General features: G+C 36.2%; 34 protein-coding genes, 3 tRNA genes and 5 pseudogenes (1 of these 42 cut by a window edge). 25 read left to right on the top strand and 17 right to left on the bottom strand.

The window, feature by feature from the left end; translation table 11 throughout:
* On the bottom strand, window positions 1–622 hold a 622-nt coding region (locus ACFIJ9_RS06910; RefSeq protein WP_375636338.1), incomplete at its 3' end, for an ABC transporter substrate-binding protein.
* Between the two features lie 1,089 nt (window positions 623–1,711).
* On the opposite strand from ACFIJ9_RS06910, the gene ACFIJ9_RS06905 reads away from it, so the two are divergent.
* On the top strand, window positions 1,712–1,993 hold the full coding sequence (locus ACFIJ9_RS06905; protein ID WP_375636337.1) for a DUF6460 domain-containing protein: 282 nt from the start codon (window positions 1,712–1,714) through the stop codon (window positions 1,991–1,993).
* Window positions 1,994–2,015: 22 nt separating this feature from the next.
* On the opposite strand, the gene ACFIJ9_RS06900 is transcribed toward ACFIJ9_RS06905, so the two are convergent.
* The 3 genes from ACFIJ9_RS06900 to ACFIJ9_RS06890 all read right to left on the bottom strand — a co-directional run bounded on the left by ACFIJ9_RS06900 (window position 2,016) and on the right by ACFIJ9_RS06890 (window position 4,746).
* A complete protein-coding gene (locus tag ACFIJ9_RS06900; RefSeq protein WP_375636335.1) occupies window positions 2,016–2,825 on the bottom strand; it encodes a TIGR02186 family protein in 810 nt (269 codons plus the stop codon).
* Window positions 2,826–2,827: 2 nt separating this feature from the next.
* The gene (locus ACFIJ9_RS06895) at window positions 2,828–3,748 is read right to left on the bottom strand and encodes a sulfite exporter TauE/SafE family protein (protein WP_015856288.1); all 921 of its coding nucleotides are present in this window, start codon (window positions 3,746–3,748) and stop codon (window positions 2,828–2,830) included.
* A 179-nt stretch (window positions 3,749–3,927) separates the two neighbouring features.
* A complete protein-coding gene (locus tag ACFIJ9_RS06890) occupies window positions 3,928–4,746 on the bottom strand; it encodes a hypothetical protein (protein ID WP_375636332.1) in 819 nt (272 codons plus the stop codon).
* Between the two features lie 517 nt (window positions 4,747–5,263).
* Here ACFIJ9_RS06890 and ACFIJ9_RS06885 point away from each other — a divergent pair.
* From ACFIJ9_RS06885 to ACFIJ9_RS06855, 7 genes are all read left to right on the top strand, one after another.
* Complete coding sequence (locus ACFIJ9_RS06885; protein ID WP_375636331.1) at window positions 5,264–6,010, top strand: electron transfer flavoprotein subunit beta/FixA family protein; 747 nt, start codon at window positions 5,264–5,266, stop codon at window positions 6,008–6,010.
* Between the two features lie 51 nt (window positions 6,011–6,061).
* Window positions 6,062–6,982, top strand: a complete 921-nt coding sequence (locus tag ACFIJ9_RS06880) for an electron transfer flavoprotein subunit alpha/FixB family protein (protein WP_375636330.1) — start codon at window positions 6,062–6,064, stop codon at window positions 6,980–6,982.
* 3 nt (window positions 6,983–6,985) lie between these two features.
* Complete coding sequence (locus ACFIJ9_RS06875) at window positions 6,986–8,650, top strand: 4Fe-4S dicluster domain-containing protein (protein ID WP_375636328.1); 1,665 nt, start codon at window positions 6,986–6,988, stop codon at window positions 8,648–8,650.
* A 605-nt stretch (window positions 8,651–9,255) separates the two neighbouring features.
* Window positions 9,256–10,143: a 16S rRNA (cytidine(1402)-2'-O)-methyltransferase gene (gene rsmI, locus ACFIJ9_RS06870; protein ID WP_375636326.1), complete on the top strand. Its 888-nt coding sequence runs from the start codon at window positions 9,256–9,258 to the stop codon at window positions 10,141–10,143.
* Between the two features lie 4 nt (window positions 10,144–10,147).
* Entirely contained in the window at window positions 10,148–10,516 is a 369-nt protein-coding gene (locus ACFIJ9_RS06865) for a YraN family protein (RefSeq protein WP_375636343.1), read from the top strand.
* Between the two features lie 103 nt (window positions 10,517–10,619).
* Window positions 10,620–10,865: a hypothetical protein gene (locus ACFIJ9_RS06860; protein ID WP_015856281.1), complete on the top strand. Its 246-nt coding sequence runs from the start codon at window positions 10,620–10,622 to the stop codon at window positions 10,863–10,865.
* Between the two features lie 55 nt (window positions 10,866–10,920).
* Entirely contained in the window at window positions 10,921–11,712 is a 792-nt protein-coding gene (locus ACFIJ9_RS06855) for a pyrroline-5-carboxylate reductase (protein WP_375636324.1), read from the top strand.
* Between the two features lie 397 nt (window positions 11,713–12,109).
* Here the strand turns inward: ACFIJ9_RS06855 and ACFIJ9_RS06850 are convergent, their stop codons facing one another.
* On the bottom strand, window positions 12,110–13,171 hold the full coding sequence (locus ACFIJ9_RS06850; protein WP_375636322.1) for an Mrp/NBP35 family ATP-binding protein: 1,062 nt from the start codon (window positions 13,169–13,171) through the stop codon (window positions 12,110–12,112).
* A 603-nt stretch (window positions 13,172–13,774) separates the two neighbouring features.
* Here ACFIJ9_RS06850 and rpmH point away from each other — a divergent pair.
* The 8 genes from rpmH (at window position 13,775) to ACFIJ9_RS06810 (ending at window position 20,620) form a co-directional block, all read left to right on the top strand.
* Window positions 13,775–13,909 carry a 50S ribosomal protein L34 gene (gene rpmH, locus ACFIJ9_RS06845; protein ID WP_005864709.1) on the top strand — a complete coding sequence of 45 codons (135 nt, stop codon included), beginning with the start codon at window positions 13,775–13,777 and terminating at the stop codon, window positions 13,907–13,909.
* A gap of 117 nt (window positions 13,910–14,026) precedes the next feature.
* Complete coding sequence (gene rnpA / locus ACFIJ9_RS06840; RefSeq protein ID WP_015856278.1) at window positions 14,027–14,419, top strand: ribonuclease P protein component; 393 nt, start codon at window positions 14,027–14,029, stop codon at window positions 14,417–14,419.
* Complete coding sequence (gene yidC / locus ACFIJ9_RS06835) at window positions 14,409–16,247, top strand: membrane protein insertase YidC (protein WP_375636320.1); 1,839 nt, start codon at window positions 14,409–14,411, stop codon at window positions 16,245–16,247. The genes rnpA and yidC overlap by 11 nt, the downstream gene beginning before the upstream one ends.
* Window positions 16,244–16,888 carry a ribosome biogenesis GTP-binding protein YihA/YsxC gene (yihA, locus tag ACFIJ9_RS06830; RefSeq protein ID WP_375636319.1) on the top strand — a complete coding sequence of 215 codons (645 nt, stop codon included), beginning with the start codon at window positions 16,244–16,246 and terminating at the stop codon, window positions 16,886–16,888. The genes yidC and yihA overlap by 4 nt, the downstream gene beginning before the upstream one ends.
* Before the next feature lie 138 nt (window positions 16,889–17,026).
* Entirely contained in the window at window positions 17,027–17,719 is a 693-nt protein-coding gene (locus ACFIJ9_RS06825) for a glutathione S-transferase family protein (protein WP_208439566.1), read from the top strand.
* Window positions 17,720–18,961: 1,242 nt separating this feature from the next.
* Window positions 18,962–19,774, top strand: coding sequence for a 4-hydroxy-tetrahydrodipicolinate reductase (gene dapB, locus ACFIJ9_RS06820; RefSeq protein WP_375636318.1), 813 nt, complete (start codon window positions 18,962–18,964; stop codon window positions 19,772–19,774).
* A gap of 28 nt (window positions 19,775–19,802) precedes the next feature.
* Window positions 19,803–20,423 carry a 2,3-bisphosphoglycerate-dependent phosphoglycerate mutase gene (locus ACFIJ9_RS06815; RefSeq protein WP_375636317.1) on the top strand — a complete coding sequence of 207 codons (621 nt, stop codon included), beginning with the start codon at window positions 19,803–19,805 and terminating at the stop codon, window positions 20,421–20,423.
* A 112-nt stretch (window positions 20,424–20,535) separates the two neighbouring features.
* A tRNA-Leu gene (locus tag ACFIJ9_RS06810) sits at window positions 20,536–20,620 on the top strand.
* 99 nt (window positions 20,621–20,719) lie between these two features.
* On the opposite strand, the pseudogene ACFIJ9_RS06805 reads toward ACFIJ9_RS06810, so the two are convergent.
* A pseudogene (locus tag ACFIJ9_RS06805) lies at window positions 20,720–20,924 on the bottom strand (helix-turn-helix transcriptional regulator).
* Between the two features lie 68 nt (window positions 20,925–20,992).
* Window positions 20,993–21,306 (bottom strand): annotated as a pseudogene (locus ACFIJ9_RS06800) (YqaJ viral recombinase family protein); the annotation flags it as partial.
* Between ACFIJ9_RS06800 and ACFIJ9_RS06795 the strand changes: the two are divergent.
* Window positions 21,306–21,650 (top strand): annotated as a pseudogene (locus tag ACFIJ9_RS06795) (phage tail sheath subtilisin-like domain-containing protein); the annotation flags it as partial. The pseudogenes ACFIJ9_RS06800 and ACFIJ9_RS06795 overlap by 1 nt on opposite strands.
* 169 nt (window positions 21,651–21,819) lie before the next feature.
* Here ACFIJ9_RS06795 and ACFIJ9_RS06790 read toward each other — a convergent pair.
* Together ACFIJ9_RS06790 and ACFIJ9_RS06785 are read right to left on the bottom strand one after the other, a co-directional pair.
* Window positions 21,820–22,140 (bottom strand): addiction module antidote protein, encoded by a 321-nt coding sequence (locus tag ACFIJ9_RS06790; RefSeq protein WP_375636315.1) that lies wholly within the window; start codon window positions 22,138–22,140, stop codon window positions 21,820–21,822.
* A complete protein-coding gene (locus ACFIJ9_RS06785) occupies window positions 22,121–22,456 on the bottom strand; it encodes a type II toxin-antitoxin system RelE/ParE family toxin (protein ID WP_372440016.1) in 336 nt (111 codons plus the stop codon). The genes ACFIJ9_RS06790 and ACFIJ9_RS06785 overlap by 20 nt, the downstream gene beginning before the upstream one ends.
* A gap of 104 nt (window positions 22,457–22,560) precedes the next feature.
* Here ACFIJ9_RS06785 and ACFIJ9_RS06780 point away from each other — a divergent pair.
* Window positions 22,561–22,719, top strand: a pseudogene (locus ACFIJ9_RS06780) (glycoside hydrolase family protein); the annotation flags it as partial.
* A gap of 94 nt (window positions 22,720–22,813) precedes the next feature.
* Here ACFIJ9_RS06780 and ACFIJ9_RS06775 read toward each other — a convergent pair.
* The 4 genes and pseudogenes from ACFIJ9_RS06775 to ACFIJ9_RS06760 form a co-directional block, all read right to left on the bottom strand.
* Window positions 22,814–22,903: pseudogene (locus tag ACFIJ9_RS06775) on the bottom strand (DUF4102 domain-containing protein); the annotation flags it as partial.
* Between the two features lie 667 nt (window positions 22,904–23,570).
* Entirely contained in the window at window positions 23,571–24,578 is a 1,008-nt protein-coding gene (locus ACFIJ9_RS06770) for an outer membrane protein (RefSeq protein ID WP_375636313.1), read from the bottom strand.
* A gap of 563 nt (window positions 24,579–25,141) precedes the next feature.
* On the bottom strand, window positions 25,142–25,414 hold the full coding sequence (locus tag ACFIJ9_RS06765; RefSeq protein ID WP_375636312.1) for a hypothetical protein: 273 nt from the start codon (window positions 25,412–25,414) through the stop codon (window positions 25,142–25,144).
* Window positions 25,408–27,783, bottom strand: a complete 2,376-nt coding sequence (locus tag ACFIJ9_RS06760) for a mechanosensitive ion channel domain-containing protein (protein WP_375636310.1) — start codon at window positions 27,781–27,783, stop codon at window positions 25,408–25,410. Before ACFIJ9_RS06760 ends, ACFIJ9_RS06765 begins: the two co-directional genes overlap by 7 nt.
* Before the next feature lie 181 nt (window positions 27,784–27,964).
* Between ACFIJ9_RS06760 and ACFIJ9_RS06755 the strand changes: the two genes are divergently transcribed.
* The 4 genes from ACFIJ9_RS06755 (at window position 27,965) to ACFIJ9_RS06740 (ending at window position 33,768) form a co-directional block, all read left to right on the top strand.
* Window positions 27,965–28,342 carry a hypothetical protein gene (locus ACFIJ9_RS06755; protein ID WP_375629096.1) on the top strand — a complete coding sequence of 126 codons (378 nt, stop codon included), beginning with the start codon at window positions 27,965–27,967 and terminating at the stop codon, window positions 28,340–28,342.
* Window positions 28,343–28,434: 92 nt separating this feature from the next.
* Window positions 28,435–30,948 (top strand): protein translocase subunit SecD, encoded by a 2,514-nt coding sequence (gene secD, locus ACFIJ9_RS06750; RefSeq protein ID WP_375636308.1) that lies wholly within the window; start codon window positions 28,435–28,437, stop codon window positions 30,946–30,948.
* 99 nt (window positions 30,949–31,047) lie between these two features.
* Entirely contained in the window at window positions 31,048–32,799 is a 1,752-nt protein-coding gene (ybaL, locus tag ACFIJ9_RS06745) for a YbaL family putative K(+) efflux transporter (RefSeq protein WP_375636306.1), read from the top strand.
* A 15-nt stretch (window positions 32,800–32,814) separates the two neighbouring features.
* A complete protein-coding gene (locus ACFIJ9_RS06740) occupies window positions 32,815–33,768 on the top strand; it encodes a YbhN family protein (RefSeq protein ID WP_375636305.1) in 954 nt (317 codons plus the stop codon).
* Window positions 33,769–35,365: 1,597 nt separating this feature from the next.
* On the opposite strand, the gene ACFIJ9_RS06735 is transcribed toward ACFIJ9_RS06740, so the two are convergent.
* Window positions 35,366–35,441: transfer RNA gene (locus tag ACFIJ9_RS06735), tRNA-Lys, on the bottom strand.
* A gap of 437 nt (window positions 35,442–35,878) precedes the next feature.
* Here ACFIJ9_RS06735 and ACFIJ9_RS06730 point away from each other — a divergent pair.
* Window positions 35,879–37,447, top strand: coding sequence for a TerC family protein (locus ACFIJ9_RS06730; protein ID WP_034451627.1), 1,569 nt, complete (start codon window positions 35,879–35,881; stop codon window positions 37,445–37,447).
* A gap of 512 nt (window positions 37,448–37,959) precedes the next feature.
* On the opposite strand, the gene ACFIJ9_RS06725 is transcribed toward ACFIJ9_RS06730, so the two are convergent.
* From ACFIJ9_RS06725 to ACFIJ9_RS06715, 3 genes are all read right to left on the bottom strand, one after another.
* The gene (locus ACFIJ9_RS06725; RefSeq protein WP_375636303.1) at window positions 37,960–38,439 is read right to left on the bottom strand and encodes a DUF6990 domain-containing protein; all 480 of its coding nucleotides are present in this window, start codon (window positions 38,437–38,439) and stop codon (window positions 37,960–37,962) included.
* A 1,527-nt stretch (window positions 38,440–39,966) separates the two neighbouring features.
* Window positions 39,967–40,149, bottom strand: coding sequence for a YbfB/YjiJ family MFS transporter (locus ACFIJ9_RS06720; protein WP_375636341.1), 183 nt, complete (start codon window positions 40,147–40,149; stop codon window positions 39,967–39,969).
* 504 nt (window positions 40,150–40,653) lie between these two features.
* A tRNA-Arg gene (locus ACFIJ9_RS06715) sits at window positions 40,654–40,730 on the bottom strand.
* Window positions 40,731–40,992: 262 nt separating this feature from the next.
* On the opposite strand from ACFIJ9_RS06715, the gene ACFIJ9_RS06710 reads away from it, so the two are divergent.
* Both ACFIJ9_RS06710 and ACFIJ9_RS06705 read left to right on the top strand, forming a co-directional pair.
* On the top strand, window positions 40,993–41,766 hold the full coding sequence (locus ACFIJ9_RS06710; RefSeq protein WP_012755068.1) for an NAD kinase: 774 nt from the start codon (window positions 40,993–40,995) through the stop codon (window positions 41,764–41,766).
* 146 nt (window positions 41,767–41,912) lie between these two features.
* On the top strand, window positions 41,913–42,006 hold the beginning of the coding sequence (locus ACFIJ9_RS06705) for a DEAD/DEAH box helicase (RefSeq protein ID WP_375636301.1). Its footprint extends 1,310 nt past the window's final position; only the first 94 of its 1,404 coding nucleotides appear in the window; it begins with the start codon at window positions 41,913–41,915; its stop codon lies off the right edge, out of view.

The following is a 42,006-nucleotide window of genomic DNA, read 5'->3' as shown; positions in this document are numbered from 1 at the left end:
TTTTCAAATACTGATTTCCCAAATCACCATTTTTTTCGTGTTTCATGATCGTCTTACGATCAAGCAAAGCTGTTGCAGGACTTGCAACAATATTATTAAGAATGAGCTCTGCTGGATAAGGCTTATCAAATTTCATCACCACTGTTTTCTCATCAACAGCTTGCAACGCATCATCAACATTTTGTTCTGTAATTCCATATTCATTAAAAATTGCCGCATTACCCATCTTCAATTTGACAACCCGCCTCATACCCCAAACAAGATCATTGGCATTGGCTGGCTTGCCATTATTAAACTTCAAACCATCACGCAAATGAAAGGTAATCACCGTACTGTGATCATCACCTGAAACATCCCAATGAGTTGCTAAAGCGGGAACCATTTTAGCAGGATCATCTGTCGCAGTACTGACTAAGTTATCACAAACATTGCGAACAATTTCACTTCCATAAACATCCGTGAGCTGCGCAGGATCAAACGTACTGATTGCATCAAGATTCCAAGCCATCACAAGGGTATCAGCCGGTGTTTTTGCTGAAACCTGTTGTACAACTACTCCCAGTGCAATAAGAGCAGCAACAAGAGATCCGCTACTTTTCAATATTTTTCTTTTTAAGTTCATAGACTTTTCCTTTTAAAGTTTATTGTATAAATTCCCCACGCAACAAGAATGTGCAAAATAATAAAATTAGACAAACCATAGGCTCTGAGAGATAACGTTTTAGAACTTTCAAATAACATCACTTATCAACCACTCCTCCTGCCCATAGTCCCCCCCAATATGCACCGAAAAACAATCTAATATATGATGAATGACATAACCCATCACCAATTATTGATGATATTACAACGTCTACCATTGAAGGGTATAAGACAAAGATTTCTTCTCTCTTGTCGGACAAGTTTAGCTCTTCTTTACTCTAGCGTTTTTATGCCATCAAAGGACAATCCCCTGTTAGCTCAAAAACCTTAATAACAAAGAGCCTTCATAATAATTTGATATTTCAACAAAACAGAAAAATTTGCCCATCGCCCAACATCAACCACCTCTACCCCTTCTGCAAAAGGAATTTTGGATTTTTCCATAATTCCCCACTAAATAACAGCTTCTCATTATATCTTATTTCCAAATAAAAGGAGCACGGGCACCACAAACCTCTGACATTCCCTCACGCGTTCGTACATAACAAAACTTTTTTCAATACTGTATTTTAAATACCTTTGCTCCTTTAACAACACTCAATTCATTGCTTGATTTTTTCCAGAAAAAAATCTTTTCAATGACTAAGGTTGAAATACCTAAATATAATACCTATATAAGCATACCCTTATCAGAATAGATAGTCTTTTTTTAAGTAAACTGTCTTGAAATATTATTTCTATACACAACAACAATAAGTCGGTTACAAAATCTTCAACGAACAAAAACTCTCACCCTGACGCGGAATATCGAAACGTTATAAAATTTCTCTACAAATTCTCAGAAACAAAAGGATACCCCTTCATTTCATTAAATGAAGCGCCCTGAAAATATCGCGAAAATGCAATAAAATACGCGTATATTTCAAAAAACAGCACTGTTATTACACCAGTACTAAGGTAGTGAACTTAAAAAAGTAAGAAAAAATAAAAAATATTTTTCTTTTATGATAATAACATCGCTGTACTATGTTAATACAATAAAAAACACGATCTTCGAAAGTATATTAAAATGAACCGAAAGAAAAAATTGTTAAATTCTTCTCATGCGTTTCTTGGAGGAACATTAAACCGTGTTAGTCTAAAATTGCTTATCCTTTCATTCTTCATTGGCATCGTAATGAATTTTTTGGGATGGACACCTCGAAACCTCATACAAAGAATAGTAGATTTTTTTCAATCACTATGGGAAGCAGGATTTATAACGCTTACAAATTTCTTTCATATAACTATGACGGGAGCTATTATTGTTGTACCTATTTTTCTTATCTTACGAATTTTTCATAAAAAATAAAAGCCTTAACATTTTCCTTGTGCTAATCTTTTCGAAAAATCAAACGACATAAAAATCCTGTAGTAATAGCAATAATCACTGCAACAATACCATATAAAAAACGATACTTGTGCGCTGCATAAAAAATTGTATAAGCGATATGTGCTTTAACAATTTCAAGAGTCGTTGTTGCACTATCAATAAACTGTCCATCACGAAAAAGATAAGCACGAACTTTATAATGTCCAACAGGAATATTTGCTGGCAAACGAAAATGTGCTGTGAAAAGTGTGTCAGAACCAAAACGAACACCACCTACTTCCTCGTAATAAAGGCTTTTAGCTTTTTGCAATTTTATAAGTTCATCGCGAAAGCTTTGTATTTTTTTCTGATCTTGTTCATCCGTCTGTAATGGCAAATAGAGTAATCCTAACCCTAAGCGTTTATAATCTTCAATACTCGTAATATCGTCAATTTCACGTGTTGTGACCATAGAGTAAAAAAGAGGAACCTTTTTAAAAATAAGAGAATCTGTATTAACCCATACACCGGCATTGCGTTTTTTTTCTCGCATCACCATTGTCCGATCTTGTCCCTCCAAGCTTACAACAACATCATAACGGTTCTGTCGAGAATATAACGGATCAATATTTTCCAAAACACCAGCAATATAAAGATCACGACCAGCAAAATTTGCATCCACAGTAATCGTATTCGTTGTTACGATAATTTGGACAGTTTCGTGGTCAAGTTGATCAATGGATGTAGCTGGCGTCCCAACATGTGACCATGTAGAAAAAGAAATAAAATAAAAGAAACCTGCAATGATGTATAAAAAAAATAATCTACCCATTTTTATCTCATAAGAATATCCAGAGAGAAAAGATTATCAGGGCGTATAAATAATTGAAAAGCAAGACGCATACACACAATCAACACTAAACATGCAAGCGCCATACGCAGTTGTTCAGCCTTTAACTTCCGTCCAGCCCTTGTTCCATATTGCGCACCAATACTTCCTCCAAGCATTAACAAAAAAGCCAAGACAATATCAACGGACTGATTAGTCATACTTTGCAAAACTGTCGTGAAAGAAGACACAAATGTAATCTGAAAAAGTGAAGTCCCAATCACCACACTGGTTGGAACACGCAGAAGGTAAATCAATGCTGGTATCATAAAGAACCCCCCACCAATTCCCATAATAGAAGACAACAACCCCACAATGAGACCAATCCCTAAAACTGGAATAATGCTAACATATATCATAGATGTCCGAAAACGCATTTTTAAGGGTAAGCGATGAATCCAGTTATGTCGACCAGCAAGACGAATATTGGCTTTTCCTGCCTTACGCTTGCGCATCATATCATACCAACTTTCAACGATCATCAAGCTTCCTACACTTCCAAGAAGAATCACATAAAGAAGCGAAATCATTAAGTCTAATTGACCTAACTTTTTCAAAACAGAGAAAACCTGAATCCCGATTAAAGAACCACCCCCTCCTCCAATCGCCAAAAGAATACCAAGTTTAATATCGAGCGTACGTCTTCTAAAATGTGTAATTGCTCCTGTTACAGATGACGCAATCATCTGGTTAGCACCTGTTCCAACAGCAATAGCAGGAGGAATATTATAAAAAATCAATAATGGTGTGATGAGAAACCCACCACCGATTCCAAAAAGGCCTGAAAAAAAACCAGCAACGACTCCCATACCAATCAAGATCAGCATATTGAGTGACATTTCAGCAATTGGTAAATAAATACTCACTTACAGAACCTTCAAGATAATCTGAGGTTTTTTTAACAATTAGAGAATCCTTCTCCAATTATCCTCTTTTCCAATAATCTTTGTTGCGTGTTTAAAAGAATAATTCTAGTTGCTATAGCTTTCGTACAAACACGAATGCGCAATACATTTCACATCTATTAACATCAACATCATACAAATTAAAAAAAACGAGCTCCTTTTAAAAAGCTATAAAGACATAACGTTACCGCTACCACAAATACAACGGTTAAAAAACAAAGAACACTTTTTTTTACCAAATAAGATGAAAACGAGACATGTTCCCGAGACTGCGCCTTTAAAGAAGAAAAACCATTCTCACTGCAATGATTAGATACCTGAACACCCATCATACCCTTTTCTTCTATCACAGCACGCTTCACTACTCCCTTATCCTTTTTAAAAGAAGGTTTCAGAGCATCACTGGGCAAAGAACTTCTATTTTCTTGCTGCAACGTATTTTCAACATTTGTTTGGAGTGGAATTATACCGTTTTGTTTCGAAAAATTTTGCATCTTTTGAAAGAATAAACGTTCTTGATTTTCCTGACATTCCATATGAGCAAGTTTTTGTACAACAGAATCAGGTGATTTTGAACGAGATACCCGTCGTGTTACCGCTTCTTCTTCTAAGCTTTTTTTTTCACTCTGCAAACTTTTAACAATTGTTTTAATCTGCTCTAAAGACTCAAAAAGCTTTTTTTCTCTTTGACAACGTATATAATGCTCAGCCAAAATAGCTCGACTAATATCATCTAAGTAAGATTTAAAATGCTCTTCTACAGAACTCTGCTGCATCAAAGAACGGGGCGGATGCTTCATTTGCATTTGCGTATAAACGGTGCGTAATTTTTGAGCAATATCCGACATCGTTACTTCTACAGAAGTATCCATTCTTTCTTTCTGTTCAACAAAAGAAAAGAATTTACCATTCCTAACCTGATTGGTCGCCTGATCGATCGTATGACCCTTCGTATTCACAAACGCCTACCCCTCATTAATCTTTTTGAAAAGAATCGCAACAAATGATGAGATAGTGTGCTCTATTTTAGTAAATAGAGCTTTAAGAACTCCTAAAAACTTTTTTGTTAGAAATATTTTCCCCAATCTTTATCCAAAATATTTGTTTGAAAGACAGATCTTTAATTTTTCTGTCTTCAAGATTTGAAGAGCAAAATCATTCCCCCATTTTTATCTTTTTCACTTAATTTTTCATTGTATAAAGGACCTACTGCACCATCATAAACAAAGCATAAGAAACTAAAAAAGAATATTCTCACAAGACAGATTGATTTTTTTACTTTTTATTCAAGCAAATAAGGCAATTATAGCAATGCAAAAATATGAAGATTGAAAATAACGACGAGAAAGTACAAGTAAACGTAAAAAAGCTTATATGAAAGATAACACAGGCTATAAATGAGACTTCATTCTAAACAATTTGGTTTCTTATGAGTATTGCTATAAACTTGTGGTCATACAAACAAAGAGGATCATTATGAAGATAATTGTCGCTGTCAAACGTGTTGTTGATTATAACATCAAGATACGCGTCAAACCCGATAGTACAGGTGTTGATCTGTCTCACGTAAAAATGTCTATGAATCCTTTTGATGAGATAGCCGTGGAGGAGGCTATTCGCCAGAAAGAATCCGGTAAAATTTCAGAAGTTCTTCTTGTTTCAATTGGCCCAGAAGCAGCCCAAGAAACTCTACGAACAGGACTTGCAATGGGCGCTGATCGCGCACTTCTTGTCACAACGGATAAAACACTTGAACCCTTAGCAATTGCTAAGGTTCTCAAAGCTATTGTTGATGAAGAAAAACCCGATATGGTCTTTTTAGGAAAACAAGCAATTGATGATGATAGCAACCAAACAGGACAAATGCTCGCAGCTCTTCTTGGTTGGGGACAGGCAACTTTCGCTTCACATCTTAACATAGAAAATGGGCATGCGACAGTTACTCGTGAAGTTGATAATGGAACACAAACTCTTTGTCTTCCCCTTCCCATGGTTATGACTGCCGATCTACGGCTCAATGAACCGCGTTACACCTCTCTCCCCAATATCATGAAAGCAAAAAAGAAAATCATTGAGCAAAAATCTCTTGCTGATCTTGGCATCGATACGGAAGCACGCTTAACAATTTTAAGCGTTGAAGAGCCAAAACCCCGTCAATCCGGTATTAAAGTGGCGAATGTAGTAGAGCTTGTCAGTGCGCTAAAACAAAAGAACTGCATTTAATATTCTCACCACTAGAGTAAAAGCAACACTCACATAAAAGGGCAAAAACTTATGGCAATTCTTTTATTAGCTGATCATAATACAGAAGAAACAGCAAAAGCGCTCACCGCTGCACGCGCACTCAGTAATGATATCGATATTCTGGTTTGCGGAGAAAAAATTCAAACGATAGCGGAAAATAGTGCTAAACTTAATAGTGTGCGGCAGGTTCTTATTGCAAAAGCAGACTATTTAGCCCATCAACTTGCCGAGCCTATGGCAGATACAATTCTCACGTTAGCAAATGATTATGATGTGATCATGGCTGCATCCAGCAGCACTGGAAAAAATGTGATGCCACGCGTAGCAGCCCTTCTTGATCTTATGCAAATTTCAGATATTACCGCCATTCTTTCACCCGATACCTTCAAACGACCCATTTATGCAGGCAATGTACTTGAAACTGTCCGTACCAATGATCATAAAAAAATTATAACAGTTCGCACAGCTTCTTTCACACCAACGCCTTCCCAAAATAATTCTGCTCCCATTAAAATAATAACACCAGCTCCCAATCCAAATCTTTCTTCTTTCGTAAAAGAAGAAACCAACAAAATTGATCGTCCTGATCTTACCTCTGCACGTGTTATTATATCAGGCGGGCGTGGTCTTGGTTCTCAAGAACAATTTATGGCACTTCTTCTTCCCCTTGCAAACAAATTAGATGCCGCTTTAGGTGCCAGCCGCGCAGCAGTTGATGCAGGCTACGCTCCCAATGACTGGCAAATTGGACAAACAGGAAAAGTCGTTGCCCCTGAACTCTATATCGCCGTTGGCATTTCCGGTGCAATCCAGCATTTAGCCGGTATAATGGATGCACAAATTATTGTTGCCATTAATAAAGATGAAGAAGCTCCCATCATGCAAATTGCCGATTACACCCTTGTAGGTGATCTCCACCAAATTATTCCAGAATTAGAGAAAGCTTTATAAGTTATGAATGCATTTCCGCATGACCAACGTGAAAGTATGGAGTTTGACATAGTCATTGTCGGAGCAGGACCTGCAGGGCTTTCTGCCGCAATTCGCTTTAAACAAATTAATCCTGAGCTTTCTGTTACAATTGTTGAAAAAGGGACCGAAGTTGGTGCACATATTCTCTCGGGCGCAGTTGTTGACCCCATTGGTATCGATACACTCTTACCAGAATGGAGAAATGACAACGACCATCCCTTCACAACCCCTGTCACCCAGGACCAATTTTTTTTTCTAAAGCCTCAAAAAGCGACACTATTGCCCAATATTTTGCATCCCAGAATCTTATCAAATAACGGATGTTATATCGTTTCGCTTGGGAGCGTCTGCCGCTGGCTAAGCAAAAAAGCTGAAGCGTTGGGTGTTGAAATCTATCCTGGTTTTGCAGCAACAGAGCCCATTATCCAAAAAGATAACGGAGCTATCATTGGTGTTCTCACCGGTGATATGGGGCTTAACAAAGATGGAACCCCTGGAAAAAATTATATGCCTGGTATGGCATTATTGGCAAAATATACTCTGATTGCGGAAGGAGCACGCGGCTCAATTGCAAAACAACTGATAAAACATTTCAACCTTAGCAAAAATCGTGAACCACAAAAATTTGGTCTTGGACTCAAAGAGCTCTGGGAAATTGATCCCCATAAACACCAACGCGGTTTAGTGCAACATTTCACTGGTTGGCCCTTAGACAATAATACCGGTGGTGGTGGCTTTCTTTATCACCAAGAAAACAATGTCATTTCTGTCGGTTTTGTTGTGCACTTAGATTACAAAAATCCTTATCTTTCTCCTTTTGAAGAATTTCAACGTTTTAAAACACATCCAAAACTCTATGAAATCTTCAAAGGTGCAAAACGTCTTTCCTATGGTGCACGTGTTATCAGCGAAGGAGGTTGGCAATCTGTACCAAAACTCACCTTTCCTGGTGGAGCACTTATTGGCTGCTCTGCTGGCTTTGTCAATGTTCCTCGTATCAAAGGCTCACACAATGCCATCTTATCTGGCATATTAGCTGCCGATAAAATCGCTACCGCTCTCGCGCAAGGACGTGCCCATGATGAGGTCAAAGAAATCGAAGAACAGTGGCGAAAAGGTCCCATTGGCAAAGATCTTTATAAAGTGCGAAATGCCAAACCGCTCTGGGCACAATATGGGACAAAATATGGAATTAAACTTGCCGGTTTTGATATGTGGTGGCAACAGCTGTTCGGATTTTCCTTATTTAAAACACTCCCCCACAAAAAGGAAGATTATGAATATCTTGAACCAGCAAAAAAATTTCAACCTATTGCTTACCCAAAACCAGATGGTGTTGTAACCTTTGATCGCCTTTCAAGTGTTGCCCTTTCCAATACGCACCATGAAGAAAATCAACCTTGCCATTTAAAAATAGCCTCATTAAGAAAACAAAAAGACTCCGAATATGCAATCTATGGGGCACCTTCCACACACTATTGCCCCGCCGCTGTCTACGAGTGGCTAGAGTATAATGATCATCTGACTTATATTATCAACGCTTCAAATTGCATACATTGTAAAACATGCGATATCAAAGATCCGAACCAAAATATCACTTGGACCTGTCCGCAAGGCAATGAGGGCCCCTTCTATCCCAATATGTAATGCCCCAATGTATAATCATTGTTCATTCTCCTAAAATTGAAATATACAATTAGCCTTAAACGTTTCTAAGGTACTTATTATACTGTTAAAGCTGTAGAGAATATGAAAAAATGAAATATTTTTCTGATAAGGGCTTATATTTGATCAATAACAATACAATTAGCTGTTTATGTTTCAAAACAGGCTGTTTACATTTGCTCAGAAAAACAGTTTGGATATCAATAGAATATTTGAAAGATAGGCGTTATGGAAATAGTCTAAAAAGCTTAGCTTTTAAAAGAGCACAGCCAAGCGTGAGATGGTGGCATAGGTAAAATTGTTTTTTGGTTCTCGAAGGAAAAACTTTATAGAAAATCGTGGAGCTGATAGAATATTGGTTACATCTGGAATTTGTTTTACTAAAAAAGATAACGCGGATCAAAATAGATAATAATGTTAGATTAAGACGTTAAATATGAGATTATCTTATTGTAGTGTAATCGATTATTCGAGTAAGGTAAGCCTTTATAATGATAAAAAAATGCGCTGATAAAAATGAGCCCAAATGGCTTATGGGTATGGATAAAACTCTTGTGGTGAGGGAAATTTGATGAAAAGAAAAGAGCATGTGTGAAAAAGCATATTTTATAGGTGCGCATGCTTATTCTGCACCCGTTATAGAATCAGGGCTTTATCTTGTGGCAACGCCTATCGGAAATCTTGCAGATATTACGCTTCGTGCTTTGCAAGTGCTTGCAAGAATTGATATTTTAGCGTGTGAGGATACACGGGTAACACGTATTTTGTTGGAACGTTACGGTATTCAAAAAAAAACTTTTCTCTATCATGAATATAATGCGCAAAAAGCGGGTCCGAAGCTCTTAGCGGCTTTAGCAGAAAACAAAACAGTAGCGCTTGTTTCAGATGCGGGAACACCACTTATTTCTGATCCCGGATTTCGATTGGTGGAAGAAGCCCGTAAAGCTGGTCATAAAATTATTCCTATTCCTGGAGCATCCGCTCTTTTAGCCGCTCTTATACCGACAGGGCTTCCTACTGATAGCTTTTTTTTTGCAGGTTTTTTGAGTGCACGCAAGCTACAGCGCAGAAAACGGTTGGAACAATTAAAAGAGATTCCAGCAACTTTAATTTTTTATGAATCACCGCATCGTCTTGTTGAAACTTTACAGGATATGGTCACTCTTTTTTCGGCTGATCGACCTGCTGCCATTTGTCGTGAATTAACAAAGAAGTTTGAAACAGTAGATGTTTCCAATTTAGGGAATTTGTTGGAAAATTACAGAAAACAAGCACATATTCGTGGGGAAATTGTTGTGCTTGTTGGAGAATCATCCTCTTCTTTAAATGTAATAAGTGATCAAGAAATTGATGAAATGCTATTAGAACGCGCGCAGACACATTCTGCTGCTCAAGCAGCAGCTTTGGTTGCAAAAGAGACCGGTTTTAAAAAGCAGGAACTTTTTCAGCGGTTAGTTTTTTTAAAAAATGCGTAAGATGATACAAAAAAAACGCAGACAAAAGTCTTTTTATCGAGGGATCCGTGCAGAAAAATTGGCAGCTTGGTGGCTACGTTGTAAAGGGTTTCACATTGCCGAAATGCGTTTTAAAACAAAATGTGGGGAAATTGATTTAATTGCACGACGTGGAAATCTTGTGTTAATTGTTGAAGTTAAAGCACGTTCAACGTTGGCTGAAGCAATGGAAGCGGTTTCCCGAATGAATGAAAAGCGAATTGAGGCAGCAGCCGATATTTGGCTCGCACGGCAAAAAGATTATGCCCTTTTATCTGTACGCTTTGATTTGATTGCAATTTTACCTTGGCGTTGGCCACAGCATATCCCTGCATTTTTTACATCTAATCAATAAGAGGCAGCCCCCATTTTAACCATACTCAATAAAAAACATTTCGTTTTTATGTGCATATGCGTTAAAAAGTGTGTAACCGTTTGAGCGCTATAAGGAGTGAAATATGGATGATTATGAAAAGTTTGCAACAGGTTTACTCATTGTTTTTGGAGCGCTGATTATTGGTGGTTTAATGGCAATGCATATTGTACTTATGAATAAACCAGGTTTTTTATTTGCATTAGCCGCAGCTGTTGTTGGTTGGTTTTCTGCTTTTGCCGTTCTCTTTGACAAACCAAAAATCTATTTGGGCTTGATTATTCTTGCTATGATATGTGTTGCCTCTTCAATTAGCGCTTATGTTAGTTAAAACACCTGAAATGTTGATTGAGATTCCTTTTAAAATATAAAACTGAGAAATAGAAATGAAACTTGGCTTTTTGGGAACGGGTACAATCAGTGCTTCAATGGTGAATGGACTCATGACAAGCACCTTTGATGTTTCTTCCATTATTGTTTCACCTCGCAATGCACAAACAGCAGAGCGCCTTTCAAACACTTATGATAAAGTTATAATTGCTGAAAATAACCAAGCGTTGCTCGATATTAGTGATTGTGTTTTTCTTTGCTTGCCCAACCAAATTGCAGAAGGCGTTTTGCGCTCTCTTCATTTTCGTCCAGAACAGCTGGTTATTTCCGTACTTGCTATGGCAAAAGCAGCAGAAATAGAAGAGTGGATTAATCATAAAGTTTATCGTGCTGTTCCATTACCTTTTGTTGCAGAATGCAAAAATTTGACACCAGTCTATCCCGATCATCCCTTTTTACGCACTTTATTTGATGCATTGGGGGGCACATTGGTGCTGGATAAGGAAGAGCAATTTAATCTTTTTATGACAGCTGGTTCTCTGATGGGAGTATATTTTAATTTTATAGAAACAGCCCATCAGTGGTTTATAACACAGGGGTTAAAAAAACAGCAATCAGCAGAATTCCTTACCATGATGTTTGGAAATCTTACGGATGAAATGCGTAAAATTATAGCAACGAATCGTTCTGCATTTCTCGATTTTGCACTGCTTGAAAAAGAGTTTTCAACAAAGGGTGGAACAAATGAATTTTTGTCAAATTACTTTTCTCATCAAGGGGGAAGGAATGCTTTAACAACGGCTCTTGAGGCTACTTTGCAAAAAATGAATGCTTCTAAAAAGACTTGACCAACATTTTTTTATCATCTCAATAAGAAAGAGCTAAATGTTGAAGATTTATATCAAGAAAACTCATATCGAAAAATGCTTTTTACACCTGAAAAAGATACCATCTTATGAAAAGAATTGATTTTTAAAATATTTTTTACAACCTTTTACAATTTTTCTAAATTATTTTTATTTTCTGTCTTCTTCTTTTATCCTCAATACCAATATTTTTTTCTACCTCATGGCTCTATCTCTTCTAATTTGGGTCCCCTTCAGGTTATCCAAACGCATGAATAATTTTTTGTTTATTTAACCTATATACTCCACTCACACATTAAAACCTCCCCTTACAAAGAAGCAACTATTTTTACGTCTTCCATGATTGTGTTTTAATAAACTTTCTCAAACAAATATCCATTTAAAAGAGTTGATTTTTTATTTGATCAACAATTTTACGATACAGTTTAGTATGCTCTTTACTAGGCTTAGCAACAAAAATAGGGATCCCCTCATCTGAAGAAAATCGTAAAGCTGCATCAAGCGGTATTTCCGCTAAGAAAGGGACTTCTCGACGTTCCGCTTCTGCCCGTGCACCACCATAGCCAAAAATATCATAGCGTTTTCCCGTATCAGGAGCGATAAAATAACTCATATTCTCAATAATTCCTAAAATAGGAACATTGACTTTCATGAACATTTCTATTGCTTTACGCGCATCCACTAAAGCAAGATCTTGGGGCGTAGAGACAACTAACGCACCTGTTAATTGTACCTGTTGTGCAAGCGTTAGTTGTGCATCCCCTGTACCGGGCGGCATATCAACGACTAAAACGTCCAGAGGTCCCCATAAAACGTCTCGTAACAATTGCGTTACCGCTGCCATAACCATAGGACCACGCCATACTACCGGCTTTTCTTCCTCAACCAAAAATCCCAGCGACATCAATTTAAGTCCGAATTTTTCAAGAGGTTGAATCTTTTTTTCTCCAATGAGCTGTGGTTTTTGATTAACAAGTCCTGTCAAACGCGGCAAAGATGGACCATAAATATCAGCATCCATCACCCCCGTCTTGAAACCAGAATCTTGTAAAGCTAAGGCGATATTTATTGCCATCGTAGATTTTCCGACCCCTCCTTTTCCAGAAGCAACAGCAATCACATGCCGCACACCTTCTATGGGCATTTTGATAGGTAAGAGATTTGCTCTCCGTCTAGGTGCTGCCTTTGTTGTTTTTTCTGCTGTAAGTGTGATAACAACAGATTCCACTCCCTCCAAAGCACATACCATCTTTTCAGCAGAACGACGCAATGATTCCCATTCTTGCACACCTCCATCAGGAACTGTAATGGAAAAAAAAACCTTACCATCAGCAATCAATATTTCTGAAAGAAGCCCCAACGACACAATATCACTTTCAAGATCTGGTCCTTTGATTTTACGTAATACGTTGCGGACAGCCTCACTTGTAATAGAATCCACGTTCTTTCCTCTCTATAAAAATACCAGCAAATATAAGCATAAGAACGAAAAATACTTACAGGTTCATCACCTGATAATTTTCTACTTTACTCAAAATTATAAAGTATAAATTACTTATATCTTTTCTCTTTAAAAATATGAAACCATCCTTAAATAAAGAATCTCAAACATAAAATCTGCTATAAAATCCTATCAATCGTGTTTGTCTACAACCACTTTAATGAATGTTCTGATAAAAATTTTGTAAAAACAAAAACTGAAAAAAATTTTAATATTAAAGGATACTTTAAATTGAGTATACAATAATCAGTCACACTTTCTTTAATTCTTTAACGCCCTAGTCATTTATTTTCTATAGACTCAATCGTTATTTCTGACACTCTTACAGTATCGTAAAAAAAGTATCACAGACAATTATAAGGTGTTTTGTATTCTTTCAAGAGCGAGAAAAACAATCTAAGAGAAAAACAATCTAAGATTGACTTTTTTTATATTTTTCCTTATGGGTTAACAGCCGTATGATAGGATAAAATCGTTCATCTCGCGCATAACTGCTCATAAAACGAAGATTAAGAAGGGCCGCACTCCGCGGTATTTAAATAAATGAAACGTACTTACCAACCCTCTAAACTTGTCCGTAAACGCCGCCATGGGTTTCGTGCACGCATGGCTACAGCTGGAGGACGTAAAGTTATTGCTGCAAGACGTGCTCGTGGACGTAAGCGGCTCTCTGCTTAACCATTTAAATTTTCACAACCGTTGAGGATTGCTCACCGTTTCTTCGTTGTGAAACTTTTGTTATGAACCTCTAATGCCTGCTTGCAGGCATTTAGTGAAATTGCGAAATGTTCTTTTATGAAGAAAAAACATCCCTGCCGTATTCGCAAAAGAGCAGACTTTTTGGCTGTCCGTACAGGAGAAAAGCGGCGTGGTCCTTTATTTTTGCTCGAAGTTAAATCTCGTGAACAAACAACAGAAAGAAAAGATTCTCTTGTTGCACGTGTAGGCTTCACTGTTACTCGTAAAAACGGTAATGCTGTGAAGCGTAATCGTATCAAAAGGCGCTTGCGTGAAGCCGTAAGAGTTGGTGTAACAAACCACATGGAAGCAGGAACAGACTATGTCATTGTAGCATATCGTGATGCGTTACATGCGCCTTTTACATCCTTAATTAGTGAATTAAATCGGCGAATAAAACCAAAAATAAAACATCAGCAACAACAACAAGGGTGTACGGATGGAATATAACCGCAATTTCTTTATCGCTATTGGCTTATCTTTCGTAGTGCTCATCGCATGGCAATTTCTTCATGTTGCTCCCAAACAAGCAAAGTTACAAAAACAACAAGTCATCACACAGCAATTGTCAAAACAACAATCAACCCTTTCTACTACCACGACGAATTTTTCTGACGATACCTCAACGCATCAAGCAACATCTATCATCGAACAGCCAATGACACCTGAAATCCGGAAAGCTGTATTGGCCAAAACAAAGCGTATTGCGATCAAAACCAATGAACTGGAAGGCTCTATTAATCTTGTTGGTGCACAATTTGATGATCTTCACCTCAAAAAATATCGTTTAACAGTCGATAAAAAATCACCGGAAATCGATTTGCTGAATCCTAAGGGTTTCAAAACGACCTACCTTGCTGAATTTGGTTTTGCAAGTGCATCTTTACCAGCAAAAGCTTTGCCACAATCGGATACACAATGGCAAATAGAGGGAAACAATACAATCCTGACTCCTTCAACACCCATCACTTTAATTTATAATAATGGACAAGGACAGATCTTCCGGCGTATTCTTTCTGTTGATGATCATTTCATGTTTACCATTGAAGATTCTATCAGCAATGAAAGTGATCAACCAATATATCTCTCGTCCTATGCCCGCGTTGCACGTGCAGCACCACCAGAACATACAAATGCAACCTATTTACTTCATGAAGGTATGATAGGTATTGCAGGAGATTCGCTCAAAACTGAAAAATATAAAACCTTAGCAGAGCTTGACCCGAATCCTGATAATGGGCAAAAGAGCATGACTTTCTCAAAAGTAACAGGAGGTTGGATTGGTATTACCGATAAATATTGGGCTGTAGCAGTTATTCCCCCGCAAAATAAAGAATATACAAGCCGTTTTATTTATTTTGATCGTTTGCAAACGCATTATCAGTCTGACTTGCTAGGATCGCTTTTAACGATTGCCCCAAATGAAACAAAAACTATTACAAATCGTCTTTTTGCTGGTGCAAAACAAGTTGAAATTATTAATAACTATCAAAATGACCTAAAAATCAAAAAATTTGCTCTTTTAATTGATTGGGGCTGGTTTGATTTCATTACCAAACCAATGTTTTCTCTCATTGATATTCTTTATAAACAAACAGGAAATTTTGGTATAGCCATCCTTCTTGTCACAGTGCTCTTAAAAACTCTTCTTTTTCCTCTAGCCAATAAATCTTACAAATCTATGGCACGCATGAAGCTTCTACAACCGCGGTTGCTAGAAATAAAAGAAAAATATCCCGATGATCGAACCAAGCAACAACAAGCAATAATAGAACTATATAAAACCGAAAAAATTAATCCCCTTGCAGGTTGTTGGCCAATGTTGGTTCAATTCCCAATATTCTTTGCTCTTTATAAAGTTCTCTATATAACCATTGAAATGCGCCATGCCCCTTTCTTTGGCTGGATTAAAGATTTAGCGGCACCTGATCCAACTTCTCTTTTTAACTTGTTTGGTCTCTTACCGTATACAACGCCAACATTTCTTATGATTGGTGCATGGCCTTTGATTATGGGAATAACGATGTTTTTACAAATGCGTATGAATCCCGCTCCTCAAGACCAAACCCAAGCGATGATATTCACATGGATGCCTGTTGTCTTTACTTTTATGCTCGCCTCTTTCCCTGTTGGTCTCGTCATCTATTGGGCATGGAACAATATATTATCAATCATTCAGCAAGGTATCATGATGAAGCGCCAAGGAGTGAAAATTGAGCTTTTTGATAATCTGAAAGCCATGTGGAGAAGATCACCCAAAAAAGAAGTGCATGAATGACAAGAAATTCTTCCCTTTCTGGAATTTTTTCTCGCAATTGGATTTTTATTCGTGGTGTACCAGCGATACGCTTTCTTCCCCCTGAAGGACCACCAGAAATTGCATTTGCAGGACGTTCCAATGTTGGAAAATCATCTTTAATAAACGCACTCGTCCAACAAAAAAGCTTAGCACGCACCTCAAATACACCAGGACGGACTCAAGAGCTTAATTATTTTGTCCCCGATGGCTTCAGTGGGCAGCTAGGGGATCTTCCCCCTCTAGCATTAGTAGATATGCCTGGTTATGGTTTCGCTGCTGCTCCTAAAAATCTGGTTGATGCGTGGACAAATTTGATTTTTAGCTATTTACGGGGGCGCACAACATTAAAACGTGTATATATTTTAATTGATTCACGGCACGGAATCAAAAATAATGATGAAGATGTTCTTGCTCTCCTTGATAAAGCAGCCGTTTCTTATCAAATTATTTTGACAAAAAGCGATAAAATCAAATCAAATGCCTTGGAAAAATTAATTATGAGCACACAAACAAAGCTTCTCAAACGTCCGGCAGCTTATCCTGAGCTTCTTGTAACCTCTTCAGAAAAAGCTCTCGGTTTAGAAGAATTACGTGCTGCCATTTTGCAAACCATCGCATAAAAGAACAATTGCCATTATTAACAATTTATTAATTATAATTGCTAGCAGCTGCTAATGATCTTGTACTTCTAGTCAAGCATCTTTATAAAAATGATTACTTGAAAGAATTCTCATCAACTCTATTTGATAGTGTAAATTATGCTGACACTTTTTCACTCTCCCCTATCCGCTGCCTCGCGCTTCATACGCCTCATTCTTGGGGAATATGGTGTAACCACTCAACTGATTGAAGAATATGAATGGGCAAGAAGACACGAATTTCTAGCCCTCAATCCCGCTGGTCATGTTCCTGTTTTTCTCGATGAACACGAGGTTCCATTATCAGGTCCTCTTGTTATCTGCGAATATTTAGACGAAACACATGGAAGTTTACGACAAGACAATAAGCTCTTTCCGGAAAATCCTTTAGATCGTGCGGAAGTACGCCGTCTCAATGACTGGTTCTTAAATAAATTCGAAAATGAAGCAACGCGCCATATCGTACGAGAACGAATCCATAAACGTGAAATGCCACTTGCCATTGGTGGTGGTGCTCCTAATTCACAAATTTTACGCAATGCACGTGCCAATATTTTACCACATATGAACTATCTCAACTGGCTCTGTGCCTCTCGCGATAGCTTAGTCGGTTCTGCCTTGTCCTATGCAGACCTAGCAGCAGCAGCCTCTATTTCTGTACTTGACTTTCTAGGGGAAATTGACTGGGAACAATCTCCTGCTGCCAAAGACTGGTATATGAGAATTAAATCACGCCCTTCTTTTCGTTCTCTTTTAACAGATCGCGTCCGCGGAATTGTTGCAAGTGCTCACTATGCAGATCTTGATTTCTAGCCTTCTCCCACAAACAAAAGTAAAAACGATATTTTATCTAAAGGATATTTATAGGCTTATGAATTTTTATGCATGCGTATAAACAATACGATAATACATTGATTTAGAATCATATTAAACAGAGAATAAGCCCCCCATAATATTTTCTTATTTTATCCCCCCTTATAATGCATGAAAAAATCACTTTCTTGACGTGTCACAAAAAAGATTAGCATAGGAATAATAAGAAAGGATTTTAAAGACTCTCTTTAAATATAAGAGCTGTAGCATCACTGGAAGCTAGGAAAATGAAATAACAATACTTAACGCATGTTATCCTCCATTCTCCCCAATATATGAAAAAACGCATTGCATAACATATACTCTTTGCTCTATAATAAACAAAGCCTCATCATGCGTTTTTACAACATAACAATTTTTTCAACTGACTTTCCTAAAAGATAAAGAATCCGACCAACTCTCGTGTATAAACAATCCAACTTCTTGTTGTCCCCTTATTTCTACACCTCTTTTACGTGATTTTATTAGCAGATAACATATTGATATAAAATGATTAAATAATCTTTTTTTTAACTTGAATCATCAATTCCAAATACCTTTTTCTCATTACCTTCATCAAATTTGAAACAATCAAAATCGCTTGCTTATGCGTCACACATGGAATTGGTTCGTGAAAAAATATTAAAGAAAAGAATGGAAATGCCTAAGTGCCAAGGATTGTTAAAACATTAAAGGCTAACAAAACGTACGGTAGTGCTAATTTTCTCTTTTATGAAGCATAAAGATAGTGGCGCAGAATAGATTTTATATTATTCATGGATACTCTCTCGTGATACCACTCACGAGCACTATCATAAAATAAGTTTAGAAGTATTGAGAAATATTTCTTTAAGACAAGCGCATGAATTGACAACATAAGTGTATTTGTTTGGGAGATCTTGTTTTGCATGAAGAACGCCCCTCCCCTTAAAGAACGAAAGAAACAAAAACGTGAAGTAATACACAATCTTCATTAGGTTTCATAAGCAAACCTTATTTAGGAATATTCATCACACACTCTAACGAAAAACATCTCTATTTAAATTTGTAGATCTTATATTACTTTCTCTAAACAACAGTGTTTTACAGCACAAGAAGATAAATTAAAACAGGAAAAATTTTTTCCTATAAAGAAAAAGAACTATTGGAAAGAAGGCAAGAATTTGCCTATACTGCACAGTGAAATGTCATAAGGAGATAAGAATGCGCCTTACAGTTGTTGGTGCAAATGGAAGAATGGGACGTGAACTCATTACAGCAATCCAACAAAGGAGAGATGTAGAGCTTTGTGCTGTTCTTGTACGCAAAGGCTCACCGTTTGTAGGAAAAGATGCCAGTGCCTTAATTGGTTCAGATTTTCTTGGAATTGGCATTACTGACGATCCTGAAAATGCCTTTTCTAACACAGAAGGTATTTTAGATTTTTCTCAACCAGAAGCCAGTATTCTTTATGCTAACTACGCTGCTCAAAAAAGTCTTGTCCATATTATTGGCACCACAGGATTTAGCAAAACAGAAGAAGAAAAAATTGCAGATTTTGCGAAATATACAACAATTGTCAAATCCGGAAATATGAGCCTTGGAATAAATCTTTTGGCCAACCTTGTAAAGAAAGCCGCTAAAGCATTAGGCGCCGATGATTTTGATATCGAAGTTTATGAAATGCATCACGCGAACAAAGTTGACGCCCCTTCTGGAACAGCCCTTCTTCTTGGCCAAGCAGCAGCTGAAGGGCGCAATGTTATGCTTAAAAATGTGCGTGTCAACGAACGCAATGGTCATATAGGTAAACGCGAAAAAGGCTCCATTGGCTTTTCTTGTTCACGTGGTGGAACAGTTGTTGGAGAACACAGTGTCATTTTTGCCGGTTCCCATGAGCGCATTATTCTTTCACATACAGCGCAAGAACGCTCTATCTTTGCCAATGGCGCATTAAAAGCAGCTTTGTGGGCAAAAAATCATGAAAACGGTCTTTATTCCATGCTCGATGTTTTGGGATTGAACGATGAATTTTAAACAATCAATAGAATAGAGGCAATTCATAATGGAACGCATACTTGTACTAATTCGTCATGGACAAAGTGAATGGAATCTCAAAAACCTTTTTACCGGTTGGAAAGATCCCGATTTAACAGAAAAAGGTCATGCAGAAGCGATAGCAGCAGGAAAAAAACTGAAAGAATATGGTTTGAAGTTTGATATCGCTTATACATCTGCCTTACAGCGTGCTCAAAAAACGGCTCAGTACATTTTAGAGCAAATGGGACAATCAGATTTAGAAGTGATAAAAAATCCCGCATTAAATGAACGTAATTATGGTGATCTTTCTGGTTTAAATAAAGATGAAGTACGCCAACAATGGGGGCAAGAGCAAGTGCAAATGTGGCGCCGCTCTTATACGATTGCGCCTCCGAATGGAGAAAGCCTACGCGACACCGGTGCGCGCATCTGGCCTTATTATCTTTACCATATCCAGCCTCATATTTTGCGCTCCCAAACTGTTTTGATCGCAGCGCATGGAAACTCTCTTCGTGCTCTTATTATGGCGCTTGAAGGTCTCTCCGGTGAGGAAATTATATCTCAAGAATTAGCGACCGGCATTCCTATTATTTATACATTTAATCCGGATTCAACAATTTTATCAAAGACAGTCCTCACACCTTAAACTTCTAAAATCATGATCTCCCAAAAAATTTAATTCAATCGTTTTAAGCAAAAAAATAAATTCTATAATTTCATTGACAGAATTGCTTCATACGCTTAGATCAATTTTATGAGCCCAGATGGCGGAATTGGTAGACGCGCAGGTTTCAGGTACCTGTGCCGCAAGGCGTGGAGGTTCGAGTCCTCTTTTGGGCACCATTTTAATCTTTAATGTATTGAAATACATAGATTTTTTTCTTTAAATAACCATTTTAAGACCACCTTTTGAACCGCCTTCTACGGTTTATACAACTTTACCTAATTTACTCCTATTTTCTCCTTATTTTTCTTTGGAGTGACGGTTAAGATCTCTTTCTTTCTCCACCTCACTGCTCTACCTAGCTTATATAGTTCTGGAAATACCCCTTTGAAATACCCAATTACAAATCGTGGTTGTGGATACACTAAAAAGCTTTGCACATTCACGGGTTGTTACATATCTATCTCCATCATCAAATATCATCTCATTACCTTTCTCTTTTTTATGTTATACAAATGGGCGAGGGTGTTGGGGGAAGACCCCCCATAGGTTTAAGCAGCTTTTGTCAAAATCTTTTGCATCTCTTGTTCTATTTCCGCTAAGAAGGTTTCAACAGTTTTATTAATCTCTTCAATGTGTTTCTCATCACGGAGAATGCGTTTGATTTTCATTCTCAAACCAGTAGATTTACTTACAAAGTTTGGATTATAGCTAATGAAATCACACCATTTGCATCCTATGCATGCCATTTGGAATTGCATCTGCGCGTGATATTCAGGCTTGATTTCGTCATACACAAAAAACGAAGATGGGTCGTTGATTGTGGACATTTGACTTCAATTAAACCGTCTTCTCCAATAAGCCCCTTTTGTAAAGGTGAATCGTGATGGAGAAATCGTAGAATAGCCAGCAAGCGCAGCTGTTACAAATATCATTGCTAAAACTGATTTTACACATGGCTTTTGGCATTCTCCTTAAAACAAAGTAATCAATGGCATTGTTGGAACTGCGCGTCCAATTGATTTTTCCATTGATGATAGATCAAGCCGCGCCAACCTTCTCAATGAACAAACCATCACAACAATTATCCGCGAAAACGGTTATCGTCTTTGGGGCAATTGCACTCTTTCAAGTGATACAAAATTTGCTTTCTTATCGGTGGTGAGAACCGACGATATGATCAATGACGCCATTTTGCGTGAGCATCTATAGGCTGTCGACCGCAATATCAAAAAAAACTACATGAGTGACGTGAGTGAAAGCGTCATCCATATGGATAAAGAGGATACATGATAGGTTATAAACCAGATGTAGAGCCCCTCATTAAAAAGGTTGCTTAAGTACCTCCCTTCCCCCATCTTTAAAAGTGGGAAGCAGATCAAGCTGCTTCTTCTAAAGCCGCTTGTTCCTTACAATTATTTTGGATAGACGTTAAGCTAATCTGCAAATTTAAAGCACTCAAAACACTGCGAAAAGTAGAAAGTCGTGGGTCACCCTTGTCGCTTAAAGAACGATAAAGAAACTCTCTTGATAACCCTGTATTTTGAGCGATTTTACTCATTCCTTGATTTTTCACTATTATGCCAAGAGCATGCGCAAGATACTTGCTATCCTTGCTTTCAAGAGCATCTTGTAAAAGAATTTTCTGAGTCTCAGGCGTTTTGAAATATTCCCTTGTATCAAACTTGGTGATTTCCATTTTTTATTTCCTTTACTAATTGAAGAGCTTTTTCAATATCTTTTTGCTGAGTAGATTTATCGCCGCCATTAAGTAACAAAATAATCTCTTTTCCTTGTTTGAAAAAATAAACACGATAGCCTAGTCCGCGATTTATTTTTAATTCTCCAATTCCACGAAAGAATTTTGCGTTACCAAGAAATCCTGTTTCTATTCTTGCAATCCATGTAACAACATGTGCTTGCGCAATCTCATCTTTTAAATAATCTAGCAATTTCATAAAGTATTTTGTTTTGTACACTGTAAATAGTTGTGTCTTATCAGATACAGAATAAATACTGTCAAATACATTATTTTGTTCCAGTGAAAAAGCTACATAGGTTTTAACAAGCCATCCTTTCGAATGAGAAAGATGTCAATTTTTTAACCCAGCTCTGCTTTTTGCGAAGCTTTTTTTATGAAGAAGCATATGCGAAAATATCATCAGAAGGACTTGCACTCATTAAACAATGGGAAGATTTGCGTTTGAACGCCTATAAAGATGCCATTGGGGTGTGGACAATAGGTTATAGACATACAAACAGTGCCGGAGGCAATTTCTCGTAAAGAAATACCCCCCTTGCCCGACGCAAATTTTCTTTTGTTTTTGATGAATTGGGTCAATTCCTTGATCCCAAAAGTCATAACAAGCTGAAGCCTTGAACCGTGCTTCTTTTAAAGATACATTGCTACAAAAGCCTAACCCCGTTTCTCGTCGTCTTTTATTGAGGTCAAACCTAAAAATCCATCATCCTTGATCTGATGCAATTTTTATAAGCCATAAACCAGCTCTGTCAGCATATTTGCCTTTAGATAGATTTTTTACAGATAAGACTAATAGTCTATCACATGTTCTTATTTTTCGAACCACCTTTTAAAAGCCACCTTTTGAATCGCGCTTGGAGCACTTTCATCTGATACCAAGATTATATAAAAAGAAAATTTAATAAATAAAATAAAAACAATTAGTTATTAAATAGAAAAAAGATAAACCGCACTATCAGGTGATATTGTAGAGAATTCTAAGGGAAAAAATTGGTGCATAAATGTGCACACCATCCGCATCACTCTATGTGAATTTTCTTTATCTTCTAATTGTTTAGATAGAAAAATGATCTTTAAGTTTACTTTTTTAACGCTATAATGATATTATCATGCGATAACGTAATAATGCAAAAAACGAATCATTCCTTCTTTGCAAATAAATATTTCAACTATACCTTGTGAACCAAAGAATTTTCATTCTTAACAATTAAGAATTTAAATAATTCTTTCTTATCTCCTCATCATCACTCAAAATCAAAGACCCTTTCTTCACCATAAAATAGCATTTACAATGCATAACATTAAAAAATAAAGGCCCTATCAAAGAGATAGGACCTCTTAAATTTAAGCTCCTTTATCCTACACAACTAGAATTTGTAAGCTATTCCTGCGCGAAAATCATTCGTCTTATACTTAACTTCAATCTCGTCTTTAAATTTCTTTTTACCAAAATCTGAGTAACGATATTCCGCACGCACAACAAGATGATCTGTCATTGCAAAATCAACACCACCACCGAGAGTATAACCAATCATCGTTTTTGTTGCATCCGATGTCCTATTAAAGGGCTCACCTCCCGTAATTACTGTCGACAAAATATCTTGAAACTGTCCATAAGCAATACCACCAGCAATATAAGGCATCACACGCCCCGCAGAAAACCCAACACGCACCCGTGTAGCACCTGTCCATTTTTGTTTTAACGTATGATTAAAAGTTAAACTGTCTTTATCCTCTGCAACAGAGCGAGACAATCCTCTACCCTGTCTACTGACAAGTTTTGCCCTTTTTCGACTTTTTCCTTCAGTACCCGCTCCTTCAGTACCCGCTCCTTCAGTACCCGCTCCTTCAGTACCCGCTCCTTCAGTACCCGATCCTTCAGTACCCGCTCCTTCAGTACCCGCTCCTTCAGTACCCGATCCTTCAGTACCCGATCCACCAGTGCCAGGGCCACCAACACTCGATTCATCAGCCTGAAATCTTGTTTTTGTATCCTTTTTTTCCGTTAAAAGAATATCCGTATCAATCCCCACAATAAAATTATTACCGAGATCAAAATTAACACCCGCATAAAAACCACCCATAAATCCAGAAAGCTCAGGCATATACTGTTTCTCGACGGGTATCCATGGTTTACTTTTACTCTCTTCATCAGGATAGAGAGGAATATTAACATCACGCGTTATCGCAGAAGTCTTACTTGAAAAGCCACCCACTTGCCCCCCGAAATAAATACCTGCCCAAGAAAAAGGTGAAGAAGCAACAACTTCTGAGGCAACATGTACTGGCTCTTCATGAGCCACCACATCTGCAGCCTGTACTATAGAAGGTGAAATTAAAGAAAAAACAGATGCTGTTATAAATTTTGTATTCATAAAATTATACCCCATTGCTAAATTTAAATATAATCAAAAATCACATTTAGAAAAACAAAGTTTTATAAATTCTTATGCTGCAAAATCGCATGTACTCCTTTATAGTTACATTTAAATCTATCACTAGATTAATATATCTTTACATCAAAATTTAATATTATCAAATAAATTTTAAAATATTAGAATAATGAATACTCCAAATAATAAATATTTAATAAAAATACTTATTATATTTTTTAAATGATGAAATATAAAACATTGTGTATCAAAACAAACGCAAAAAAATCACAAAATAGTATATTTTACACCTTTTTTCGTGAGAAAAATTCTAAAAGTGATGTAACTATTTTTTAAAAAATCGATATTCATTAAAAATATTATAAATACCTCAATATTCTTATATCCAAAACGCATACTGTAGATTCTACATAGTATTAAAAAATACACCCATTTTATACTAAAATCATACCTTTTTTCTACCATTTTCTAAAGGATGAGATTATTAATACGACAATATCATTATCCTTCTAAATCTTGTCTCCAAATAAAAATTCTCAATCATTTTATTTAAAAATTGCTCTTCCCCGACTGATTTCTATATTATCATCTGCCTTTATTGCAAAACGGTCTTTATTAGGAAAAGTTATAAAACATCCCTTCATACAAATTGTAATTGTTTGATGAGTATTTAAAGAAACTTTTGAAGGTATACTTCCCTCGATAACAACGAGAGATTGTACCTTTAAATCTGTATTCTTCACTGTTGCGGCAAAAGCTGTTATGGTAAAAATATTCAACAGAATAACTGTAATCAAAGCATAAATATATTTCAGCATTCTAAGATTCCTTCCTCAGCAAAACGCTTATATAAGACAAATCGAAGAGCATTGGTTACATGAGAAGGTGAGGTAATATTAGGCACATAAATAGCTAAATTAAAGGAAAAACTCTTATGATCAAATGCTGTAAAACTCACCTGCGGGGTAGGATTTTTTAAAACGCCTTCTGTCGCAAAAGCAATCTCCAACAAAATTTCAGCAACATGCTCTGGAGCAACTTTAGATGATACAGTAACTGGTATATCAATTCGTCCTACTTTATTACGTCTAGTCCAATTACTAACGTTGTTATTAATAAGGCTTGAATTGGGAATGATAATCGTCTTACGCTGAATGGTCTCAAGTTCCGTTGCACGCACACTAATACGCTTAACAACACCACCTACTGATCCAGATTCTATATAGTCTCCTATTTTAAATGGTCTTCCAACTAAAATAATAAGTCCAGAGACAAAGTTTTGGACAATATTCTGTAAACCAAAACCTATACCAAGTGAAAGTCCTCCAGCAATAAGAGCGAAATTTCTAAGATCCAAACCTGCCATTGACAATCCCGTCAAAGCAGACACAACAACGCCTCCATAACTTATCACTGTTTTGATAGAATTACGTATACCAGAATCGAATTCTCCATGAACCAACACCACACTATCTAACCAACCAATAAATCGGCGAATAAGAAACCAGCAAACACAAAAAGAAATAATTCCTGTTATAATAGAAATCAAAGAAAGAGTAATATTTCCAATCTGAAAACCAGTAACCAATTGCCACAATACTGCTTTCAAATCAGAATAGGAAAATCCAAACTGTACAGCAATTGGCATTGCACAAAATACAACAACAAATAAATTGAGAAAAACGCTCACAAAAACTCCCAATTGATTCATCGTTTTTTCTTCTAAATGAAACCTCTGCATCAAAAGATGACCAACCGTTGTTTTCATAAATTGGCCTTTAGTTCCAAGTGCTTGAGCGCTTTGTATTCCTAAATACATGAGAACTAAAAATGCTCCACCAATCATAATTTGCTGCATAATAAAACGTGCAAGACCAACATAACCTAAAAGATTCAACACAAAGAGCAGTAACCCCAAGCCAATAAGAGGAATGCGTATATAAAATGGCCAAAAGTATGGTTCTTTTTTTTCTCCTTGAAAACGCTTACGTCTAAATCGCAAAGGTACAAATGATATTATAAACAGCAATATCGCTACAAGAAAAACAGCAATAAAACTTTTAGCAATTGTCAAAGATAGAGGCGCTGAAATGATTTGATAAATACTATCAAGAACAGCATCAAATGCCAACACACCCGCTAAAGAAGTGAGTAAAATCACTAATTGATAAGCAGACGATGGTGCAATACTGAGAAGACGCGCATGGGGCATATTCGAAGATAAAAGAACAATTGCTAAGCGATTGATTAAAAATACTAAAATAATCTGACAACCTATCATATCAAAAACTGTTGTAAGCTTACCTAGATCTAAGTTAAAACTACGAAACAAAAACAACACAAGATAAACGCAAAGAGTACATATAAGCGAAGGTAAGAGAACTGAAATAAAGGCGATCAATAAGCGTTGTAAATAAGATATTTCCTCATTAGACTTCCTAAAGTGGCAATACACATGAACAAGAACTTTTCGAGAAAAATACGAAAGACCCAAAGTGATAAAAAGTGGAATTAAAAAGGAAAGAAATAGTTGTAACAACTTGAAATAAAATACAAAATTCCACCAATAATTTAACAACAAAAGAAAATCTGATGAAGCCTCTTTTGTTTTTTGGGCGAGCTGTTTAACCATCGGAATCGAAAACTCAAGCCTATACGTAAGCGTGCGTTTAAAAAGCTCCCGAGATTGAGAAATAGAAAGTTCAGCTATTCTATTTGCCGCTAAGAAAATTTCTTCAAAACGAAGCATGATACTGTTAATTTTAGCTTTTTGCTCTATCAAGTAAGAATACTCTTTCACTGAGCTTTTCAGTTTTTTTACGTCACGATGGATCTCCGTTAATTGATCAAGAAGTGTATTAATCTCATTAAGAGGAAGACGCAAAACAAATGCTGCCTCAATAGCACGTTCACTGATATCTTGTGCACGTAACCGCAATTCTTCTAAAGAACGCTCATCTTCTGACTTTCTGTCAAAATCTCTTTTTAAAGTTTCACTATTTTCTTCAAGAGTCTCAATAATCAACTGTTGTTGTTGAATAATTTCATCAACTGAATAAGAATCTATTGTTTGTTCGACAATTGTATTTTGTGCCCCCCTATTCCCCCATGCACCAGAATTAAATACAAAGATAATCCCCAAAAGAAGGAAAAGTATGTGGATGTTTTCTCTACAAAATGAATACATATCGACCTTATGCGCACAAAAAGGATTTTATCCCCCCCCTCCTTAATATGGTATAAAGCAGATATTTTCAACTTTTGTAGAATAATCTTATAAAAGCTTTCCCTTATCCTATAATACTGATAATAAGAGAAAAGGATAATAAATAAGCTGAACTCAATAAGATTAAAGAAGGCACTCTAGCATGTGTTTTTTGCACCTCTATTGCAAAAAAGAAGATTTTCTTCCTTTGACAACTTGGATTTTTCTATCCAGTTTAGGTGTATTCTTGACGAGCAACCTAGGAACGCGTGCTTATTTAATCAAACAATCACACACCAATAATATCATTAAAACGAATAGATTTGATTTACACAATAAATGTAATCAGTTGAATGTTACCACAACTGAAAACAAAAAACTTGTAACACTCCATACAGAATCTATTTTTACGAGAACCTTTCAAAAAATCCTAACATTGGATTTCTTTTTAATAAAGATTCCAGCTATTGATACACGATTTCGTAGCGTTAAAACGCAATATTTCTCAAATAAACGCGCTCCTCCTAATGAACACACTTAAATTCTCTTCCTTGAATTATAAAACGATCATCTTATTTTACTTGTGCTTTTAACTTTGAATAACTGTTAGATTGCCTATTAGCGGAATATATCATGCGTACACCTGGTTGGTTAACTACCCTTTATTGTTTTATTCTTTTAAGCAGCATTTATGTTGCCTTGCCCAATTTATTTTCATACGAACAAGTTAAAAACTCGAAATTCTTACCCGACACCCGTGTAGCACTTGGTCTTGACCTTCAAGGAGGCTCTTCTCTCCTGCTCGAGGTTGATAGCAAAACGTTAAAACGCGATCAGTTACACATAGTTTTAGGCAGTGTACGCAATGTATTGCGTGAAAAACAAATCCGCACCTCAAGTGTGCGTATCGTTGAAGATAGCATTATTGCCCTTATTTCTGATCCATCGCAAACTGAAAAAGCACTCTCTGCTTTGAAAACATTAATAACCCCCATACACAGTAGCTTTGGTACAACAGAACATAACATCAAGATCAGTGCTCAAAATGAAACTCTCCGCGTCACATTAACGGAAGCTGGTATAAAAGACCGTGTAAGCAATGCTATTGAACAAAGCTTAGAAATCATCCGTCGCCGTATAGATCAAGTTGGTGTTTCAGAACCAGCCATCCAAAAGGTCGGAAATGATCGTATTATGGTCCAATTGCCCGGACTACAAGATCCAAAACAACTACGTGATCTTTTAGGAACAACCGCTAAGATGAGTTTTCATCTTGTTCCTTCTAATGTGGACCCCAATAATCCCCCTATAGGTGTTTCTATTCTTCCTGGATATACTGATGCAACACAACACTATGCAATTTATGATCAAATCGCTTTAGATGGAAATGTCCTGAAAGATGCCCGTGCAGGTTTTGACCCCCAAATACCAGGGCGTTCCATTATTTCATTTACTCTAGATTCCGCTGGTGCAAAAATATTTGCCGATATAACACGACAAAATATTAACCGTCCTTTTGCCATTGTTCTGGATAATAAGGTTTTAACCGCTCCTACCATCAATAGTGTCATTCCCAATGGACAAGGTCAAATTACAGGAAACTTTGACCCCAAAGAAGCCTCAACTCTGGCTGCTCTGCTTCGTGCTGGTTCCCTCCCCGCACCACTCACGGTCATTGAAGAGAGAACCGTAGGTCCAAATCTTGGTGCTGATGCCATCCAAATGGGACTTTACACCGGCATAATTGGCTTTATTCTTGTTGCAATTTTTATTTTTCTTCTCTACCGCATTTGGGGATTAATTGCCAATATAGCACTAGCTCTGCACACGATTTTAACATTTGCTGCACTGAGTCTTTTGGGAGCTACGCTTACGCTACCTGGTATTGCTGGTATTATTTTAGGCATCGGTATTGCCGTTGATGCTAATATTCTCATCAATGAACGTATCCGTGAAGAAAGTCGAAAAGGTGTGAGTGCTTTTGCAGCCCTAGATCGTGGATTTAAACACGCTTTTGCAACCATTGTTGATGCAAATGTTACGGCAATTATAGCGACTGTCTTACTATTTTGGTTTGGTACCGGTCCCGTTCGTGGTTTTGCCGTAACAATGTTGCTTGGTATTATCATCTCCATGTTTACAAATATCACCATTGTACGCATCATCATGATTTGGATCGTTCGTAAATGGAAAATTAAAAAATTGCATATTCACTCTGCTTTCAACATCATGCCAGAAAACACAACTTTCCACTTTATGAAAGCACGTTTCATTGGTATTGGCGTCTCAATTGTTTTATCAATGGCTTCAGTCTTTCTCTTTTTTAAGCCTGGATTGAACTTCGGAATTGATTTCATTGGCGGAAGCCAAATGAGTATTACCACGAAAGCACCAGCAGATCTAGCAACTCTGCGTTCCAAGCTTTCTACTCTTAATATTGGTGAAGTTACCTTGCAAAATATTGATAACGAAAACACCGTATTAATTCGCATGCAGAAACAAAGCGGTAGCGAAGCACAACAAACCATCGCCATTGATAAGGTCAAAACAGCTGTACAAAATATCTATCCCGATACCACATTCGATCAAATAGAAGTTGTTGGTCCCAAAATTTCAGGCGAGCTTGCCACAGCTGCTTTTACTGCTGTTATCCTTGCGGCTATTGCCATGTCTCTCTATATATGGTTACGCTTCGAATGGTTCTTTGCTATTGGAGCAATTATCACTCTCATTCTAGACACCACAAAAATGATTGGCTTTTTTGCTTTATTTCAATTTGATTTTAATTTAACGGCTATCGCTGCACTCTTAACAATTGTTGGATATTCTATAAATGATAAAGTTGTCGTCTATGATAGGATGCGCGAAAATATGCGTCTTTATAAAAAAATGCCGTTGCGCGAGCTGATTGATCTGTCAATTAATCAGGTTCTTGTACGTTGTTTTTTTACATCAGCCACAACAATTCTTGCTATGCTCCCCATGGCGATATGGGGTGGAAGTGCTGTTCATAATTTTGCATTGCCCATGGTCTTTGGGATTATTATTGCAACATCATCCTCTATCTTTATTGCTGCTCCTATTTTACTCCTGCTAGGAAATTGGTGGCGTGAGCGAAATAATCGTGCAAATACCAAAGTGAAATAAAAATGCCCTTTAATACGTATGATACATTTCGCTTCTCTTCTCATAGAAATATAGTCATTTTCATTCATTCGCTTTTTGATCAAGAATAGTAAATAATCCATGCTCCACGACACACCACTTATCACAACTATTGTTGCAGGTTTATGTTTAGCATTTCTCTTGGGAATGATTGCTAGCCGTTTGCGTATTTCACCACTTGTAGGCTATTTGTTAGCCGGTGTTATTGTGGGACCCAATACAGGCGGATTTAAAATAGATTCCGTCATCATTAATCAACTTGCTGAAATTGGTATTATTTTGCTGATGTTTGGTGTTGGGCTCCACTTTTCATTAAAAGATCTTTTATCTGTCAAAGCTATTGCTGTCCCCGCTGCTATTGCACAAATGGCATTTTCTACTTTTCTAGGTTTGTGCCTTGGTTTGATTATGGGCTGGGGCTTCGGTGGTAGTTTGATCTTCGGCCTTGCTTTATCCATAGCAAGTACTGTTATCCTTCTACGTGCTTTGCAAGAGCGTCATCTTATTGAAACAGAAAAAGGACGCATTGCCGTTGGATGGTTGATTATTGAGGATTTAGCAATGGTCCTTATACTTGTCCTCATCCCTTCCTTGGCAAGTGCCCTCAGCAACACCAAAAAAGAAGCGTTGGATCCTCTTGTTCAATGGTTGGATTTAAGTATTTGGGGTATTTTTGGTCTCACCATCCTGAAAGTGATTGTATTTATTGCACTTATGCTCGTCATTGGGCGACGCGTTATCCCATGGCTTTTAAAAATGAGCGCACAATCGGGATCACGTGAATTATTTCGTCTTAGCGTCTTTGCTATTGCATTAGGAGTGGCTTTCGGAGCCGCTCATTTATTTGGTGTTTCTCTTTCTCTTGGTGCTTTTTTTGCTGGTATGGTCATGAGCGAATCAGAATTAAGCCACCGTGCCGCGGAAGAATCTTTACCACTGCGCGATGCTTTTTCTGTTCTCTTTTTTGTTTCTGTAGGCATGTTATTTGACCCAGAGAAACTCTTAACTCATTTTTTTCCTCTCTTAGCAACCTTATTCATTATCGTAATCGGAAAATCTGCTGTTGCCTTTTTCATCGTTAAGGCTTTTCGCTATTCTAATGCAACAGCTTTGACTATTTCTGCAAGCCTTGCCCAAATCGGAGAATTTTCCTTTATCCTTGCTGGTTTAAGTTTAAGCTTAGGACTTTTAAACAATGACGCTCATGATTTAATTCTTGGAGGAGCAATTTTTTCTATTTTGCTCAATCCTCTTGTTTTCATTGCCTGTAATAAAATTAAAAAACGTCTAGAAAAAAATTCTGCATCTTCACAAAATACCCAAACAATTATTGATATTGATCCACAAGATCCTGACCAAGATTTTTTGCCGATGACCTTAAAAAATAACCATATCGTAATTATTGGCTATGGTCGTATTGGTAAGTGTGTTGCATTATCTTTAATAAATAGAGGTAAACCTATAGTGATCGTAGAAGAATCAAAACGCCTCTCTGATAAAGCGATTGCAGATGGCTTTGAGGCTATTTGCGGCAATATCATTCAACAAGAAATAATGAACGCAGCAAATATAAGTAATGCAGATAAAGTTGTTATTACAATGCTAAGCACCATTGAAGTAGGAGAATGTATCGTTAATATAAGGAATATGAAGAAAGATATCCAGATAATCACACATGCATTATCCGACATAGAAACAACATATCTCATTGATTTAGGTGCTGATGTTGTAGTAACGGATAATGAAGAAATTGCCAATGGCATCATAGAGTATATAATGGAACGAAGATCTGTACAGAATATGCTCAATCATGAAAATTTACAGAAAACATAAAATGGATAAAGAATCGTGAAAATAAAGCAGTTTATATGGCCATTGATTGGTATCTTAGCAATGCTGATATCTATTCGGATTCTTTATATGAAACTCTCTGCCATTTCATTTGGGGATGTATTGGAGCGCTTGAGCGATTTAAATGCACAGCACTGGTTATTAGCCTGCTTATGTTCTCTCCTAGCTTATGCTGCTCTTGCTGGATATGATCGAATTGCCTTGCAACATCTAGGCCATAAAATTTCTTGGGTTTTTATCGCTATATGTTCATTTACAACCTACGCTCTTTCACACAATATCGGTGCTTCAGTTTTTTCTGGTGCCGTTGTGCGCTATCGTGCCTATAAAATGAAAGGATTAAACGGAACAGAAATCGCAATATTAGTAGGTTTCTGCTCTTTTACTTTTGTAATCGGCACAGTCTTACTTTTGGGAATCGTTTTGGTGCTACAACCCGAAATTATCACCCTCATTCATAAAGAACTTCCTGAATGGCTAGGAACAACGGTTGGAGCAATTTTACTCAGCTGTATAGCACTTTATACGTTTGGCAGCTGGCTTCAGTTAAAACCCTTACGCTTGGGTAAGAAAATTCAACTTTCCTATCCACGGCTAAAAATTGTTATTCAACAGCTTCTCATTAGCCCTTTAGAGCTTTTAGGAGCAGCAGGAATTATATATGCTGTTCTCCCACACAACGCAGATATTCATTTTATCTCTGTTCTTGGTGTTTTCCTAGCATCTTTTACGATAACTCTTCTCTCCAATGCTCCAGCAGGAGGAGTAGGAGTTCTTGAAGCTCTCTTCATAACAGGCATGCCCAATATAAATCCAACCGATGTTATTGCAGCACTTATTGTCTTTAGAATGTTTTATTTGATTATACCGCTTATCATTTCATTATTTGTGGTCGCCATTTTTGAAGCGCATCAATACTGGAAAAGAGCCCCCAAAACACCTCCTGAATAAATAAAAGGCTATCAACTACTTCTTTTTTGTGTGCCTATAAAGGATTATCATCCATGCTAATCGATTGTATATGTAAATTAATACAATCATTATTTTTATTTATCTTTTTTACATTGAAACTTGAAGGTCCCCTTTTATAAGAATCTTACTTTACGAAAAATATAGAAATATTTATCTATTTTCCTTCAAAAAAACTCCCATAAACTTGAATATTAAAAGTACTATTTTATTATGTAATCGATTTTTATGTTGGATAAAGCACATCATTGCAAAAAACAAATACTCAAATTTAAAAACCTCTATCTGAAAATAACTTCATTTTATTATTTAAAAAAGAAAAATTATATAAATCAAGAATACTTAAAGAACCCTTTTAATAAAAGAATTTTTCCTAAACGATCATATAAAAATACAAGGAAAAACTTTACAAAATTTTCATCTCTCAAAAATATAGGAATAATGTGTATACATATTGTGTCACGCTTTTGTTTGTCACGTTCTTTAATAGAATCAAGCCTCTCAAAGAAAAAACACCATCGTGTTGCCAATTTACATACCTTTTTTAAGAAACCTCTCTCAGTGCTCTTCCCCATTACACAATAACACCCGTAAATGGATAATAGTAAAGCCATTGTTGCACCATCATCTTTATACTTAATAAAAGAGCAAGCCTGCACCATTATACTATTTTTCCAATGTTGTGATAACTTTTAACGCTTAAGAACTTTAATAAGAATCATTTTTATGCTTTTCTTTAATAGTCTTTATCCACACGTTAATCCCATTTATAATGCACAAATAAATGAGTTTAATTAATTCATTAAAATAAATGAGTTTAATTAATTCATTATAAGAGAGATTAAAACAAAAGAAGTTTATGGCAGTAAAGTTTTCTCAAACAAAGAATAATTAATTATTATAAATCAATATATTATAATGATTCTGAGCAGCTTTCTTAATGTTTATATTTTTAACGGTTAAGCTAACGGAAAGACAGTATAACGTAACCGCACGGTTTAATATTCTAAAACTTAAAGCCCTATTAAAGCTTATTTTCTGTCGTTTAGCAGGTATTAGTTTTAAACCATTAAACTGATCTAATTTTATTCCTGTTATGTCCAGCTAACTACTTTGTTTTATCTTGATTCACCCTCTTGGAATACTGATGATTATTACAGAGATCTTTTGTTTAAGTGGGAGAGTTATCAAAAAATATCCACGCTGCTGACACAACTAAAGTGTAAAGTTTCTTCTATCTTTAAACAATATGCTAAAAATCCAAAAAAATTTAGTCAATTTATATTAAAAGAAGTGAAAACTGTTGATTTTTATACCCCTTTAAATAGCACAATTGTCGGTAAGAAACTTCTCCTTACCAATTGCGATTTAAAAAAACAATACGCATTAAAAGATCTTTAAATGTCCTTTGAAATTCTTTAAGCCCCTAAAAGTACAACACCCGATGACTAAGCTATATCGACAATCTTCACTTTTAAACAAATGCATATAGGGAAATCCTACTCCCCAATTTTATTTAGCAACTCGTACCTTAAAAAAATTTACGCAATCAATAAGTTGTTTACGGTATAAAATCGAATGGTGGGTGATGAGGGGATCGAACCCACGACCCGCTGATTAAGAGTCAGCTGCTCTACCGACTGAGCTAATCACCCATAAGCTTCTCAAAAGATGAGAATGAGCGTTTCTATAACGCTCCTAAGGATGGATGTCCAGATATTTTGTTGTTTGTTATATAGACTCATTGTCTGTAAGATTAAAAATATGATATTCACCACTTGATCTTATATAAAAATAAACCCATTATAAGGAACTTTCTAAATAAATGTTCTGATTGTTATACAGAACCTATAGTTGGAGGATTATCGAGTATAATGCCCGAGCAAAATTTAGAGGAACCTTCTTGTGGTTGTAAGCGGGATGGGGCATCATTTTGTTTTATCAATAATCACATGCATTCAAGCAATATTTTGCTGTTTTTTTCGTTGAATATAAGTTTTTTTACATTCAATGTTCATGATCCAATATACGAATAAAAGCCTATGAATTTTTTTTGTCAATCGCGCGCTTTTAAGCTTCTAAAAGGTAAGGAATGATGGAATGGATCACTGATCCCCATGCGTGGTTTGGTTTGATCACGCTGGTTTTTCTCGAAATTGTTTTAGGAATAGATAACCTTATCTTTATTGCAATTTTAGCTGAAAAATTGCCACTGCATTTGCGTGACCGTGCACGCTTTCTAGGTCTTACTTTAGCATTAATTATGCGGCTTTTCCTTCTTACAGTTATTGGATGGGTTATGAGACTCGATAGGGTAATTCTTTCACTTTCATCTTTTGTATTTAGTTGGCATAGCTTTATTTTAATCGGTGGTGGAGCCTTTTTGCTAGCAAAGGGAACGTTAGAATTACATGAAAGGTTAGAAGGGGTATCACATGAAAGAAAAACAGGCGTTGCTTATGCTGTTTTTTGGCAAGTAATTGTTCAAATCGTGGTGCTGGATGCCGTTTTTTCACTAGACAGTATTATTACCGCAACAGGTATGATTGCAAAAGAGCAGGCAACAGTTATGTATATCGCAGTCATAGCTGCTATGGGAGTAATGATGTGCGGATCTGGTGTTCTTATGCGTTTTATTAATCGTCATCCCACTATTGTAATCCTCTGTCTTGGTTTTTTGATGATGATTGGTTTTACTCTCATTGTTGAAGGATTTGGTTTTCATATTCCAAAAGGGTATTTGTATGCTGCTATTGGTTTTTCTGTTCTCATCGAAGCTTTTAATCAAATTGGACGTCGTAACCGTGAAAAAATGATTAAAACGAATGATCTACGCAGTAGAACAGCTGATGCTGTTTTGAGGCTCTTAGGAGGAGGAAGTAAAGATAGTCACCTTGCTGAGACTGTAGATGTTATTGCGGAACAGGCCGCAGCTTCTGAGTTGTTTAGACCAGAAGAAAAGGAGATGATTCGTGGTGTTCTCGATTTAGCTGATCGCCCTGTTCGCTCTATCATGTCGCCGCGTAATGAGATTGAGTGGTTAGATTTAAATGCTGATGAAAATGAAATGCGTGAAGAATTACAAAAGGTTAAACATAGCCGCTTAATTCTTGCGCGTGAAAAAGTAGATGAATTTGTTGGCGTTGCATTGACAAAAGATCTTCTTTTGAATTTGGCTGAGGGGAAAAAGATTAATTGGAAAAAAGCTATGCGAGAACCCCTCGTTGTTCATGAAAATACAAGTGTTTTACGATTGATGGAGCAATTACGTCATTCTTCGATTCAGCTTGCAATTATTGTTGATGAGCATGGATCTTTTGAAGGAATTGCAACACCAACTGATATTCTTGAAGCTATTGCAGGAGACTTTCCTGATGACGATGAAGCTCTCATGATCGCAGAACGACTTGAAAATGGCAGTCTTCTTGTTGAGGGATATGCTGATATCCGCCGTTTAAGTGGTTATCTTGGACGTAACCTTGTGGATGAAGCAGATCGTTATACGACTCTGGCAGGCTTTATGCTTTGGCAGTTTGGTCATTTACCAAATGAGGGAGAAAGTTTTGAAACTGATGGTTTACACTTTAAAGTGATTGAAATGGAACGCCGAAACATATCTAAAATCCTTATTTCTCCAATTGTCTTACCAGAAAAAAGCTAATTCTTTTTATAAGCAAGATGAATAAAAAGATTTTTTTATGATTAAAAATTGAAAAGAATAAGAAGTTGATGACTTAATTGCATTTCACTATTTCTATATTTTTTAAGCGTAAAGTAATGAACATACAAAGGTTATGTTATCAATAAACTTTCCATTATAAAAATTTCCATTGATGATTTACGAAAAGCTGTAAGAGAGAAAATGATGCAAAATTATTTGTCAATGGTCATTAATCTCAAAAATAATGAATATATACAACATATTGATTTATAATAATTATTTATTACAATATTACCTTCACATCAAGAACCCCTCTTTCAAACATCAGATTTCCGCCAATAGATAGAATTCCGCCATTGTTGGGTTCACTCAATTGATGATGGCAGCGTTAAACTAGACTCTGCCTCCTATAATCTTTTGAGATCTTTTTGATATTTCTTATCTTTTGTTTCGATAAAATTAGCTATTTTTTCCTTCCAAGAATAAAGCTCCACCTCTCTGGAAAGCTCTTATTAAGAACTTTGTTTTTCTTCCAGATGGCTCATATTTTTTGCTACTTTTGCAATTAAAGTGTAGCTGAGTTGCTTAGATTTCACTACTTCTTTGGCTAAAGCCAATGCACGTTCAAGATGAGTCTTTTGGGTATTTTCATCAAAGCCTAAATGATTCCCTGCACTAAAACTTTGATAATAAGATTGTAAGGTTGCAACATCACCCAATAAAGCCAGTGCACCAATATGAAGTAAGCTATAACCTGCATCATCTATCTTGATAACCTTATGTGCCTCAACTTCACTCTTTTGCCAAGGTAGTGCTCCATATCTGGAATAAAAGCATTTATGAAGATCAATTTTTTCCATCGCCCATTTCAAGACATAATCAAGCTCTAATTCCAACCAATCCGCACATATTTCTTCTTCACAAACTCTCAACCACTTTTTATCAAAATCAAGTTTTAGATCTTGTAAGTGCTGAGAATTGATAGGAATCAATTACCATGCAGGCAGCAGCTAAAATACCAGTACTAATCGAAAATCCAACATCAAATTGCGGATAACTTTTGATAATTGCGTCATTATAAAGAACTTGTACTTCACGATCTGGTAGTTGATAACGTGCTGAGTAATTATATACCTCTTTAATTTCCTCAACAGACCAATCAAGATTTTTGAAGAGCGCTGTTGCACTCTCTATGGTTAAAAAATTCTTTACTCTACCTCAAAAGAGGTTGTATCCATATCAAAAGTCAAAAGCGAATCAGCTTTCTGCAAATAAAATTGATAACGCCGTATAAGAGAAGAATCTTATCAATAAGGTCTTTGGTGATTTCTTTTGCAACGTCTAAACGAGATGGAATCTTATCATAAAAAACAAACAACTAAGTCAATAGTTTGTGTGAAATTATTTTATATGAATTCCATTTAGAATTCACACTTTATACGTGATTCAATTGACCATTTTTTATAAACAATTGCCATGTATGAATAGACTATAAAAAGCAAATTATGATGCAAGTGTTATAAGGCATGTAAACATTCAAATGAAGTAAAAAGCAGCTATCATTCATAACAGTTCATAAATTTTATGATACGTTTTTATCACACACAAATCGCATTGTTAAAAACGTAATCGTTTGGAATTATCGATAACATAAATTGCATACGCTTAAAGAATAGTATGGGTTTTACTTTTTTTTGAGCGAAACCTTAAAAGAAATAATCATTTGAAGCTATCATAAGATAGATTTTAATTCATTAAGAACACATAAAAGGATTTAAAGACAAGTCGATTTTAAAGCGGGGCTTACTAAAAAAGTTAGTAAATGACAAGCTGGCATTATATAGATAGTATCATCACAACAGATAATAAAATTGATAATGTTATGTCTTATGAAATCAAAAGTCTTTTAATGATATAACGCAAGCAAACAAGCAAAAAACGTTTTAAAAGAGGCATTTTGATAATGTGCTTTGTTTCAAATGCCCCCTCAAAAATGAAGGCGTTATTCTTAATACGTTTTATAACCATAAACAAAGTGTTTATAGGTTCTGTAATTCAAATGAGTGATTAAAAATCATACCTGTCATTTATGTTCCTTTTGATAAGTTTTAATCAATAAAATAGAGCGCTTGCAATATGATACGTTTTGTATATATGCATCCATTATTGATTTCTTTTGTATGATCTGTAGCACCTCTATTTAAAAGCCGCGTCATATCACTTGGCACGGCTTTCCTTTTTAAATTCTCTCTTTTATGATGCGTTTATAACCATCAAAAAGGCGCTCTCCACGCATGTCATTTATTCTTTTTATCAATCTTGATAACGTTATCGCTTTCATAAACCTCACAATTTATGGGAACCGAATATAAATCGCTATGTCTTTTTATTCTTGCATTGCCATATACATTACCTCTAATCACGAAATAACCAGAGATCTTGGCATTGCCATAAACCTTGGCATACTAACAACAGCATGATCATAAACTTCGGCATTGCTATGAATAGTGCAATCATTACTATAGCTGCACAAGATAGCATGTGAGGAGCAAGAGATATATTCCCAATTTTGCCAAACGTAAAGAACATACTCCCCCACCATAATTAGCGCTAGCTATATAAGAAAGTTGATTAAAGGTAAACAATCCCTTATCCAATATAACTGGCAATATTGGTGTATAGAGAAATTTCCCGATACCCATTCTCAAAACCATAATAACCATACCGAATACAGCGTTTTGAAATAATTCAAATCTTGACGATTATTTTTATCCCTATTATTATTCCTTTAACTGGTGATATTCCTCATCCGCGTTCCATTTCACCATAACAGCCTTTAGCTCCCAAATAGAATAAAAGCAAATTTAGCTATCTATTTTAATGCTCAAAACAATATATTTAGCTATCTACTATCAATATCGCCAGATCAATTATACAATAACATATTGAATTAAATGTATTTTTATGTTATATATGTTTATAGTTAAATTGAAAGCATATTTAGATAATCTTGCTTTTTTATCTCGATATTCAAAATGACTAATCGAAAAATTATATACGCAGCCGTAAATTTTACTTCTCTTAAAATCATTTGCTTATTCGCTATAAAACTTAATAAACAAATCAAATGACCATTTTCATAAAAGAGGAAATTGGCTTCTTTTTAGGTAATATTGTTATTTAGGATGATATGAAGTTGAAGAATTTGGTGCACCCGACAGAATTCGAATCTGTGACCTCTGCCTTCGGAGGGCAGCGCTCTATCCAGCTGAGCTACGGGTGCTTCAAACTGATTATTAAAATCAGTTATGGTCTTTTAACCAATCATACTCTTAGCTTCAATGCTAAATTATCATTTTAATAAAAAATTACTTGTTTGTAACTTATCTAACAACGCACTCCTCTTACTTTTCAATGATACTTTACCTTGAAATAACTTCTCTTTATTCAATGCTCTTTTTATTATAAAAAGAGCTTTTGTTACAACTTCAAAACTCTCAAAAATAAGTTACAACATACATTATAAATATCAGGATAATTTTTTAATGACTACATTACCAAGTCGCTTTCATTTTATTTCCGCAGAAACTGAGGACGCTATCAAAGCTACCCATAAATTAATTTCCGTTTATGGTCATTCTTCTCTGGAAGAAACTGATATTGTTGTTGCAATCGGTGGTGATGGGACAATGTTACAAACCGTACGAGACGTCATGAACACAGGCAAACCTATTTATGGTATGAATCAAGGTTCTGTAGGATTTCTTATGAATGAATTTCATGAAAAAAAATTGCCCAATCGTATTGCTGTCGCACATAAAAAAGAAATTCATCCCCTGCGCATGATTGCAAAATCTGAATGTCAAGATTCTATCGAGGCGCTTGCAATTAATGAAGTATCCCTCTTTCGGCAATCTTATCAAGCCGCAAAAATTCGCATCACCATTGATAACAACGTACGCATGGAACAATTAAGTTGTGATGGTGTTCTCGTCGCTACACCAGCTGGATCGACCGCCTATAATTTATCAGCACAAGGACCTATCTTACCTCTTATGGCCCCCCTTATGGCACTCACTCCCGTTAGTCCTTTTCGCCCTCGGCGTTGGCATGGAGCTTTGCTTCCCAATACAGTAATAGTGCGCTTTGATATGCTTGAACCTGACAAACGCCCTGTCAACGCTGCTGCAGATAATATTGAAGTTAAATCTGTTCATTCAGTTACTATTTCAATGGCAACAGAAGTAACAGCTTCAATCCTTTTTGACTCAAATCATTCATGGGATGAGCGCATTTTATCAGAACAATTTCGCTATTAATGATTGTATTATGCGTTTTATATGTATATGATTGTTATAGTTAGTTTTTTTGTGAAAACATCTTAACACTTTTTAAGAGTGTAGAATATTGGTTATAATCATCATTTAGATAGCGCAGTTAAAATCACAGAGCAATTGATAAAAAAATGATACCATCTTTAAACAGTTTTGATGATTTAGGTCTTTCCGCAAAGGTTATTAATGCGGTGAAATCAGCGGGATATACAACTCCAACACCTA

It is taken from the genome of Bartonella sp. MR90HLJMH, from assembly GCF_042194115.1.
GTDB classification, from domain to species: Bacteria; Pseudomonadota; Alphaproteobacteria; order Rhizobiales; family Rhizobiaceae; genus Bartonella; species Bartonella grahamii.
This window is presented reverse-complemented; position numbering and strand designations above follow the sequence as displayed.

Bases quoted from the DNA above. Each gene is read 5' to 3' on its own strand.
- ybaL (WP_375636306.1), top strand. From the start codon at position 31,048: ATGCTCCACGACACACCACTTATCACAACTATTGTTGCAGGTTTATGT.
- secD (WP_375636308.1), top strand. From the start codon at position 28,435: ATGCGTACACCTGGTTGGTTAACTACCCTTTATTGTTTTATTCTTTTA.
- ACFIJ9_RS06900 (WP_375636335.1), bottom strand. From the start codon at position 2,825: ATGGGTAGATTATTTTTTTTATACATCATTGCAGGTTTCTTTTATTTT.
- ACFIJ9_RS06770 (WP_375636313.1), bottom strand. From the start codon at position 24,578: ATGAATACAAAATTTATAACAGCATCTGTTTTTTCTTTAATTTCACCT.
- ACFIJ9_RS06905 (WP_375636337.1), top strand. From the start codon at position 1,712: ATGAACCGAAAGAAAAAATTGTTAAATTCTTCTCATGCGTTTCTTGGA.
- yihA (WP_375636319.1), top strand. From the start codon at position 16,244: ATGACAAGAAATTCTTCCCTTTCTGGAATTTTTTCTCGCAATTGGATT.
- ACFIJ9_RS06860 (WP_015856281.1), top strand. From the start codon at position 10,620: ATGGATGATTATGAAAAGTTTGCAACAGGTTTACTCATTGTTTTTGGA.
- ACFIJ9_RS06875 (WP_375636328.1), top strand. From the start codon at position 6,986: ATGAATGCATTTCCGCATGACCAACGTGAAAGTATGGAGTTTGACATA.
- ACFIJ9_RS06730 (WP_034451627.1), top strand. From the start codon at position 35,879: ATGATGGAATGGATCACTGATCCCCATGCGTGGTTTGGTTTGATCACG.
- ACFIJ9_RS06765 (WP_375636312.1), bottom strand. From the start codon at position 25,414: ATGCTGAAATATATTTATGCTTTGATTACAGTTATTCTGTTGAATATT.
- dapB (WP_375636318.1), top strand. From the start codon at position 18,962: ATGCGCCTTACAGTTGTTGGTGCAAATGGAAGAATGGGACGTGAACTC.
- ACFIJ9_RS06710 (WP_012755068.1), top strand. From the start codon at position 40,993: ATGACTACATTACCAAGTCGCTTTCATTTTATTTCCGCAGAAACTGAG.
- ACFIJ9_RS06855 (WP_375636324.1), top strand. From the start codon at position 10,921: ATGAAACTTGGCTTTTTGGGAACGGGTACAATCAGTGCTTCAATGGTG.
- ACFIJ9_RS06755 (WP_375629096.1), top strand. From the start codon at position 27,965: ATGTGTTTTTTGCACCTCTATTGCAAAAAAGAAGATTTTCTTCCTTTG.
- rsmI (WP_375636326.1), top strand. From the start codon at position 9,256: ATGTGTGAAAAAGCATATTTTATAGGTGCGCATGCTTATTCTGCACCC.
- ACFIJ9_RS06825 (WP_208439566.1), top strand. From the start codon at position 17,027: ATGCTGACACTTTTTCACTCTCCCCTATCCGCTGCCTCGCGCTTCATA.
- ACFIJ9_RS06790 (WP_375636315.1), bottom strand. From the start codon at position 22,140: ATGGAAATCACCAAGTTTGATACAAGGGAATATTTCAAAACGCCTGAG.
- rpmH (WP_005864709.1), top strand. From the start codon at position 13,775: ATGAAACGTACTTACCAACCCTCTAAACTTGTCCGTAAACGCCGCCAT.
- ACFIJ9_RS06760 (WP_375636310.1), bottom strand. From the start codon at position 27,783: ATGTATTCATTTTGTAGAGAAAACATCCACATACTTTTCCTTCTTTTG.
- yidC (WP_375636320.1), top strand. From the start codon at position 14,409: ATGGAATATAACCGCAATTTCTTTATCGCTATTGGCTTATCTTTCGTA.
- ACFIJ9_RS06880 (WP_375636330.1), top strand. From the start codon at position 6,062: ATGGCAATTCTTTTATTAGCTGATCATAATACAGAAGAAACAGCAAAA.
- rnpA (WP_015856278.1), top strand. From the start codon at position 14,027: ATGAAGAAAAAACATCCCTGCCGTATTCGCAAAAGAGCAGACTTTTTG.
- ACFIJ9_RS06885 (WP_375636331.1), top strand. From the start codon at position 5,264: ATGAAGATAATTGTCGCTGTCAAACGTGTTGTTGATTATAACATCAAG.
- ACFIJ9_RS06815 (WP_375636317.1), top strand. From the start codon at position 19,803: ATGGAACGCATACTTGTACTAATTCGTCATGGACAAAGTGAATGGAAT.
- ACFIJ9_RS06720 (WP_375636341.1), bottom strand. From the start codon at position 40,149: ATGGGTATCGGGAAATTTCTCTATACACCAATATTGCCAGTTATATTG.